This is a genomic window from Streptomyces sp. NPDC087310, assembly GCF_044744405.1.
Classification (GTDB): domain Bacteria; phylum Actinomycetota; class Actinomycetes; order Streptomycetales; family Streptomycetaceae; genus Streptomyces.
Genome location: NZ_JBIUYF010000001.1, coordinates 1242796 through 1300009 on the forward strand (window position 1 = coordinate 1242796; position 57214 = coordinate 1300009).

A 57214-nucleotide genomic window follows, 5' to 3' on the forward strand; every position below is an offset into this window, starting at 1 on the left:
GACCCTGCGCGTCATGGGCGCCGACGGCATCGGGGAGCTCTTCGACGAGGTCTGCGACCTGGCCGCCGAGGGGTGGCAGCTCCTCGCCGCCGACCCGCGCTACGACGTCGTCGTGGAGCCCCAGCTCTCCACCCTCGTCTTCCGCTACATCCCCGAGCACATCACCAGCCCCACCGAGATCGACCGCGCCAACCTCCACGCCCGTAAAGCACTGTTCGCCTCCGGCGAGGCCGTGGTCGCGGGGACGACCGTGGGCGGGCGTCAGTACCTGAAGTTCACCCTGCTCAACCCCGAGACCACCGTGCGCGACATCGCCGCCGTCCTCGATCTGATCTCCGGCCACGCCGAGCAGTACCTGGGAGAGAACCTTGTCCACGCTTCCTGAGCGCAGCGCGCCGTACGACTTCGTCGGCATCGGGCTCGGCCCCTTCAACCTGGGACTCGCCTGCCTGACCGAGCCGATCGACGAACTCGACGGAGTCTTCCTGGAGTCGAAACCCGACTTCGAGTGGCACTCGGGGATGTTCCTCGAAGGCGCCCACCTCCAGACGCCGTTCCTGTCGGACCTGGTCACCCTGGCCGACCCGACCTCGCCGTACTCCTTCCTCAACTACCTGAAGGAGTCCGGGCGGCTGTACTCGTTCTACATCCGTGAGAACTTCTATCCGCTGCGGACCGAGTACAACGACTACTGCCGCTGGGCCGCCGCCAAACTCTCCAGCGTGCGCTTCAACCGTACGGTGACCTCCGTCTCGTACGAGGAGGAGAGCGAGCTGTACGTGGTCCGCACCGCGGACGAGACGTACCGCGCCTGGCGCCTGGTGCTCGGCACCGGGACTCCGCCGTACGTCCCGGAGTCCTGCCAGGGGCTCGGCGGTGACTTCCTGCACAACTCCCGCTATCTGCAGGGGAAGGCGGAGCTCCAGAAGAAGGAGTCCATCACCCTCGTCGGCAGCGGGCAGAGCGCCGCGGAGATCTACTACGACCTGCTCTCCGACATCGACGCGCACGGCTACCAGCTCAACTGGGTCACCCGCTCGCCGCGCTTCTTCCCGCTCGAATACACCAAACTGACGCTGGAGATGACCTCCCCGGAGTACATCGACTACTTCCACGCGCTGCCGGAGGCCACCCGCTACCGGCTGGAGTCGGGGCAGAAGGGGCTGTTCAAGGGCATCGACTCGGATCTCATCAACGAGATCTTCGACCTGCTCTACCAGAAGAACCTCAAGGGCCCGGTCCGGACCCGGCTGATGGCCAACACCGCGCTGACCTCGGCGTCGTACGCACACGGGACGTACACGCTCGGACTGCGCCAGGAGGAGCAGGAGCAGGACTTCTCCCTCGCCACGCAGGGGCTGGTCCTCGCCACCGGCTACAGGTACGTCGCCCCCGCCTTCCTGGAGCCGGTCGCCGGCCGGATCAGGCTGGACGGGCACGGCCGGTACGACGTCGCCCGCAACTACAGCATCGACACGACCGGGCGCGGGATCTTCCTCCAGAACGCCGCCGTGCACACGCACAGCATCACCTCGCCCGACCTGGGCATGGGCCCGTACCGCAACGCGTACATCATCGGTGAGCTGCTGGGGCGGGAGTACTACCCGGTCGAGAAGGCCATCGCGTTCCAGGAGTTCGCCGCACCGGAAGGCACCCTTCGATGACCGAGCGCACCCCCGGGCCGGAGATCCTGTTCTCCCGTACGGACGAACGGCTGGGCCTCTTCGAGGTACGCGCCGTCGACCCGTTCGCCGACATCGAGCTGCTGCACGGCTGGGTCACCCACCCCAAAGCGGCCTTCTGGCTGATGCAGGGCGCCACGCTGCCGGATGTCGAGCGGGAGTACCTGGGCATCGCCGCCGCCACGAACCACGACGCGTTCATCGGGCTGCACAACGGCGTCCCCGCCTTCCTGATCGAGCGGTACAACCCCGCCGAGGTGGAGCTGAAGGGCCTGTACGAGGCCGAGACCGGCGACATCGGGATGCACTTCCTGGTCGCCCCGGTCGACGGCTCGCGGCGGCTGCACGGCTTCACGCGCGCCGTGATCACGACGGTGATGGCGCTGCTCTTCGACGACCCGTCCGTACGGCGCGTGGTCGTCGAGCCCGACGTACGCAACGCCGCCGTCCACGCCCTCAACGAGGCGGTCGGCTTCCGGATCGAGAGGAAACTCTCGAAGCCGGAGAAGGACGCCTATCTGAGCATCTGCACGCGCGAGATGTTCCACGCCGCGCTCGCCGCACCGGCCGAGCAGGACGCAGCAGCCGAGCAGGCCACCCCGGCCGAGCAGACCGCTCAAGCAGCACGAGGAGTCACCCGATGAGCAGCCCGAAAGCACCCGCGAACGCGCCGGTGAAAACACCCGCGAACACCGCGCCGAACACCACGGACAGCGTCGCCCATCTCACCCCGGCGCTCTGGGAGCAGGCCGGCCGGCTGCTCATCCGCAAAGCCCTCGCGGAGTTCTCCCACGAGCGCATCCTGACCCCCGAGTCCCTCGGCGGGGACCGCTACCGGGTGCGGAGCGACGACGACGCGACCGAGTACCGCTTCACCGCGCGCCGGTTCGCCCTCGACCACTGGCAGATACCCGCCGACTCCGTACAGCGCCACCGCGGCGACGCGGAACTGCCCCTGGACGCGCTCGACTTCTTCATCGAGCTGCGCGAGACGCTGGGGCTCTCCGCCGCGATCCTGCCCGTCTACCTGGAGGAGATCTCCTCCACCCTCGCGGGCACGGCGTACAAACTCACCAAGAAGCCGGTGACCTCGGCGGAGCTGGCCGGCGCCGGGTTCCAGGAGATCGAGACGGGGATGACCGAGGGTCACCCCTGCTTCGTCGCCAACAACGGCCGGCTCGGCTTCGGCGTGGACGAGTACCGCGCGTACGCCCCCGAGGCCGCGAGCCCGATCCGGCTCGTCTGGCTCGCCGCGCGCCGCGACCGGGCCACCTTCACCGCGGGCGCCGGGCTCGACTACTCCTCCCTGATGCGCGAGGAGCTGTCCGCGGCGACGCTGGAGCGGTTCGACGGGATCCTGCGCGCCCAGGGGCTCGACCCGGACGGCTACTTCCTGATCCCCGTGCACCCCTGGCAGTGGTGGAACAAACTCTCCGTCACCTTCGCCGCCGAGCTGGCACAGCGCCATCTGGTCTGTCTCGGGGAGGGCGAGGACGACTACCTGGCCCAGCAGTCGATCCGTACCTTCTTCAACACGACCGACCCTGCCAAGCACTACGTCAAAACCGCGCTGTCCGTCCTCAACATGGGCTTCATGCGCGGCCTCTCCGCCGCGTACATGGAGGCCACGCCCGCGATCAACGACTGGCTCGCCGGTCTGATCGAGCGTGACGACACCCTGCGCGCGGCCCGCTTCTCGATCATCCGCGAGCGGGCGGCGATCGGGTACCACCACCGGCAGTACGAGGCCGCCACCGCCAAGGGCTCCCCGTATCTGAAAATGCTGGCCGCGCTCTGGCGCGAGAGCCCCGTGCCCTCGCTCCGGGGCGGGGAGCGGCTCGCCACGATGGCGTCCCTCCTCCACACCGACCGGGAGGGCTCGTCCTTCGCGGGCGCGCTGATCGCCGCGTCGGGGCTGGCGCCGGCCGACTGGCTGCGCCGCTACCTGGACGCGTACCTGGTGCCGGTGCTGCACTCCTTCTACGCGTACGACCTGGTGTTCATGCCGCACGGCGAGAACGTCATCCTGGTGATCGAGGACGGTGTCGTCCAGCGGGCGATCTTCAAGGACATCGCCGAGGAGATCGCGGTGATGGACCCGGACGCGGTGCTGCCGCCGGCGGTCGAACGGATCCGGGCGGACGTGCCCGAGGACATGAAGGTCCTGTCGATCTTCACCGATGTCTTCGACTGCTTCCTCCGCTTCCTGAGCGCGGACCTGGTCTCGGACGGCACCCTGCCCGACGAGGACACGTTCTGGCGTACGGTCGCGGAGTGCGTCCGGGGGTACCAGGAGTCGCTGCCGCAACTGGCCGACAAATTCCGCCAGTACGACCTGTTCGACGAGGAGTTCGCGCTGTCCTGCCTCAACCGGCTCCAGCTCCGCAACAACGAGCAGATGGTCGACATCGCGGACCCGGCGGGCGCGCTCCAGCTCATCGGCACGCTGACCAACCCACTGGCCCGGTTCGCGAAATAGCCGGAGGGACACAGGGGTTGACGCGCGCGGGCGCCGGGGGTTCGGCAGAGCCCCCGGCGCCCGTTCCCGTCTCGCCCGCACCCCACGCCTGATGGAAGAATCCTCCGCATGGCGGAAATCACCCAGAAGGACGGCACCTGGACCTTCGACGGGGACACGGTGCGCATCGTGCCCGGCAAGGACAAGGGGGTGAGCCTGCTCCGCAGGACACTCGGCGAGATCGCCGTGCCGCTGGAGGCGCTGGCGGGAATCTCCTTCGAGGCGGGGCGCAAGTCCGGGCGGCTGCGGCTGCGCCTGCGGGACGGCGCCGATCCGCTGCTGCGGATCACCGGCGGCAAGCTGGACGACGCCTCCCAGCCGTACCGGCTCACGGTCGAGAAGGACCGTTTCGGCGTGGCGGAGTACCTGGTGGACGAGGTGCGCAACGCGCTCCTGCTCGATCAGGTGGACCCCGGCCCCGTCGACCGCTATCTGCTGCCGGGCCCCGCCCTGCCGATCACGGTGGGCGCGGGCGACGGGACCGTCTCCTTCGACGGGGAGCGGATCCGGCTGGAGTGGAACTGGAAGACCGAGGAGTCCAAGTCCTCCGGCGGGCCCCGGACGCTCGCCCTCGACGATGTCGCGGCGGTGGAGTGGCTGGCGAGCGCCGGTCTGGAGAACGGCTATCTCCGCTTCGTGGTGACGGGTGTCACGTCGGCGTCGTCGACCCCGCCGAAGTACGACCCGCACGCGGTGGAGCTGTACGGGTTCCGGAAGGACCCGCTGATGGCGCTGGTGGGCGCCGCGGTGGTGGCCCGGCTGCCGCACCCGCTGGCGGCGGCGTCCCCGGTCAGGGAGGCTCCGGTCGGGGAGGCTCCGGGCGGGCAGGCTCCGGGCGTCGGGCCGGTGGAGGCCCCCGTCACAGCCGCCGAGGCGACCGGGACCGTGACCGGGACCACGGCCGGGGGCGGCGGCGACGATCATGACGCCCTGCTGCGCCGGCTGCGGGAGCTGGGCGAGCTGCATCAGTCGGGGATACTCACCGCCGAGGAGTTCGCCACCGCCAAGAAGGCCGTCCTCGGACGCCTCTGAGGAGACGGCCGGAGCGCCCCCGCTCACCCGGCCACTCTCTGAGTCCTTCCCTCATTCAGCTCTCACTTTCAGCGGATCCTGCCCGATTCCGGGCAGGAATCTTGCAAACGCCCTCGCGCGCCCGCAATATCGACGAGTGCTCGAACGCCGCCCGTCGTACGACGACCTCATCGACCATCTGGTGCGCAGCACCGCGCTCCAGCGCGGTGAGGCCGCCCGGGTGGTGCTCGACGTCCTGGCGTACTTCGACGAGACGACCGAGGAGTTCGTACGGCGCCGCCACCGGGAACTGCAGTCCGGCGGGGCCGCCAACGCGGAGATCTTCGAACGGATCGCCGCCGAACTGCCGCACCGCGCGGTGGCGCCGCCGGAGCTGTCGCTCCGGCAACTGCGCCGCATCGTCTACGGCTGACAGGTACGGCCTCGTACAGCTACGACCGCCGGTTACGACCTCCGGCCACGACCGCGTCCGGGCACACACCGTAGGAACTTCAGGAGGGGCAGAAACCGTATGTGCGGAATCGTCGGATACATCGGCAGGCGTGACGTGGCACCACTGTTGCTGGAGGGCCTGCAGCGACTGGAGTACCGGGGGTACGACTCCGCCGGCATCGTCATCACCGGCAAGCCGGCCGCGGGCAAGGCCGCCACGCTGAAGATGGTCAAGGCCAAGGGCCGCGTCCGTGAGCTGGAGGCCCGGGTCCCCAAGCGCTTCGCCGGCACCAGCGGTATCGCGCACACCCGGTGGGCCACGCACGGCGCCCCGAGCGACGAGAACGCGCATCCGCACATGGACGCCGAGGGCAAGGTCGCCCTCGTCCACAACGGCATCATCGACAACGCCTCCGAGCTGCGCGTGAAGCTGGCGGCGGACGGTGTCGTCTTCCTCTCCGAGACCGACACCGAGGTGGTCACCCACCTCGTCGCCCGCTCCCAGGCGGACACCCTGGAGGAGAAGGTCCGCCAGGCGCTCCAGCTCGTCGAGGGCACGTACGGCATCGCCGTCATGCACGCCGACTTCCCGGACCGTATCGTCGTCGCCCGCAACGGCTCGCCCGTGGTGCTGGGCATCGGCGAGAAGGAGATGTTCGTCGCCTCCGACGTGGCGGCGCTGGTCTCGCACACCCGCCAGGTCGTGACCCTGGACGACGGCGAGATGGCCACCCTCAAGGCCGACGACTTCCGTACGTACACCACCGAGGGCTCGTCCACCTCGGCCACGCCGACCACCGTGGAGTGGGAGGCCGAGTCGTACGACATGGGCGGCCACGACACGTACATGCACAAGGAGATCTCGGAGCAGGCCGACGCCGTGGACCGCGTGCTGCGCGGCCGGATCGACGACCGGTTCTCCACCGTGCACCTCGGCGGGCTGAACCTGGACGCCCGCGAGGCGCGCGGGGTGCGCCGGATCAAGATCCTCGGCTGCGGCACCTCGTACCACGCGGGTCTGATCGGGGCGCAGCTCATCGAGGAGCTGGCCCGGATCCCCGCCGACGCCGAGCCGGCCTCCGAGTTCCGCTACCGCAACCCGGTCGTGGACCCGGACACGCTCTACGTGGCGGTCTCGCAGTCCGGTGAGACGTACGACGTGCTGGCGGCGGTGCAGGAGCTGAAGCGCAAGGGCGCCCGGGTGCTGGGCGTGGTCAATGTGGTGGGTTCCGCGATCGCCCGGGAGACGGACGGCGGGGTGTACGTGCACGCGGGCCCCGAGGTCTGTGTGGTCTCCACCAAGTGCTTCACCAACACCGTGGTCTCGTTCGCGCTGCTGGCGCTGCACCTGGGCCGGATCCGCGACCTGTCCGTGGCGGACGGGAAGCGGATCATCGCGGGGCTGCGCAGGCTGCCCGAGCAGATCTCGGAGATCCTGGCGACGGAGAACGAGATCGAGAAGCTGGCGGCGGAGTACGCGGGGGCCAGCTCGATGATGTTCATCGGGCGGGTACGGGGCTACCCGGTGGCGCTGGAGGCGTCGCTGAAGCTGAAGGAGATCTCGTACATCCACGCCGAGGCGTACCCGGCGTCCGAGCTGAAGCACGGTCCGCTCGCGCTGATCGAGCCGGCGCTGCCGACGGTCGCGATCGTCCCGGACGACGAGCTGCTGGAGAAGAACCGGGCGGCGCTGGAGGAGATCAAGGCGCGCAGCGGCCCGATCCTGGCGGTGGCGCACCAGGAGCAGGAGAAGGCCGACCACACCATCGTCGTGCCGAAGAACGAGACGGAGCTGGACCCGATCCTGATGGGCATCCCGCTCCAGTTGCTGGCGTACCACACGGCGCTGGCGCTGGGCCGGGACATCGACAAGCCCCGTAACCTCGCGAAGTCGGTCACGGTCGAGTAGTCGAGCAAAGGCCGTTCACGGCCGGGCGGCAGCCGTGTCCGTTCGCGGTCGGGCGGCAGCCGCCCTGTCGTGGTCGGGCGGCAGCCGCCCTGTCGTGGTCGGGCGGCAGCCGCCCTGTCGTGGTCGGGCGGCGGCCGTCCGGTTCACCGCCGGGCGTTGGCCGTCCGGTCGCGGTGAGAGCGCCCCCGGCGCGTGCCACCCGTCACACCGAGGGCGCTCTCCGAAGGGGCCGGTGCTTGCCCGGGCACCGGCCCGCGGCTGCCACGGTCGGGTCTCCGACCTGGCCGGTGGCCGTCACACCCCGGCCGGCAGCGCGCCGTCACGGGCGAGTGGGGCGGGCCCGGGAGCAAGATGGCCGAGAAATGAAGCGGAATTGGCGCTTCCCGCAGAGGCGTCGTCCACGGCGGGCTCCCTTCACGAGGTACGGGCGCAGGGAGTCCCCGCGACCGTTACGTACCCTTCACCCGTGCGCACCGCACCTCTACGCGTGAGTAAATTCACGCTGCGGGCAAGAGAGTTGACGGCGCATCAGCCCCGGGGGGCGTGAGCCGGGGAGCCGTTACGGGATGACGACGACGGGGCGCTGCGCGCGGCGGGCGAGCCGGCCGGCGACCGAGCCGAAGATGCGCCCGACGATGCCGTGGGTGGAGCCGACGACGATCGCGTCGGCGGAGTACTCCTGCCCGACCTCTTCGAGTTCGTGGCAGATGTCGCCGCCTCGTTCGACCAGGATCCACGGCACCTCGGCGAGGTAGTCCGCGCAGGCCAACTCCAGGCCGAGCACTTCGGTGCGGTGGTCGGGGACGTCCACGAAGACCGGGGGTTCGCACCCCGCCCAGACCGTGGTCGGGAGCCGGTTGGCGACATGGACGATGATCAGGCCGGAGCCGAGGCGCCGGGCCATGCCGATGGCGTAGGCGAGCGCGCGCTCGCTGGACATGGAGCCGTCGAAGCCGACCACCACTCCGTGCCGGAAGGCCGGATCGCAGGAGGCGCGTGTCTGTTCCGCCGCTTGGAGGTCCGACAGGGGGTCGGCTACCTGCTCGCGGTCTGCGGGTTCTGGGATTTCGTGACCGGCCATGGATGTCTCGGCGAAAGAAGTCCTCTTGAGAAGGAGCAACGAGTGGCGGGGTGGACGGAGCTGTGTCCGGGAATCATCTTCCCAACCCCATACCCCAAAGGGTACGGCGACACTCCTCTCATGCCCAGAGCCCGCCGCGTCACACGCGGCGTTCCAGGGAGCATGCACGAGGCGGTCCCGGATCGCAATGCCGGATGGCCCCTACAGGCTTCCCAGGCGGTGCCCCGGTAGCCGTGCGGAGATCCGGGATCACCCCCACGGGTGACCGGAGGGTTCCGCGTCCCGTCAGTCGTCGGCCACGCCGCCGCCCCCGGAGGCCCCTCGCATCCGCACCATCCGGCGCCCGCCCCTCAGGGGCGCCACGCGCCACGGGGCGCGCGGGGGCGGCGAACGGGGCCGGCGGCCCGCCTCCAGGCCCCTCCCGGCCCCTGGAGGGGCGCGCCGCGCGGAATACTGGGAGCGGTCCCACGGACCCCCGACAGGCCCGCCACGGGCCCGTCACGGGGTCTCGCGGAGCCTCGCCGCCCGGGGGCCGACCCCCGTCGGACACGGTGGCGCCGTACGTAAGGATGTACGGAACGTACGGACCGTCCGGAAGCCGTCACTCGTGGAGGGTTCAACCAGATGGACAGGGGGCGCGGGAGGTCTCACGCGCGTACGAGGGAGGTGCGCCGGGGGATTGAGCGCATCGCACAGACGCACCCATCACTTTTCAGCCAACTTCGCACTTGGGCCCAACCTTTGATGAAATGGCCTGCCAACCCCCTTGCCACCAGGGAAGAAAGGACCGCTACGGCCCTCCGCACCCTACGGGGATGGGCCATGCATGCGAGGCCCACTTCCACTCTCGGCTCGCGAGTGGAACGCTTCGTGATCGAATGCTTCGCGCCAAGTTGCCTTGTCGACATAGCGCCGGTTGGAGAACTTGTCACGCCGGCACCACGGAACACAGTAGATTCGATCATGAGGATCGACGGCTGGGGACCCGTGCAAAACCGAGGGGAATCGTGCAGGAGCGAAAGGCCCGACAAGAACGGGGAGACGAGAACACCGAGGGGGGCTTAGCGCCATGAGCCAGGACTCCACTGCCGTACCGGAGTCAGTACGGAAGCTTTCCGGGCGTCGACGCCGGGAAGTCGTCGCCGTGCTGCTTTTCAGCGGCGGCCCCATCTTCGAGAGCTCCATTCCGCTCTCGGTGTTCGGAATCGACCGCCAGGACGCCGGGGTTCCCCGCTACCGCCTGCTCGTCTGCGGTGGGGAGGACGGCCCGCTGCGCACCACCGGCGGGCTCGAACTGACCGCGCCGTACGGCCTGGAGGCGATCAGCAGGGCAGGCACCGTGGTCGTGCCGGCATGGCGGTCGATCACATCACCGCCACCACCGGAGGCACTGGACGCGCTGCGCCGTGCCCATGAGGAGGGCGCCAGAATCGTCGGACTGTGCACCGGCGCGTTCGTGCTCGCGGCGGCCGGACTGCTGGACGGCCGCCCGGCCACCACGCACTGGATGTACGCCCCGACGCTCGCCAAACGGTATCCGTCCGTCCATGTGGACCCACGGGAGCTGTTCGTCGACGACGGTGACGTGCTCACCTCCGCCGGAACAGCGGCCGGAATCGATCTGTGCCTGCATATCGTCAGGACCGACCACGGCGCGGAGGCAGCGGGGGCCCTGGCCCGGCGGCTGGTCGTACCGCCGCGCCGCAGTGGCGGTCAGGAGCGCTATCTGGACAGGTCTTTACCGGAGGAGATCGGCTCCGACCCGCTCGCCGAGGTCGTGGCCTGGGCGCTGGAACATCTCCACGAGCAGTTCGACGTGGAGACGCTCGCGGCGCGCGCGTACATGAGCCGCCGCACCTTCGACCGGCGGTTCCGCTCGCTCACCGGCAGCGCGCCGCTCCAGTGGCTGATCACCCAGCGGGTGCTTCAGGCACAGCGGCTCCTGGAGACCTCCGACTACTCGGTCGACGAGGTCGCCGGCCGCTGCGGCTTCCGCTCACCGGTGGCGCTGCGCGGGCACTTCCGGCGGCAGCTCGGCTCCTCCCCCGCGGCGTACCGGTCCGCCTACCGGGCCAGGCGCCCGCAGGGCGATCCCATGCCACCGGGGGTCATGGAGTCGATGGTGCCCGCCCAGGCGTCCGCGCACTCCAGGCGGGCTGCGGCGGCCTCCAGCCCGCCGGGGCACCCGGCGGCGTCCGCGGCCCTGCCGGACCACGGCAAGGCCGGTCCCGACATGTACGTGACAGGGCCGGGCCGTCCGAGTCTGCCCGGCCAGCGGAGCGCCCCGTAGGGTAAGGCGTATGAACGATCGAATGGTGTGGATCGACTGCGAGATGACCGGGCTCTCGCTGGCGGACGACGCACTCATCGAGGTGGCCGCGCTGGTCACCGACTCGGAGCTGAACGTGCTCGGTGAAGGGGTGGACATCGTGATCCGCCCGCCGGACGCGGCGCTGGAGACCATGCCCGAGGTGGTGCGGCAGATGCACACCACCTCGGGGCTCCTCGACGAGCTGGCGGGCGGCACCACGCTCGCCGCCGCCGAGGAGCAGGTCCTGGCGTACGTACGCGAGCACGTGAAGGAGCCCAGGAAGGCGCCGCTGTGCGGCAACACGGTCGGCACCGACCGCGGCTTCCTGTTCCGCGACATGCCGAGCCTGGAGGGCTACCTCCACTACCGCATCGTCGATGTCTCCTCGATCAAGGAACTGGCCCGCCGCTGGTACCCGCGGGCCTATTTCAACAGCCCGGAGAAGAGCGGTAACCACCGCGCGCTGGCCGACATCCGCGAGTCCATCGCGGAGCTGCGCTACTACCGGGAGGCGGTCTTCGTACCGCAGCCCGGGCCGGACTCCGACAAGGCGAAGCAGATCGCGGCGAAGCACGTCCTGCGCGCGGAATAGCCCCCGTTCCGCACCCACGACAACGCGGGTGCGAGCACCCTCACGGACCCTGTACACTTTTTCTCGGCCGGTCAGGGAAAGAAAAGACCGGTCGTGGTGGGTATAGCTCAGCTGGTAGAGCACCTGGTTGTGGTCCAGGATGTCGCGGGTTCAAGTCCCGTTACTCACCCTTGAGAGATCGCCCCCGGAGCCTGTAGGTCAGGCACCGGGGGCGATCTTCGTTGGGCGGCCTTCGCTCGTGGGGCGACCCGTACAGGGCGCCCGCCCTCCGTCGTCGGCACCGGCGGCCGTCGTCGGCGCCGGCCGCCGGAGCTGACGGCCGGTCAGTGTCTCGCTGCCCCCGCTGCCCCCGCCCCGGGCAGCGGGGCGGTCAGGACGAGTCCCGTACGACCAGTTCCGTCGGGAGGATGATCTGGCGCGGGCCCGCCCCCGCCAGGCGTGTCCCCGCGCCGTTCCCCCGGGCCGCGATCTCCGCCAGGACCAGTCCCGCCATCGCCCGGCCCATCTCCTCGATCGGCTGGCGGACGCTGGTCAGCGGCGGGTCCATCAGGCGCGCTATCGCCGAGTCGTCGAAGCCGACCAGGGCCACGTCGTCCGGTGTCCTGCGGCCCGCCGCGCGCAGGGCCTGGCGGGCGCCCGCCGCCATGACGTCCGAGGCCGCGAAGACCGCGTCCAGGTCCGGGCGGCGGGCCAGCAGCTCGGTCATCGCCCGCCGGCCGCCCTCCTCGGTGAAGTCGGCCACCGCGACCAGCCCCTCGTCGGGCGTGTGGCCCGCCTCCGCCAGGGCCCGGCGGTAGCCGTCCAGGCGGCAGGCCGCGCCGTACACCGCCAGCCGTCCGGTGATCGTCGCGATGGTGCGGCGGCCCCGGGCGAGCAGGTGCGTCACGGCCGTACGGGCGCCCTCCGCGTTGTCGGAGTCGACCGAGGGCAGCGGCTCGGCCTCGGACCTGCGGCCGCTGATGACGGTCGGGATGGGAAGCCGGGCCAGCAGCTCGGGCAGCGGGTCGTCGGCGTGCACCGAGACCAGCAGGACGCCGTCGGCGCGGTGCGCGGCCAGGTACTGGGCGAGGCGGCGGCGCTCCCTGGCGCCGCCCGCGAAGGTGAGCAGGAGCTGCATCCCGGTCTCCGACAGGGCCTCGCCGACCCCGCTGACGATGCCCGAGAAGTACGGCTCGGCGAAGAACCTCGCCTCCGGTTCCGGTACGACCAGGGCGATCGCGTCGGCGCGGTTGGCGGCGAGCGCGCGGGCCGCGCGGTTGGGTACGTACCCCAGCTCCGTGATCGCCCGCTCGACGGCGGCCCTGGTCTGGGCGCTCACCTTGGGCGAACCGTTGATCACCCGGGAGACCGTGCCCCGGCCGACCCCGGCGCGCGCCGCCACCTCTTCGAGCGTGGGCAGCTTGCCGCCCCGCGGCCGGAACATCCGTGACGTCATCCGTGCCTCCCGCCAGTCACCGAACACGAACCCGCCCGATCACGCCCTGTCATGCCCGATCGCGGCCGATCCCGTACGTCCGGGGGTGCCGCCGCGGCGGCCCGTCCCAGGAATCCGTTCCGAGTCCAGCCCTGTCCCTTGACACCCCTACGGCGACCCGGGACGCTTCAACACATCACATGTGGGAGCGCTCCCACCGTACCTGACCCATACATGCCCCGCACGTGGCCCGACCGCGCCGGATCCCCCCTCGCACCGCGGACAGCGGCACACAGCACGCAGCACGCACGCGGTTGGCCGGAGGCCGGCGACGTCGGTGGCACTAGGAGGACGTCATGCGTACACGTACTCGTTCGTCCCGTCGGCTGGCGGCCCTCGCGGCCGCGGCGGCCCTGGCCGTAGGCGCCCTGGCCGGCTGCGCCGCCGACGACGAACCCTCCGGCAGCGCCACCGGCGGAGGCGACGGCGCCAAGGGCAGGACCACGATCACCGTGGGTGTCTTCGGCGCCTTCGGCCTCAAGGAGGCCGGGCTCTACGACCAGTACACGAAGCTCAACCCCGATGTCGTCATCAAGCAGACCTCCATCGAGCGCAACGAGAACTACTACCCGCAGCTCCTCACCCACCTGGGCTCCGGCAGCGGGCTCGCGGACATCCAGGCCGTCGAGGTCGCCAACATCGCCGAGGTCACCGCCACCCAGAGCGACAAACTGGTCGACCTGGGCAAGGCTCCCGGCGTCCAGAAGGACAGCTTCGTACCGTGGAAGTGGGAGCAGGCCACCGCCAAGACCGGCAGGACCATAGGGCTCGGTACGGACATCGGCCCCGAGGCCATCTGCTACCGCAAGGACCTCTTCGCCCAAGCGGGGCTGCCCACCGACCGCAAGGAGGTCGGCGCGCTGTGGGCGGGTGACTGGAAGAAGTACCTGGAGGCCGGGAAGACCTTCAAGGCCAAGGCGCCCAAGGGGACGGCCTTCGTGGACTCGGCGAGCGGTGTGCTGGCCGCCGTCATGGGCAGCTCGGCGGAGCGCTTCTACGACGCGGACGGCAAGGTCGTCTACAAGACCAACCCGGCGGTGAGGGCCGCCTGGGACGACGCCGCCGCGTTCGCCGGGAACGGTCTGACCGCCAAGCTCCAGCAGTTCACGCCCTCCTGGGACCAGGGCTTCTCCAACAACGCCTTCGCCACGGTCTCCTGCCCGCCCTGGATGCTCGGCTACATCCAGGACAAGGCCGGGGACGCGGGCAAGGACAAGTGGGACGTGGCCGCCGCGCCCAAGCCCGGCAACTGGGGCGGCTCGTTCCTCACCGTGCCCGAGGCGGGCAAGAACAAGGAGGCCGCCGCCAAGCTCGCCGCCTGGCTGACCGCGCCCGAGCAGCAGGCCACGCTCTTCGAGAAGCGCGGCAGCTTCCCCAGCTCGCAGGCGGCGTACGCGCTGCCCGCGGTCTCCGGCGCGAAGCACGCGTACTTCGGCAACGCGCCGATCGGGGAGGTCTTCGTCCAGGCCGCCAAGGGCGTACCGGTGCAGATCCTCGGCCCGAAGGACGGCATCATCTCGCAGAACCTGGCCGATGTCGGCATGCTCCAGGTCGACCAGAAGGGGACCTCGTCGAAGGACGGCTGGAACGCGGCCGTGAAGGCGATCGACAACGCGCTGGACCAGTGACCGATGGCCAGTGACGCACCCACCGCCGCGCCCTCCGAGGAGGAGGGCGCGGCCCCGGCCCCGAGCACCGCCACGGCCTCCACCCGGCGCGCGCGGACCCACCTCGGCGACGAGCGCGACGAGAAGCGCGCGGAGCGGCGCAGCCGCTGGTACCGCCGCGACGTGCGGTGGAGCCCGTACGCCTTCGTCGCGCCCTTCTTCGTCTTCTTCCTGGCCTTCGGCCTCTTCCCGCTCCTCTACACCGGCTGGGCCTCGCTCCACCGGGTGGAGCTGACCGCGCCCGGCGACATGGAGTGGGTGGGGCTGCGGAACTTCTCCCGGCTGTTGAGCGACGAATTCTTCTGGAACGCTCTGAAGAACACGCTCTCCATCGGGGTGCTGTCGACCGTTCCGCAGCTCCTGATCGCGCTGGGCATCGCCCATCTGCTCAACTACCGGCTGCGCGGCTCGATGTTCTTCCGGGTCGCCGTGCTCACCCCGTACGCCACCTCGGTGGCCGCCGCGACGCTCGTCTTCGTGCTGCTCTTCGGCCGCGACTACGGGATGATCAACTGGGCGCTGGGGATGGCCGGGATCGATCCGGTCGACTGGCAGAACGGCGCGTGGACCTCGCAGCTCGCGGTCTCCACGATCGTCGTCTGGCGCTGGACGGGCTACAACGCGCTGATCTATCTGGCGGCGATGCAGTCGATCCCCGACGATCTCTACGAGTCGGCGGCGCTGGACGGGGCCTCGCGCTGGCAGCAGTTCGTCCATGTGACCGTGCCGTCGTTGCGGCCGACCATTCTGTTCACGGTGGTGGTCTCGACGATAGGGGCGACCCAGCTCTTCGGCGAGCCGCTGCTGTTCAACGGCGCCGGAGGCGCGAACGGCGGGGCCAACCACCAGTTCCAGACGCTCGGGCTCTATCTGTACGAGCAGGGCTGGGTGAATCTGCACCTCGGCCGGGCCTCGGCGATCGCCTGGACGATGTTCCTGATCCTGCTGGTCGTCGGCGCGGTGAACTGGCTGATCAGCCGTCGTCTGCGCAAGAGCTCGTAGGGCCGGGTGAGGGAGACACATGTCCACGACGACACCGTCACAGTCACAGTCATCAGAGCCGCGGTCGTCGGAGCCGCGGTCGTCCGAGCCGGAGCGGAAGTCGCCGGCGGGCGCCCGGAGCACGGGCGGGCGCGGCGCCGGGCGGCAGCTCCACGGTGGCCGGATCACCTACGCCGTACTGATCGTGTTCACCGTCGGCTCGCTCTTCCCGCTGGTGTGGACGGCGATCGCGGCGTCCCGTAACAACACCCGGCTCGCGCAGACCCCGCCGCCGTTCTGGTTCGGCGGGAACCTGTTCAAGAACCTGGAGATCGCCTGGACCGACGCCAACATGGGGACGGCGCTGCTCAACACGACGATCGTCGCCGGTTCGATCGCCGCCGGTACGGTGCTCTTCTCCACGCTCGCCGGATTCGCCTTCGCCAAACTCCGCTTCCGGTTCAAGAACCTGCTGCTCCTGCTGGTCATCGGCACGATGATGGTGCCGCCGCAGCTCAGCGTCGTCCCGCTGTACATGCTGATCGCCGAGCTGTCCTGGACCGACCGGCTCCAGTCCGTCATCCTGCCCACGCTGGTCAGCGCCTTCGGCGTGTTCTTCATGCGCCAGTACCTGATCGGGGCGCTGCCCACCGAGCTGATCGAGGCGGCCCGGGTGGACGGCGCGGCCAGTTGGCGGGTGGTCTGGCATGTCGTCTTCCCCGCCGCGCGGCCCGCGATGGCCGTTCTGGGGATGCTGACGTTCGTGATGGCCTGGAACGACTTCTTCTGGCCGATCATCGCGCTGACCCAGAACGGCAGCCCCACCGTCCAGGTGGCGCTGACCGGGCTCGGCCGCGGCTACATCCCCGACCAGTCGGTGATCATGGCGGGCGCGCTGCTGGGCACGCTGCCGCTGCTGGTCGCCTTCGTCCTGTTCGGCAAGCACATCGTCGGCGGCATCATGCAGGGCGCGGTCAAGGGCTGACCCCCGCGGCCCCGCGCCTCGCGCCCCGCGACCCCCGCGCCGCCGTCCGGCGGGTCTCCCCCGCATCTCACCCCCCACCCACACCCCCCATCCCTACGGTCACTGGGAGCTGCACCATGTCCGAGACCTTCCCGCCCGGCTTCCTCTGGGGCACCGCCACCGCCGCGTACCAGATCGAGGGCGCGCCCCACGAGAACGGCCGTACGCCCTCCATCTGGGACGTCTTCAGCCATACGCCCGGCAAGACGTTCAACGGCGACACCGGCGACGTCGCCGTCGACCACTTCCACCGCCGGGCCGAGGACGTCCGGCTGATGGCGGACCTCGGCGTGAACGCGTACCGCTTCTCGGTCTCCTGGCCGCGCGTGCAGCCCACCGGGCGCGGTCCCGCCGTCCAGCGCGGCCTGGACTTCTACCGCGAACTCGTCGACGACCTGCTCGCCCACGGCATCGAGCCCGTCCTCACCCTCTACCACTGGGACCTCCCGCAGGAGCTGGAGGCGGCGGGCGGCTGGCCGGAGCGCGAGACGGCGTACCGGTTCGCGGAGTACGCGCGGTACGTCGGCGAGGCGCTCGGCGACCGTGTGGAGCGCTGGACGACCCTCAACGAGCCCTGGTGCAGCGCGTTCCTGGGGTACGCGTCCGGGGTGCACGCCCCGGGCCGTACGGACCCGGTGGCCGCCCTGCGCGCCGCCCACCACCTCAACCTGGGCCACGGCCTTGCCACGCAGGCGCTGCGCTCGGTGCTCCCGGCGCGGGCGCAGGTCTCGGTGAGCCTCAACCCGTCCTGTGTACGGGCCCGTACCCAGGCGCCCGAGGACCTGAACGCCCGGCGCCGGATCGACGCCCTCGCCAACCGCATCTTCACCGGGCCGATGCTCTCGGGCGCGTACCCGGACGACCTCTTCGCCGATACGGTCCGGCTCACCGACTGGTCCTTCGTCCACGCGGGCGACGCGGCGGTGGCCCGTCAGCCGCTGGACTCGCTGGGCATCAACTACTACCAGCCCTCCGTCGTCTCGGCCGCCACCGGGGCCGACACGGACCGGCACGACGGCCATGGCGCGAGTGACCACTCCCCCTGGCCGGGCGCGGACGGCATCGCCTTCCACCAGCCGGCCGGCGAACTGACCGAGATGGGCTGGACGGTGGATCCGAGCGGGCTGTACGACCTGCTGATGCGCTACTCGCGGGAGGCGCCGGGGCTGCCCCTGATGATCACGGAGAACGGCGCGGCGTACGAGGACAAGCCGGCCGCCGACGGCGCGGTCCATGACCCCGACCGGATCCGTTATCTGCACGGCCACCTGTCGGCGGTGCGCCGCGCGCTCTCGGACGGGGCCGATGTACGCGGCTACTTCCTCTGGTCGCTGATGGACAACTTCGAGTGGGCGTACGGGTACGGCAAGCGGTTCGGCGCGGTCCACGTGGACTACGAGACGCAGCGCCGTACCCCGAAGTCGAGCGCGCGGTGGTACGCGAAGGTCGCGGCCACCGGTGAGCTGCCGGAGCCGCCGCTCGGCTGAGTGAGCTGGGTGAGGCGACCGGCAGTCGGCGGCCGGGGACGGGAACCTGCCCGCCCCGGCCGCCGGTTCACGCCTCCGCGGATTCGGACGTACGCGCTCCCCGGCCCGCCCTGCCCGGCCATCTCCCCCGCCCGCGCCCGCTTCCGCGCCCCCGGCCGCGCAGCCGGTGGCCGCGCCGTTCGTCCGGGGAGCGCCAGCCGTCGAGGCCGATCCAGATCCGTATCTCCGTACCGCCGAGGACGGAGCGGCCGATCCGTACGTCGCCGCCCGTCGACTCCGCGACCCGGCGCACGATGTCGAGCCCGAGGCCGGTGGAGCCCTCGCGGCCCCCGCTGTTGCCCCGGGCGAGCGCGGCCGTCGGGTCGGTGATCCCGGCGCCCGCGTCCGAGACGAGGACGAGCACCGCGTCCTCCCCGTTGTGCACGTCGACCGAGAAGGCCGTGCCCTCCGGGGTGTGCCGGAAGACATTGCCGAGCAACGCGTCGAGGGCGGCGGCCAGTTCGGTCCGTACCACCGGGGCGCGCACCGGCCGGCCGATGCCCGCGACCCGTACCGTACGGCCCTCGTCCTCGGCCAGCGCGGACCAGAAGTCCATCCGCTCCCGGACCACTTCGGAGACGTCGCACCCCCCGGCGGGCCCCGCCGCGACCGTCTGGGGCTTGGACTCGCGGGCGGTCCGGATGATCGTGTCGACCTCGCGCTCCAACTGCTCGACCGCCGCCCGGGTCTGGTCGGCGGCCGGGCCCTCGCCGAGCGAGGCGGCGTTGAGGCGGAGCACGGTGAGCGGGGTACGGAGCCGGTGCGAGAGGTCGGCGGCGAGCTCCCGCTCGTTGGCGAGGAGCTGGACGACCTGGTCGGCCATGGAGTTGAACGCGACGGCGGCGGCGTGGAGTTCGGCCGGCCCCTCCTCGGGGACGCGCGCCCCGAGCTTCCCCTCGCCGAGGGCGCCCGCTGCGCCCGCGAGCTGCCGCGCGGGCTCGACCATCCGTACGCCGAGCCGGTCCGCCACGGCGACCGAGCCGACGATCAGGGCGACGCCGACGCCCGCGAGGACCAGCCAGGCGGTGGTGACCCCGTTGGTGACCTCGTCCTGGGGGACGTAGATCTCGACGATCGCGATACGGCCCGAGCCGAGGGCGGTCGGCTGGAGCAGCACGGAACCGCCCGCCACCTCGGCCGTGGCGGCGCGCGGGGTGCGCCGTACGGTCGCCAGGTCGTCCCGGTCGGCCCGGCGCGTGCCGATCTCCACCGCCGCGTCGTCCTCCCCGGCGGCCGGGACGTGTACGGCCATCCGCCCGTCGGCGCCCGCCTGCGTGGAGGCGACGGCGCGCTCCAGCTCGGCGCGGTCGGTGGTGATGGAGAGGGTGGGTCCGATGGCGGCGGCCTGCCGCTCGGCGTTGGTGAAGGCCCGGTCCCTGGCCATCTCCTTGATGACGAGACCGAGCGGTACGGCGAAGGCGACGACGACCATCACGGTGACCGCCAGGGACACCCTGACCAGGGCCCATCTCATAGGCGCGGCTCCCCGCCGAACTCCACCGGCGGCTCCAGCTTCACGCCGACGCCGCGCAGGGTGTGCAGATAGCGGGGCCTGGCCGCCGTCTCGCCCAGCTTCCGGCGCAGCCAGGACAGATGGACGTCGATGGTCTGGTCGTCGCCGTACGACTGCTGCCACACCTCGGCGAGCAGCTCCTTGCGCGGTACGACGACGCCGGGGCGCCCGGCGAGGAAGGTCAGCAGGTCGAACTCGCGGCGGGTGAGGTCCAGCGGCGTACCGTCCAACTCGGCCTGGCGGCGCAGCGGATCGATGGCGAGCCCGCCGACCCGCAGGACGTTCGGGGCCGGCGCCCCGCCCCCGGCGGCGCGGGAGCGGCGCAGTACGGCGGCGATCCTGGCCGAGAGATGGGCCACGGAGAACGGCTTGGTGAGGTAGTCGTCGGCGCCGTCGTTGAGCAGCCGGACGATCTCGGTCTCGTCGTCCCGGGCCGTGGCGATGATCACCGGTACGTCGGTGATGCCGCGCAGCATCTTCAGCGCCTCGGAGCCGTCGAGGTCGGGCAGTCCGAGGTCGAGGATGACGACGTCGAACCGGAAATGGGCCACTTCACGCAGCGCCTCCAGGGCCGTGCCGACGCTCCGTACGGTGTGGGAAGCCTCGGTCAAGTGCCTGATGAGGGCGGAGCGTACGAACTGGTCGTCCTCGACCACGAGCACACTGGGCATGGGCGGCACCGTACGCCATCGGGGAGACGCGGGGAGGCGGGCCCACGGGGCCGGGCGCCGGACCGGGGCGACCGGCGGGACAGCGGTGACGTACGTGGTGCACTATGGCCCCGATGCGCAGAGGACTCGTACACACGATCGCCTGGCTGCTCGCCACCGGCGCGGCGACCACGCTGACCTGGTGGGGTGTCCACACGGTCATGGCCGGGACGGCGTACGACCCGCCGCGCGCGCTGCCGCTGCCGGTGGACGGCGCGCAGGAGGTGTCCGCCGCGTCCCGCGCGCCGCTGGACTCCTCGACCCGGCGGCCCCGGAGCCCGTCGGCGAAGCCGCCGACGCCCTCGCCGCCGTCCCCGTCCCTGTCCCTGTCACCGGGGACTCCGGAGGGCGGCCGTACCGCCGCGCCGGACGCCTCCGCCGGTACGGAGCCCGACGCGAGCCCGGCGCCGTCCGCGTCCCCGGGATCCGGGTCCGGCTCCGGGTCCGGGTCCGGCTCCGAGGGCACGGTGGAGAGCTATGCGGTGGACGGCGGCCGGGTCGTCCTCGAACTGGGGCCCTCCTCGGCCGAGTTGGTCTCCGCGACGCCGAACGCGGGCTGGCAGGTGCAGGCGTGGTCGGAGGAGTACTGGATCCGGGTGACGTTCACGCGGGACGGCCGGGAGGTCTCGGTGTTCTGCACGTGGCACGACCATCCACCGAAGGTGGAGTTCGACGACCGCTGACGACCCGGCTCGCCCCAGGGCGGCTTCAGAGCGTTCAGACGTTCAGGACGTGAACGTACCGGCCGGGGGCAGCGGTGACGCCTTCGCGCCCGCGTCCGTCACGACGGCCGCCCCACCGCTGAAGTCTGCCAGCGCGCGCCCGTGTTCGACGCGCCCCGGATGCGGATCGCTCGCGACCCTGCGGGTCAGTTCCGCGACGGGCAGCTCCCGGTCGGCGGCGACCAGGACGGCGTTGCCGAAGCGCCGTCCGCGCAGCACGGCCGGGTCGGCGGCGAGCGCCAGATGCCCGAACGCGCCCGCGGCGGTGGCGATCTGGCCCCGGAGGTGGGTGAGCGGCGGGCCGTCCGCGATGTTCGCGGCGTACCAGCCGTCCGGCTTGAGGGCCCGCCGTACGTCGGTCAGGAACTCGGCGCTGGTGAGATGGGCGGGGGTGCGCGTACCGCCGAACACGTCGGCGATCACCAGATCCGCCCAGCCGTCGGGCACCTTGGCGAGCGCGGCGCGGGCGTCGGCGGAGCGGACGCGGATCCGGGCGGTGGGGTCCAGCGGCAGATGGGTCCGTACGAACCGGACGAGGGCCGCGTCGACCTCCGCGATCTGCTGGGTGGAGCGGGGGCGGGTGGCTGCGGTGTAGCGGGCGAGCGTGAAGGCGCCACCGCCGAGATGCACGACGTGCAGGGGCCGTTGGGCGGGGGCCACGAGGTCGATGACATGGCCGAGCCTGCGCTGGTACGCGAAGGAGAGGTACGCGGGGTCGTCGAGGTCGACATGGGACTGCGGGGCGCCGTCGATCAGCAGCGTCCAGGCGCGGGCGCGCTCGCGGTCGGGGGTCAGCTCGGCGACACCGGCGTCGACGCTCTCGACGACGGCGTCCGCCCGGTCCCGCCTGCTGCGTGCCACGCCCCCATTATCGGGGAGGCGGGTGCGGGGCGGAAACCCAGGCCGGTACCGGGTGGAAGCTCCCCTTCAGGAACACCCGTTCAGGAGCGTTCCTGCTCAGGAGCACCGGTCGGCGGCCTCGATCAGCCGCGCCGCCTCTCCCAGCGCCGCCCGCAGCACCACCGGATCCGTGACAGGACCCGTGACGTCGGGCGGCAGCAGCCAGCCCGATCCGGTGACCGGCGGCTCCGAGGGGATCCGCAGGCCCCGGCCGAACGTCTGCGTACAGGCGCTGCCCGGCAGGTCCCAGCCCGCCGCCGTGCCGGGCGGCACGAGGAAGCCGAGCGTGTCGCAGGAACCGTCGTGCAGCACCGGCCCCACCCGGGGGGCGGCGCCCGCCGGGGCCGCGCCGCGCCGCAGGATGTCCACCGCCTCCAGCCCCTGGCGCGCCGGGACGGTCACCAGGTCGCACGGTTCCCCGGCGTCGTCGGGGCGTGCGCTGGACTCCTGATGATGTGCGTGCTGAGCAGTCGTGCGTGAGCCACCACTGGTCTCCATACGGACCTCCCACTCCCACTCCAACAAGGCAAGCCCTCCTCGTCGAACGCAGACACGTTGAGCGTCTCCTTCAGGTTCAACGCGACGCGGTGTCAACGGCTACGGCGAAACGCCGCCGCAAAGGATGGCAGTTCATGGCGGATCGTGGGCGAGAAATCCGATTTGTAGGCAAACCCTGCGTATAGACACCGTCACGGAAGGTAAGTTCGTGCCCTGCCGGGACACCGGCCGCACACCGGCCGGGGGACGGTCGCATTCGGCTGCACACCGGCCGTATTCGGCTGTACACCGGCTGTAGACCGGCTGTATTCGGCTGTAGATCGGCTGCACCAGGAGAGGCTCGGCCATGACGTCGTCCCGGGCAGTTCCCAACCCCGTCTTCCGCCAACTGCGCGGGCAGCGCTCGCCGGGGGAGTTCGCCGCCGCCGTGCGCAGGGCCGCGCGGGAGATCGGTGAACACGTCGCGTGCGACGCCCGCTACATCGGACGCGTGGAGGCCGGCGAGATCCGCTGTCCCAACTACGCGTACGAACGGGTCTTCCTGCACATGTTCCCCGGGCTGACACTGCGGGACCTGGGCTTCTCGGCGCGCGAGGAGGTACGCGGCAGGGCGGCGCGGGTCACGGCCCAGCGCCGCCCCCCGTCCCCCCCTTCCCCTCTCCCTTCCCCCACCCCGTCCCCTCCCCCCACCCCGAAACCCGCACCGGCCTGGACCCCCGTGGCCACGGCCCCGACGAACCACCCCAGCGACACCAGCGAGGAGAGCGACGTGCTGCGTCGCGCATTCATGACGAGCGGCCCCGCCACGGTGATGGCCGCCTCCCTCGGGCTCGGCGGTTCGGCCGTCGCCTCCGTGCCCGCCCCCCGGCGGGTCGGCGAGGCCGAGGTGCACGCCGTCGAGGAGGCCGTACGACGGATCCGGCTGCTCGACGACCGGCACGGCGCCGACGGGCTCTACCGGAGCGCCGCCCAGCCGCTGCGCGCCGCGTACACGCTGCTCGACGCGGGCACGACGACCCGGCGCGCCACCGCCGACCGGCTCTACTCGGGCGCGGGTGAACTGTCGATCTCGGTGGGCTGGCTCGCCCATGACTCCGGCCGCTTCGACGAGGCGCGCTCGCACTACGCGGAGGCGCTGGCCACGGCGCGGATCGCGGGCGATCACGCCCTGGAGGCGCACGCCTTCTGCAACACGTCGTTCCTCGCCAGGGACGCGGGCCAGTACCGGGAGGCCGTACGCGCCGCACAGGCGGGCCGGCGGGCGGCGGGCCGGCTCTCCTCGCAGCGGCTGCTGTCGCTGCTCGCGCTGCGGGAGGCGGGCGGCCGGGCCTGGCTCGGCGACCGTACGGGGTGCGAGCAGGCGCTGTCCCAGGCCCACGGCTACTTCGAGCGCGGGCCCTCGGACGCCGACCCGGAGTGGATGTCGTTCTTCGGCGAACCGGAACTGGAGGCGCAGGAGGCGCTGTGTCACGCGGCGCTCGGCGACTGGGCGCTGGCCGCGCGCCACGCCTACCGCGCGACGGTCCTCCAGCAGCCGCACTTCGCCCGCAACCTCGCCCTGTACCGCGCGGAGCTGGCCACGGACCTGGCCCGCGCGGGCGCGCCGGACGAGGCGGCGGCGGCCGGGCACCAGGTGCTCGATCTGCTGGACGACGTCCAGTCCTCGCGCATCCTGACGAAGCTCGCCGCGACGGCGCGGGTGCTGCTGCCGCACCGGCGGATGCCCGAGGTGGGCGCGTTCCTGGAGCGCCACGCGACGGTCAACGCGCGCGGATAGTCGGCGGGGTGGCCGTACGGGTCCTGGGCGAACGGGTCCTGGGCGTGCGGGTCCTGGGCGTGCGGGCCCCGTTCACGCCACGAGGTGCCCCGTGTCGTTCCAGACCTGGATCGCCGGCAGGTCGTACGCCCAGCTCAGCACCGAGATCGACGTCGGGTCGAGCCGGATGCGGGCCGCGAACGCGATGTCCTCGCCCAGCCAGCGCGCCCCTATGGCACGCAGGATGTGGCCGTGCGCGAAGACCAGGACGTCGCGGTCGGCCGAGCGCGCCCAGGCGACGACCTCGTCCGCGCGGGCGGCGACCTGCGCCAGGCTCTCGCCGTCCGGGACACCGTCGCGCCAGATCAGCCACTCCGGGCGGTCCGCCTTGATCTGCGCCGGGGTCATCCCCTCGTACGCGCCGTAGTCGAACTCCATCAGCGCGTCCCAGGGTTCCGCGCGCTCCCCGAACCCCGCCAGCTCGCAGGTCTCGCTCGCGCGGGCCAGCGGGCTGGTGCGTATCTCCGCGTCGGGCAGCCCCGACCAGGGCTCGCGGTGCAGCCGCTCGCCGAGCAGCTTGGCGCCCCGGCGCCCCTCTTCGAGCAGGGGGATGTCGGTCCGGCCCGTGTGTTGTCCGGACAGCGACCAGGCGGTCTGGCCGTGCCGGGCGAGCAGGATGCGCGGTGCCATGGAAATGCTCCCTGAGGTTCATGTCGGTGCCGTTCCATCATCGCGCACCTGAACGAACGGCGACTTCCAGGGGGCAACCTCGCCACGCGTATCAGCGTCCCACTCTCCGTCGGAGGTGATGCTGTCGCACACGGATTCCCGGGTACACCCGGCCGAAGGCGCCGATCGCGTACACCGTACGGTTGAACGTCGGCCGAAAGCCGCATGAACACATGATGGAGACCGCCCGGATGCCGTACCGCGCCAGCGCCGCCCGTGCCGACCGTGCCGACGCCGGTGCCGACGCCGGTGCGACGCACCGCTCGCGCCCGCGCCCCCGCTGGTGGACCGAACTGGCGCTGCTCGTGGTGGTCTACGCCGCGTACTCGGCGGGCCGGCTGCTGGCGCGCGGCGACGTGTCGACGGCGGTCGGCAACGGGCTGGCGATCCTCCGGGTGGAGAAGGCGTTGCTCCTCAACGCCGAGCACCCCCTCAACCGGCTCTTCACCAGCACCCCTGCGATCGGGATACCCGCCGACTTCGCGTACGCCTCGCTGCACTACCTCGTGACCCCGGCGGTCCTCGTCTGGCTCTTCCGCCGCCGCCCCGCGCGCTACCGGGCCGCCCGCACCTGGCTGATGGTCTCCACCCTCCTCGGACTGGTCGGCTTCACGCTGATGCCCACCTGCCCGCCCCGGCTGCTGGACGCGGGGCACGGCTTCGTCGACACCATGGCGCAGTACAGCGCGTACGGCTGGTGGGGTACGGAGGCCAGCGCGCCGCGCGGACTCGGCGGGATGACGAACCAGTACGCGGCGATGCCCAGCCTCCACGTGGGGTGGGCGCTGTGGTGCGGGGTGCTGCTGTGGAAGCACGCGCGCACCCCGCTGGTGCGGTGGCTGGGGCTCGCCTATCCGCTGGTCATCACCGTGGTGGTGATGGGCACGGCGAACCACTACTTCCTCGACGCGGTCGCGGGCGCCGCGGTGATGGGCGCGGGGGCGCTGCTGACCCGGCCGGCGACGCGCGCCGTGGAGCGCGTACGGATCCGGCTGACGGCGGCGGGGAAGGCACCCCACCACCCGCCGCAGGCGCCCGCCCCCTCGCAGGCGCCCATCCCGTCGCAGACATCCGCCTCGTCGCAGGGGTCCGCCCCCTCGCAGACATCCGCCTCGTCGCAGGCGTCGTCACCGGCCCGTTCCGCCCGCTCGGCCCCGATTGTCAGCGGTGGATGCGAGACTTCCGCGGGTGAGCGATTCCCTGGGCAGCGGACCCGCAGCAGCACCAGCACCTCCTCCGCAGACGACACTCCGGCGACGGCTCGCTGAGCTGCGCGGCCCCACCGTCGCGCCGCAGCCGCTCGACGCCCGCGCGCTGGCCGCCCTCGCGGCCAACCCCGGCTGCCGGCGCCGCGCGCTGCTCGACGGCGCGGGCGTCGACAAGGCCGCGCTCGCGACGGCGCTGGGCTCGCCCGCGCCGTTCGGTCAGTCGCAGTTCGCGTTCATGCGCGGCAACGCCTTCGAGGCCAAGGTCAAGGCCGACGGCGGTACGGAGCTGATGCGGCTGGTCGCGGAGCGCCTCGGCGGCGCGGCGCCACCACCCGGGCCGGGCGAGGTCCTCGTACCCGACCTGTCGGCGGCCGGTCCCGAGGGGCGCGTGGCCCGTACGGCGCTGGCGCTGCGGGAGGCGACGGAGGCGGCGGCGTGGGCGCTGCTGGACCATCCGCTGCTGGCCCTGGAGGTCGCGGGGTCACCGGCGTATCTGGAGCCGGACGCGGTGGTGGTGCGGCCCGACGGCCGGTGGACGGTCGTGGAGATCAAGTCGTTCCCGATGATCGACGGTTCGGCCGACGCGGCCAAGGTCGGCGCGGCGGCGCGGCAGGCGGCGGTGTACGCGCTCGCGCTGGAGCGGGTCGCCGCGGTCACCGCGGGCGCCGAGGTGGGCCACCGGGTGCTGCTGGTCTGCCCCAAGGACTTCTCCAACCTGCCGACCGCGTCAGTCGTCGACGTACGCAAACAGCTCTCGGTGACGCGTCGGCAGCTCGCGCGGCTCACCAGGATCGAGGAGATCGCCGAGGCGCTGCCCGAGGGCACCACCTTCGACGTGGAGCGCTGCTCGGGCGCGGAGCTGACGACCGCCGTCGAAGCGGTCTCCGCGGCGTACGCCCCCGAGTGCCTGGCCGCCTGTGAACTGGCCTTCCACTGCCGCTCGGCGGCGCGCACGGACGGCGCGGTGGAGGCGCTGGGCCGGGGCGTACGGGGGGAACTGGGCGGCCTGACGACGGTCCCCGCGGTGCTGGCCGCGGCGCGCGGGGAGGCGGGCGACCCGGCGGACCCGACGGTCGCGACGCTCCGGCGGGCGGCGGCGCTGCGGGCGGAGGCCCTGGAGGAGGGGCGCCGCCGCGCCGCCTCCTTGAGCGCCGCGGAAGGTGTCGTGGCGGAAGGTGTCGTGGAGGAGGCCGCATGTCGCTGATCAGTACGCTCGCCCGGCTGGAGGCCACGGCGAGCGGACGCGCCCAGCCGCTGACGACCGTCCTGCACCGCCGGATCTCCGACCGGCCGCTCGTGCTCGTCCCGCTCACCACCGCGGGCGAGGCGGGCGCGCCGCTCGGCGCGCTCGTCGGGACGGACCGGGACGCGCCCCGGCTGCTGACCGTGGCGCAGCCGCGCGACCGCGATCTGCGGTTCGCGTTCCTCGGTGAGCTGGCCGAGACCGTCCTGCCGTACCTGGACGGGTACGCCGATGTGATCGAGGCCGCCGAGCGGAACGAGACCGATCCCGAGACCGGGAAGCGGGTCAAGGTCGAGGTCGAGCTGTGCGTGGACGCACCGCAGGTGATCGTGCCGAACCGGCCCGGTGTCGACTTCGTCCGGCTGCTGGGCCGGTCGATGCGGTTCCGGCGGACGGCGGAGGACGATCCGGACGCGCCGTACCCGGCGCCGCCGCGCGTGCCGCTGCTCGGCCGCTGGCTGACGCACTACGGCGAGCGCGCCCGCGTTCCCGGCTCCTCGCTGCTGCTCGCGACGACCGATCTGCTGGGCCGCCACTGGGCGACGGGCCAGTCCAACCTGGAGGACCAGCACCTGGGCGCGCTGCTCGCCTGGCTGGCTCCGCCGGACGGCGTCCCGGGCGCGGAGGCGGCGCTCCGGGCGGAGCTGGCGCGGGACGGGGAAGGGCAGTTGGTGTGCCCGCCGGCCGGTCCCGCGACGGACCCGGCGTTCGACAACAAGCTGCTGGCGCCCGCGATCGAGGCGTACGACCGGGCGCGCGGCGCGCTCGCGGCGGCGGAGGACGGGCCTGGCGCGGAGGAGCAGTTGGCCCGGCTGACGGCGGCCGAGCGGCGGATCCGTGAGCTGCTGGAGTCCGTCATGCGGCCCACGTGGGACGCGGTCTGGCAGGGCCTGGACCTGCTGCGCACGCTGCCGGAGGGCGAGCGCGTCGGGGACCGCTGGACGCGGGACCGCTGGTCCTTCACCGGCCACCGCGACCGGGTGCGCGCCGGGGAGCCGCCGCAGCCCCGCAGGGACGACGCGGTGACGGCGGCCCAGAAGCTCGCCTCGCGGGAGACGGCCCAGGGCCAACTGGAGGCGCAGGAGGCCCTGGACGACCCGCTGGTGCTGGCGGGGCGGCGGCTCGCCGGGGAGGCGTTCCTCGGGGAGGTGACGGAGGTGGTGATGGCGTACAGCGAGAGCAAACGGCCGAGCCCGCGCCCCCTGATCACGGTCCGCACCGACGACCGCCCCCATCTCGGGGCGGGCGTGAAGGTGTTCCGCTCGCTGGACGGCAAGCCGCAGACGGCGGAGTTCGTACGGTACGAGGAGTCCGTACCGCACGAGGAGTCCGCACCGCACGCGGAGGGCGACGCGGAGGAGGACGGTCCGGCGGAGGACGGCGGCGGCGTGCTGGTGGTGCGGCTGACCGACCGCATGGGCCGGAGCAAGGAGCCCGCGCCGGGCTCCGTACCGGCCAAGGGCGACCGGATCGCCTGGACGCTCTTCGAGCACGACCAGCGCGGCGGCCCGAAGCTGCCGGACCCGGAGCACACGCCGTGGACCCACGGCGGCCCGCCGGCGGGCCCGGAGGCCACCCTCGACGGCACGGTGCCCGCGCCGGTGCCGGATCCGGTGACCGAGGAGGACTTCCTGTGAGCCCCGTGCCGCCGATCCCGTACCCGATCCCCGGAGCCCGCCGATGAACCAGCCCTCCGCCTTGGACCCGGGCGCCGCCGCGACCCGGGCCACCGACGCGATCCTGCGCGACACGCTGCACGGCGCGCACCGCGGTGTCGTCGTCGACTCCCCGCCCGGCGCGGGCAAGTCGACGCTCGTGGTGCGGGCCGCGCTGGAGCTGGCCGCGGCGGGGCGCCCGCTGATGGTCGTCGCGCAGACGAACGCGCAGGTGGACGATCTGGTCGTCCGGCTCGCCGAGAAGAACCCCGAGCTGCCCGTCGGCCGGCTGCACAGCAACGACCCGGACCCGTACGACAAGACGCTGGACGAGCTGGCGAACGTACGGAAGTCCGCGAAGGCCGCCGACCTGGCCGGTCTGGACATCGTCATCTCGACGGCCGCGAAGTGGGCGCACGTCCAGGGCGTCGAGCCCTGGCGGCACGCCATCGTCGACGAGGCGTACCAGATGCGTTCGGACGCGCTGCTCGCCGTCGCCGGGCTCTTCGAGCACGCGCTGTTCGTCGGGGACCCCGGCCAGCTCGACCCGTTCAGCGTGGTGGGCGCGGACCAGTGGGCGGGGCTCTCGTACGACCCGTCCGCGAGCGCCGTCTCCACGCTCCTCGCCCACAACCCCGAGCTGCCGCAGCACCGGCTGCCGGTCTCCTGGCGGCTGCCCGCTTCGGCGGCGCCGCTGGTCTCGGACGCGTTCTATCCGTACACCCCGTTCCGCAGCGGTACGGACCACGGCGACCGGCTCCTCGCGTTCGGCGTCCCGTCCGACGGGTCGGGGCCCGACCGGGTGCTGGACGAGGCCGCCGCGTCGGGGTGGGGGCTGCTGGAGCTGCCCGCGCGGCGCACGCCCCGTACGGACCCCGAGGCGGTACGGGCCGTGGCGCTGGTGGTGCGCAGGCTGCTCGACCGGGGGGCGGCGGCCACCAGCGAGCGCGCCCCCGCTCCGGTGCCCGTGACGGCGGACCGGATCGCGGTCGGCACGGCCCACCGCGACCAGGCGGCGGCGATCCGGGCGGTGCTGGCGGAGCTGGGGGTGAGCGGCGTCGCCGTGGACACGGCGAACCGGCTCCAGGGGCGTGAGTTCGACGTCACGGTCGTCCTGCACCCGCTCTCGGGCCGCCCGGACGCCACCGCCTTCCACCTGGAGACGGGCCGGCTCTGTGTGCTGGCCTCCCGCCACCGGCACGCGTGCATCGTGGTCTGCCGGGCGGGCGTCGCGGAACTGCTGGACGAACACCCGTCCACCGAACCGGTCCAGCTCGGGGTGACGGTGAAGTTCCCGGACGGCTGGGAAGCCATGCAGTCGACCTGGGCGCAGTGGTCGAACCATCGCGTCCCGTGGCGGCCCTGACACCGGACCCACTCCCCCGAGGCGCACTTGCGGCGGGCGGGACAATGGATCGTGGCCCGAGGGCCTGGTACACGCACGAGCAGGAGGAGACACATGGCGGATCCCGAGCGGAGCGAGCGGCGGCTGCGGCCGGCGCCGTTGCTCTTCGAGCCCTCCGAGGCGGTCGCCGACCCCGAGCACTTCTTCGATCTCGAATCGATCGAGGACCCCGCCGAGCTGCTCGCCCGGTCGACGGAGCTGACCTTGGCCTTCCGTGCCGCGACGGACCGGGCGGTGGAGTTCCAGGCGGTCGCCGCCGCGCAGCTCGCCGATCCGCGCCGCTTCGACCGGCTCACGACGGCGGACATCGCGCGGCGCGCGGAGTGGACCGAGGACTACGCGAAGAAGATGGTCGAGTTCGGCAGAGAGCTGCTGGCCGGGGACGCGCAGCCGGGTCAGTGACCGGGGGCCATGGCATATGCCGGGGCGCAGGTTACGCCCCTCTGGGCCACCCTGTCCCGGTTTCCGTGAACTCTGGGGAACCGAATCGTTACTCCCGGTAGATCTAACTGTCATGAGTGCATGGCTACGAGATGAATCCCCGCTGAGCCCCTGCTCCAGCGACGACGAGCGACGCACCGACATCTTCGGCCTCCTCCACGACGAGGACCGCCACCAGACCGCCCGGGTGACCCCGGCCGGCGCGGACTGGCTCGCCTCCGCGGGCCCCTACCCCCGGTCCACCCTGTCCCTCTGGGCCGCCCGCCCGGCCGCTCCGGGCGTGCTGCCCTGCGGCTCGGCCTTCGACGTGGTGAGCGCGCCGTCGATGTTCGGGCGGCACATGCTCAACCGGCTGTGGTGCGACGGCCCCGGCTCGGGGCCCGTCGCCGCGCACCGGGGCCGCACCCTGCTGTTCGCGGCACCCGGCACCGCCCAGCGGCTGCCGTCGCTGCTCGCCTGGGAGGAGTGGGGCCGCCGGGGGCCCGACGGGCGGGACAGCGCGCCGCCGCCGCTGCTCTGCCACGGCGCGGGCGACGCCGTGACCGTACCGGCCCTCACCCCCGGCGCCCGGTCCGGGCCGCGCTGGCTGGTGGCGCCCGACACCCGGCATCCGTGGCTGCCGGGGCCCGACGTGCTGCTGTGGGCGTGCGTCCGGGCCGCCCGTACGGCGGCGCGCACAGCCCTCGGCCGCCTGGGCTGACCTCCCCGAACGCCTGCGCATCATCGATTTTTCTTCGCGCCGATCCGGGTGTTAAGGTCTACGACGTCAGCAGGCGCCGCTAGCTCAGTTGGTTAGAGCAGCTGACTCTTAATCAGCGGGTCCGGGGTTCGAGTCCCTGGCGGCGCACAGACGGAAAAGGCCCCTCACTCCGGTGAGGGGCTTTTTCGTGCCTACAGGCCACCGGGCCGTCAACCGCCCGGCGTGATCTTGACGGTGAAGGCGCCCGAGGACGTACGGTCGGCCACCTGCACCTGGGTCCGCTCCCCCGGCACCGTGAACGTCTCGCCGACCTCCAGCGGCGCGTCCGCCAGCGGCGGGTAGACCGACCGCTCCCAGCACGCCTCGCTGTCCGGGTGCGTGTCCACCACCTCGACCGGGCCGCCGCCCGACGCCTTCCCGCTCCGTACCCGGTAGATCAGCACCCCCTCCGTACAGGTGTGCAGATCGTTGCCGGTGGCGGCGCGCGCCTCGATCGCCAGGGCCGAGTCCGTGCCGGTGCGCACCACCGCGAGCCGGGTGCCCGCCCCTCCGCCGCCTCCGAAGGACGGCTCGGCGGCGACCGGATCGAGGGTGAGCAGCGTCGTGCCCGTGGGTGAGACACAGCTCACCTGCCGCCGGTCCAGCCAGCCCAGCTTCCACTTGTGCCAGGCGAAGAAGTCCGGCGCGAGACCGAACTGGCTGCCCATCACGTCCCAGTCGCCGACGTACGTGTCCCAGTCGCCCTTGTCGTTCGTCGGCCGGTGGTAGAGGTCCGCCAGGTCGAAGACGTGTCCGGTCTCGTGGGCCAGCACGTTGCGGTCGGGGGGATGGCGTTCGAAGACGGTGACGACGCGCTTGATGTCCGTGCCGTCGGCGCGCATCGGCCGGTCGAAGTTGACCACCTTCGTGGCGTCGGAGTCGACGCCGGGCGCGTCCGGGTCGGCGACGAAATAGACCACGTCGTAGCGGGAGAAGTCGATCTCCGGGTCGGCGGCGGCCAGCGCGTCCCGCAGATAGGCGGTGCGCCGGGCCGGCTCCCAGTCGCGCCGTATCCCGTACGAGGTGGAGGGCTGCGGCATCGCGAACCAGCGGAGCTGCGGGTGCGCGCGGAGGGTGAACCTGCCGTAGGAGGCCCGCTCGTAGAAGCGGCTGGTGGCCGGGAAGTGGTCGGCCACCAGGGCTTCCGTGGTGGCGAGCGGCCGGGAGTCCGGGAAGGAGAGGAAGATCATGACCGCGTCGAGGGAGCGGGCTGGGCGCGGATAGGCGTTGTTCCAGGTGTCCAGGCCGAGGGAGTGGTGCGCGGCGGTACGGGGCAGGGCGCAGGGCCCCTGTGCGGTCGCGGTCGCGGCGGGGCCGGCCACCAGCGAGGTGGCGGCGACCGCCATGAGGGAGGTGAAGGCCGCAGCGGCCCTGCGCAGCCGGGGCCTTTCCACTGCCTCGGGTGGCTGCGGACGCTCCACATCGACCTCCGGCTACGGAATGGGGGACAGGCGGTACGGCAGACGCGCGGGGGCACGTCACCCACCACCTTGTGCCGGTTTGCCGGGGTACGCCCTGTTGGGCTGCCCCACGCGGGTGAGTGAGGCCCGACACCCCGGGCGCGGCGGCGAAGTCACAGCCGGTCACCTTCGGGTGGCCCGGTGCCACAGCCGTGCAGAAACGATCGCTCGATGGCGTGGGTACGCCCCTCCGGGGCCCTCTTCCGTACGGGGGAGCTGGAATGGCCACCCGGCCTACCTCTATGATCGGCACACTTTCTCTGGCTGACCCGTCTCCACCACCCCCCTGTACAACACGACTGCACCGCGGGAGCGAGCCGTGAGCGGAACCTCCGAAGGACCGCGTCCAGCGGCAGTCGCGGCGGCGGTCGGCGGGCATCCGCCGAACACGGAGCGTGCGGACCGTACGGAGCGTGCGGACCGTACGGAGCGTCAGGCCGCGGGCCGGGCCGTCCCCGACGACGACACCGAGCGGCACGACCGGACCACCGCCGAACAGACCGACCGCACCGAGCACCGCGCGCCGCAGCGGACGAGTGACGCGCGCGACTACAACGCCGCGTTCCATGTCTCGCGGCTCGCCATGGCCCTGCTCGATCGCGAGGGCACCGTCCTCGACGCCAACGACGCGCTCGGCGCGCTCCTCGGCACCCGGGCCGACGCGCTGGCCGACCAGGCCGCCGCCGACCTCCTCGACCTGGCCTCGGACACCCGCACCTGGCACGCGTACCGCGACGCCCTCGACAGCCTGCGCGCCCGCTTCCGCTGCACCCGGCGGCTCAAGCACCCCGACGGGCGGACCCTGTGGGCCGAGGTCACGGTGGCGCCCGTACCGGACACCGAACGCGTGCTGCTGTCGGTCACGGACATCAGCGACCGGCGCGAACTCCAGGCGCGGCTGCGCCATCTCCAGCAGCACGACCCGGTGACCCGGCTGCCCAACCGCACGCTCTTCTTCGAACGGCTCGCCTCGGCGCTGGAGGCGTCGGCGTTCCACGACGGGCCGTTCGAGGGCGGGACGTACGGCAGCAGGACCTACACCACGGGCGCGTCGGCGTACGGCACCGGCGTCGCGTACGGCGTCTCGGCCTCGTACCCCGCGCGCGGCCACGACCGGGGCACCGGAAACGGGAGGGGGGATGGCAGAACAGGGCGGATCGGTCTCTGCTACCTCGACCTCGACGGTTTCAAGGCCGTCAACGACACCCTGGGCCACCGCACCGGCGACCGGCTGCTGGCCGCCGTCGCGGGTCGGCTCACCGAGTGCGCCGACCACGGCGGGTACACGCGCAGCGGCGGCCACCTCGTGGCCCGGCTCGGCGGCGACGAGTTCGCGATCCTCGTCGAGGACTCCACCGGTACGGAACAGCTCGCCGATCTCGCCCGCTCCGTGCTCGCCGCGCTCCAGCGCCCCTTCGACCTCGCCGGGCAGCGGCTCTCGATGTCGGCGTCGATCGGGGTCGTGGAGCGCGCCGCGGAAGGCACCACCCCGACCGGTCTGATGCAGGCCGCCGACACCACGCTGTACTGGGCGAAGGCCGACGGCAAGGCCCGCTGGACCCTCTTCGACCCGGAGCGCAACGCCCACCGCATGACCCGCCAGGCGCTCACCTCGGCGCTGCGCCCGGCCGTCGAGCGCGAGGAGTTCGTCCTCCAGTACCAGCCGCTGGTCGGGATGGCCGACGGGATCGTCCGGGGTGTGGAGGCGCTGGTCCGCTGGAACCACCCGCAGTTCGGGACCCTGTCGCCGAATCGGTTCATCGGTATCGCCGAGGAGGACGGCTCGATCGTGCAGCTCGGCGGGTGGGTGCTCCGCACGGCCTGCCGCCAGGCGCGGCGCTGGCAGCTCGACCACCCGCACGCCCAGCCGCTGTTCGTCAGCGTCAATGTGGCGGTGCGTCAGGTGTGGGACTCCGATCTGGTCGGGGACGTGGCGGAGATCCTGGCGGAGACCGGGCTCTCGCCGCACCTGCTGCAACTGGAGCTGACGGAGTCCGCGGTGATGGGCTCGGCGGGCCGCCCCCTCCAGGCGCTCCAGGCGCTGAGCGACATGGGCGTACGGATCGCGATCGACGACTTCGGCACCGGTTACTCCAACCTCGCCTATCTGAGCCGGCTGCCGGTCTCGGTCCTCAAGCTGGACGGCTCCTTCGTCCGGGGGTTCCGGTACGACGAGGGGGTGCACCCGAGCCCGGCGGACGAGACGATCGTGGAGGCGCTGATCCAGCTCGCGCACCGGCTGGGGCTGACGGTCACGGCGGAGTGCGTGGAGACCTCGGGGCAGGCGGCGCGGCTCCAGCGGATCGGCTGCGACACGGGACAGGGGTGGCTGTTCTCCCGCCCCGTGGCCCCGGAACGCATCGCGGAGATGATCGCCGCGGTGAGCCCGAACGGCGTGTGACGGGCCGTTCGGGTCCGCGAAGGCCCGCGAAGGCCCGGTGAAGGCCCGTCCCGTCAGCTCGTCAGGGCCGCGGCTATGCGCTCCGCCATCCGCCCCTGCTCCGCGTCGCGCCGTACCGGCGTGTAGGACCAGACCAGCCGCAGTCGCCGGTCCAGGGTTCCGAACGCGCCCGAGTGGTATCCGTAGCGCTCACCGGTCTTGCCCCAGAGCGTGACGCCGTTGACGGTGACCGTCTGGAGCCCGGCCGAGTAGCGGGCGGGGGTGCCGTCGACCATCCGTACCTCCGGCGGCGGCAGCGTGAACATGTGCTCCAGCAGGTGCGGCGGCAGGAGTTCGCCCGCGAAGAGGGCGGCCAGGAACGTCTCCACATCACGAGTGGTGGAGACCATCTCCCCGCTGCCGTAGGCGGCCGACTGGTTGAAGACGGTGGCGTCCTCCAGTCTGCCGTCGCTCATCAACTGATAGCCGTGGACGTGAGGGCCGTGCAGATACGGATCGTCGCTCGCCGGTACGTACGTGCCGGTCAGCCCCAGTGGCCGGGCGATCCGGCGGCGTATCTCCGCACCGTACGAGCGGCCGGTGACCCGCTCGACGACCATCGCCAGCAGGACGAAGCTGATCCCCCGGTACTCCTGCTTCGTGCCCGGGTCGAACTTCATCCGCTTCGTACGGGTGACCCGGGCCACCAGGCGCGACGGCGTCAAGCGGTCGTACCGGTGGGCGAGGATCAGCTCGGGGGTGCTCACGTCCGGCATGTCGGGGCCGCTCTCGTCGGGCAGGCCACTGGTGTGGTTCAGCAGGTGCGAGAGCCGGATCTCCGGATACTCCGCGGGCAGCAGATCCGGCAGATACCGCTGGACGGGGTCTTCCAGGACCAGCCGTCGCTCACCCGCCAGTTGGAGCACGGCGGTCGCGATGAAAGCCTTGCTGATACTGCCGATCCGGACCTGGTCCCCGGTTCTTGCCGCCCGTCCGCTGCGCAGATCGGCGACGCCCGACGTGCCGTACCAACGCCCGCCCGCCCCGCCGACGCGGAGCTGCGCGCCCGTGGCCCTCGGGTTCTCCAGGTCGTCGATGGCGGCTTGCAGGGCCTTGGTGTTGAGCGGTGGGTACGACGGAGCGGCAGACCGCGCGTACGCCCGCGCGGGGACCGCAGCGACGAGCGCGGCGCTCGCCGCGCCGCCGAGGAGCACCCGGCGGGAGAGCCGGCGCGAGGCCAGGGGAGCCGGAGGATCCAGGGGAGAAGCGGGAGCCGGCGGGGACGCGGGGGCTAAGGGACGTGCGGAGGATTCGGTCATGTCTCCAGACTGAGGCTCCGCACGTCCCGCCGGATCCGGGGAGCCCCTGATCCAACCCCGACGTTCCGCTCACCACCCCCCAGGTGACACCCCTGAGACGAGGTGCCGCCTCCGGGCCCGTTGATCCCCCTGGGACCCGGGCAGCGCCTCAGGCGGACTCGGGCAGGCCGTACCCGTCCGCGATCAGCTCGTAGCTGCGCAGCCGCGCCTCGCCGCTGTGCGCGTTGGCCGTGATCATCAACTCGTCGGCGCCCGTGCGCTTCTGAAGGTCGTTCAGCCCGTCGATCACGGCGTCCTTCGTGCCGTGCACGATATTGCCGAGCCAGCCGTTGACGAACTCCTCCTCCATCGGGCTGAACCGGTACGCCTCGGTCTCCTCCGGCGTCGGGACGAGCCCCGGCCGCCCCGTCCGCAGCCGCACCATCGAGAGCGCGCCGGTCAGCACCTGGCGGCGGGCCTCGCGCTCGTCGTCGCTCGCCAGGGCCGCGACGCCGATCAGGGCGTACGGCGCGTCGAGCACGGCGGACGGCTTGAACGACTCGCGGTAGAGGTCGAGCGCCGGGACGGTGTTCTGCGCCGAGAAGTGGTGGGCGAAGGCGAACGGCAGCCCCAGCACCCCGGCCAGCCGGGCGCTGAAGCCGGAGGAGCCCAGCAGCCAGATCGGCGGGCGCGCCGCCGGGCCCTGGACCGGTCCCGGCACGGCGTGGATACGGGAGTACGGGTGGCCGTCGGGAAAGTCGTCGTCCAGGAAGCGGGTCAGCTCGGCGAGCTGCTTCGGGAAGTCGTCCGCGCCCTCGTTCAGCCGGTCGGAGCGGCGCAGCGCGGCGGCCGTCGCCCCGTCGGTGCCGGGCGCGCGCCCCAGGCCGAGGTCGACGCGGCCGGGGGCGAACGCCTCCAGCGTGCCGAACTGCTCCGCGATCACCAGCGGCGCGTGGTTGGGCAGCATGACGCCGCCCGAACCGAGCCTGATGCGCTCGGTGTGGGCGGCGAGATGCGCGAGGATCACGGCGGGCGAGGTGGACGCGACGCCCGGCATGGAGTGGTGTTCCGCGACCCAGTGCCGGTGGTAGCCCCGGCGCTCGGCGAGCCGCGCCAGCGTCACGCTCGTACGGAGCGCGTCGGTGGCGGTGGAGCCGCTGCCCACGGTGACCAGGTCCAGTACGGACAGGGGTACGGGCGCGGTTCCCCGTACGGTCCCCCGGATCGGTTCCGCGGCTCCCTGGACCGCCTCACCGGCCCCCGGGCCCGTCTCCGTCATGCCGCGTTCCGTAGCGCCTCGGCTCGCCTCGTCCACCGGTCAGACCCTCCTGCGTGTGCGTCAACGTGAAGTCACTTCTCAGCACCCAACAGGAGGGTCTCTCCGTTTATTCCCGGGCCGATACGCGGACCGGCGCCGATCAGCGGACCGGCCGGTCCGGCGGCTACCCCCGGCTCGCGAAGAGCGTGCCCAGCTTCGGCGCCCACGCCGTGCGCTCCGCGAGCCGCAGCCCTTCCCAGACCGAGACCTGGTTCGCCGTGAGCACCGGTTTGCCGAGCGCCTCCTCCAGCTCCGGCAGATACGCCGCCGTGTGCAGCGCCGTGTCCGGGAGGAGGACGACCTCCGCGTCCGGGTGGTCGCCCGCGCGGGCCAGCTCCAGCACCTGGTCCCGCTCCCACGTGCCGACCTCGGCGGCCGTGATGATCCCGCTCGCCCGGTCGGCCACCACCTCGATGCCCGCCGACTTGAGGAAAACCCCGAAGTACTCCGTGACGTCCGCCGGGTAGGTCGCCGCGATGGCGACCCGTTCCGCGCCCAGTGCCTGTACGGCGTGGGCGAACGCGAACGACGTGCTCGACGCGGGCAGCCCCGCCGCCAGAGCCAGCGCGCGCGTCTGTTCGTGCGCGCCGTCCCATCCGTAGACGAAGCTGCCGCTGGTGCAGGCCCAGACCACGGACTCGGCGCCGGCCAGTCGCAGTTCCTCCACCCCGGCCGCCAGCCGCTCCCCCGCGCCCATCTCCAGCAGCGCGTCGACGCGGTGGGCGTCCTCCCCGATGTCGGTGTGGACGACCGGCAGTCTGACGTCGCCGCCGAGCAGCATCTCGATGCGCGGGTAGTCGTCCTCGGCGGAGTGGCCGGGGTAGAGGAATCCGACGGTGGTCATGTCCATCCTTCCGTATCGTCCGGCAGGGTCGGCGGGACGGGCCCGCCGGGGCCGGCCGGTGCGACGGGTGACGCCGGAGCGACCGATTCCACCGTAGGCACGGACTCCGCCGACGGCACGCCCTCCAGGCCCTCCACGGGCGACGAGGGCGACACCTGCGACGGGATCGGCGCCACCGACCGGTTCGGCACGGCCGGAGAGATCGGCGTGACCGGCGGTATCGGTGGGACCGGCGGAATCGAGGTCATCGGCGAGATCGGCGTGATCGGTGCGATCGGCACGATCGTTGTCATCGGCGGTGCCGCCTGCACCGGCGGCGGGTCGAGCAGCAGCGCCTGGTACGGGCCGACCGCGTGGGCGCCGAGCCTGCGCAGCGCGGCCCACATGGTGACCTGGTTGGCGGAGAGCACCGGCATACCCAGTTCGGCCTCCAACTGCGGAATCACGTCGTACGTCGGCAGATTCGTGCAACTGATGAACAGCGCGTCGGCCGCTCCGACGACTGCCTGTCGCGCCATGTCCATGACCGACCGGTACGGGACCTTCCAGATGTCCCGCGTCAGCCCGAGAAAAGCGCGACCCGTAACGGCTACCCCCACCTCCGCCAGATACTCCTCCAGCGACTGCGTGACGGACTCCGTATAGGGCGTGACCAGCGCGATCCTGCCCACCCCGAGCTCCTCCAACGCCTCGACCAGGGCGCCGGTGGTGGTGAGGGACGGCACCTCCCCTGCCCTGGTCATCGCCTCGCACATGGCCCGCTCCCCGGCCGGACCGCCGACGAAACTGCCCGATGTGCAGGCGTACGCGACGACCTCCGGCTCGGAGACACCCAGCGCCCGGACCGCCTCCCCCAGAGTCTCGTGCTCACTGACCAGCCTGGCCAGGTCGAGGGAGACCTCGACCGGCACATAAGGCGTTCTGGTCAGACGCAACGAGATGTTGTCGGGCACCCATCGCCACAGTTCGCGATCGAGTGCGAAATCGAACGGAGCGACCACTCCCACACCACGCTGTGGCTGTGGTCCGCCCAAAAAGGAGACATCCATTGCCGGCCCCCTTGCTCACGCCCGCGCTGACAAGGTTCAGCTCTTGTTGACGACGGTAGGAGCGAGATGCGAGCGTGGTCAATCGGCACATCTCAGACGTTGCACGGAATTTTCCCGCGGGAAACTCCGCATGGCCCGCGCCCGGCACCCGCCGGGTGTATCGGCCCCGGCAGAAGGGCTGCTCCCCATGCCCCCACCCACCCTCCTCGTCCTGACGGCGGACCCGCCGCCGCGCCTCGGCCGGCTCACCGGACACGCCAGAATCACGTCGGTCGACGCGGACGGCCTCGCCGCGCAACTCCCGCTGGCCGACGCCCTGCTGGTCTGGGACTTCACCTCGGACGCGGTACGGGACGCCTGGCCGGGTAAGGGCCCCAGGCCCCGCTGGGTGCACACCGCGAGCGCGGGCGTGGACCGGCTGCTCTTCCCCGAACTGGTCGCCTCGGAGACCGTCGTCACCAACGCGCGCGGCATCTTCGAGGAGCCGATCGCCGAGTACGTGGCGGGACTCGTCCTGGCCATGGCCAAGGATCTGCCCGGCACGCTGGAGCTCCAGAGCCGGCGCCGCTGGCAGCACCGCGAGGGGCTGCGCGTCGCGGAGAGCAGGGCCGTCGTGGTCGGCGCGGGCCCGATCGGCCGGGCCGTGGCCCATACGCTGCGGGCCCTGGGCGTGACGGTGGCCGTCACCGGCCGTACGGCGCGCCCCGGCGTGCACGGCGCGGACCAGCTCGACCGGCTGGTGACCCGGGCGGACTGGGTGATCAGCGCGGCGCCGCTGACGGACGCGACGCGCGGCATGTTCGACGCCCGGCTGTTCGGCCTGATGCAGCCGTCCGCGCGGTTCATCAATGTGGGCCGGGGGCAGCTCGTCGTCGAGGACGATCTCGTCGCCGCGGTCTCCAAACGGTGGATCTCGGGCGCCGCGCTCGACGTCTTCGAGCAGGAGCCGCTGGACCCGCGGAGCCCCCTGTGGGACGTTCCCGGGCTGATCGTCTCCCCGCACATGAGCGGCGACACGGTCGGCTGGCGTGACCGGCTGGGCGAGCAGTTCGTCGGTCTGTACGAGCTGTGGGTGAGCGGAAAGCCTTTTCCCCACGTGGTGGACAAGGAACGTGGGTACGTCCCCATGCATGACTGATCGCATCGGAGGCCACATGACGAACCGCGGCACCAGGGATCACACGGCTGCTGGTCGCACGACCACGGATCACACCTTCCTCACCGACCTCACCGCACGCGCGCTGCTGGCGGGCTACGCGAAGGGCGACTTCTCCCCCGTCGACGCGACCCGTGCCGTACTGGACCGGATCGAGACGGTGCAGCCGCTGGTCAACGCGTTCGTACGGGTGGACTCCGAGGCGGCGCTCGCGCAGGCGGCGGCCTCCGCCGAGCGCTGGCGCAGGAAGGAGCCGCAGGGGCTGCTCGACGGGGTGCCGGTCTCGGTGAAGGACCTCTTCCTCCAGCGCGGCGGGCCCACCCTGCGCGGCTCCCGGGCCGTACGGCCGGGCGGCGCGTGGGACGAGGACGCCCCGGCGGTCGCGCGGCTGCGGGAGCACGGCGCGGTCCTCGTCGGGAAGACGACCACCCCCGAGTTCGGGTGGAAGGGCGTCACGGACTCCCCGCTGAACGGGGTGACCCGTAACCCGTACGACCTCTCCCGCACCTCCGGCGGGTCCAGCGGGGGCAGCGCGGCGGCCGTGGCGCTGGGCGCGGCGCCGCTCTCCGTCGGTACGGACGGCGGCGGCTCGGTCCGGATCCCGGCGTCCTTCTGCGGGATCTTCGGCCTCAAACCGACGTACGGGCGCATTCCGCTCTATCCGTCGAGCCCCTTCGGCACGCTGGCGCACGCCGGGCCGATGACCCGGGACGCGGCGGACGCCGCCCTCCTCCTGGACGTGATCAGCGGCGCCGACTGGCGGGACTGGTCGCAGCTCGCCCCGACCCCGGCCGCCCGCGACGCGCTGACGGCGGGCGTGGACGGCGTGAAGGGGCTGCGTATCGCGTACTCCCCGTCCTTCGGTGGGCAGGTCGCGGTGCGCCCGGCGGTGGCCTCGGCGGTACGGGCGGCGGTGAGCCGGCTCGCCGAGCTGGGCGCGTACATCGAGGAGGCCGATCCGGACATCAGCGATCCGGTGGAGGCTTTCCACACCCTGTGGTTCACGGGGGCCGCGCGGCTGGTGGCGCCGTTCGGGAAGGAGCAGCGCAAGGGGCTCGACCCGGGGCTGCGGGAGATCATCGCGTCCGGTGAGCGGCGGAGCGCGCTGGACTATCTGGCGGCGGTGGACGCGCGGATGGAGCTGGGGCGGCGGCTGGGCCGCTTCCACACCTCGTACGACCTGCTGGTCACCCCGACGCTGCCGATCACCGCGTTCGAGGCGGGCGTGGAGACCCCGAGGGGCTCGGGGCAGCGGCGCTGGACGGCGTGGACGCCGTTCACGTACCCGTTCAACCTGACGCAGCAGCCCGCCGCCACGGTGCCGTGCGGGGTGGACGCGGACGGGCTGCCGATCGGGGTGCAGATCGTCGCGGCGCGCCACGCGGACGAGCTGGTGCTGCGCGCGGCGCACGCGCTGTACGAGTCGGGGGCGGCCCGGATCCCGGCGCCCGCCGGAGCCTGAGCCGCCCGCCGGAGCCTGAGCGCCGGAGGCTGAGCGCGCGGGGCCCCGACGCCCCACGCGCAGGGCCCCACCGCTCAGGGCCCCACCGCCCCGGGCGCCCCTACTCGCGCCGGAAGCTGAGCGTCTCGCCGATGGCCCCCGCCCGCCAGAGGTCCTGGCAGGCGTCGGCCATCCGGTCGAGGCCGTCGACCACCGTGCCCCAGACGATGCCGGGGATCCACCCCATGTCGCCGTTGATCAGCAGGTTGTTGCGCTCGTAGAAGAGGGCGAGATCCACGACCGTGCGGCGGCCCGCGGTGGCCTTCTCGTCGTATCCGTACGACGACGTGCCCAGCTCCGTGTCGGAGAAGGTGAAGTAGCACAGATCCCCGGGGATCGGGGTCACTGTCGGATTTTCGAGGGGTGGCTCCTGGGCGGCGAAGGCCGGAAACAGCGCGTAGATCTCGTTGCGCGCGTACTTCGCGTGGTACACGTCCGAGCCCAGCGGCAGTGCCTCCCACACCGCCGCGCAGGTGACCGGGGCGCGGTCGTCCAGCAGTTTCGCGGTGCAGTGCACGCCGCGCTTGTCCAATGACACGGTGACAAATCGATCGGTCATGTCTTCATGGTCCTCGTCCGGTCCCCCGAGTCAAGGGCACGCCGGATGTGCAAGATCGGCTCAAATTGATGCGCATAACCCTGATGGAGTCGGGTAGCCGCGCGCCCATGGCCTCACCACCTGAGAACACCTCGGAAAGAGCACCAAAACGGTCCATACGCAGACGTTCCTTGCTGCTGGGTACGGCCGTGCTGGGCGCCGCGGGGGCGCTCGGCGCCGCCGGATGCAGCCGGGTTCCGACGGGGGACACCCTCGCCCGGCTGAAATCGCAGCGCACGGTGCGGCTCGGGATCGCGGGCGAGGCACCGTACGGGTACATCAACGACCAGGGTGATTTCACCGGCGAGGCGGTGGAACTCGCGAAGGTCATCTTCAAGCGGCTCGGCATCGGTTCCGTACAGCCGGTCGCGACCGACTTCTCCTCGCTGATACCCGGCCTCAACGCGCAGCAGTTCGATGTCGTTTCGGCGGGGATGTACATCAACGCGGAACGGTGCAAGCAGGTCATCTTCGCCGATCCCGAGTATCAGATGCTGGATTCCTTCCTCGTACGCAAGGGGAATCCGAAGAAGCTGCTCTCCTATCAGGACGTGGTGCGCTCCAAGGCGAAACTCGCCACGGGGACCGGCTACGCGGAGATCGACTACGCGATTTCGGCCGGGATACCCGAGAAGGAGATCGTCATTCTCCAGGACCCGGTCGCGGGGCTGAACGCCGTCGAATCAGGACGGGTCGACGTCTTCGCCGGTACGGCGCTGACCGGACGCGAAGTGGTCAAGAACAGCCGAAAGGCCGAGGCGACCGAACCGTTCGCACCGGTCGTGGACGGCAAGAAGAAGGTCGACGGCGGCGGTTTCGCCTTCCGGCCCACCGATTCCGGTCTGCGGGACGCCTTCAACGTCGAGATCCACAAGATGAAGAAGAGCGGCGAACTGTTCCGCATTCTCAAGCCGTTCGGCTTCGCCGAGTCGGAGATGACCACCATGACGGCAGAGGAGCTGTGCGCATGACAGCCGGCCTCTGGACCCACTGGGTGCTCCCCGGTATCTGGATCACCGTTCAACTCACCCTGTACAGCGCGGCGCTGGCCACCTTCGTGGCATTCAACGTCGGAATGGCCCGTACGCACCGTTCGCGTACCGTCCGATTCCTCGCGGGCTTCTACACGGAGATCTTCCGCGGCACCTCGGCACTGGTGCTGATGTTCTGGCTCTTCTTCGTGATGCCCGGCCTGTTCGGCTGGGCCCTCGTCCCGATGTGGGCCGCCGTGCTGGCCCTGGGCCTGTCGTACGGGGCGTACGGCGCCGAGGTCGTGCGGGGCGCGCTGAACTCCGTGGTGCCCGCGCAGCGCGAGGCCGGTATCGCCCTCAACTTCACGCCGTGGCAGCGCATGCGGCTGATCCTGCTGCCGCAGGCGATACCGGAGATGATCCCCCCGTTCGGCAATCTCCTCGTCGAACTGCTGAAGGGCACGGCGCTCGTCTCGCTGCTCGGGGTGGCCGATGTGTCGTTCGCCGCCTATCTGGTGCGGCTGGCCACCCAGGAGAGCGCGCAGATCTACTCGATCACCCTGGTCATCTATTTCGTGCTCGCGTTCGTCCTGACGCGCGGAATGAAGGCGCTTGAGCGGAAGACGAAGGCCGGAATCGGCATCACCATGACACCGGGCACCCCGGGGACACCGGGAGGCACCCGATGAACAATTGGGACTGGTCCGCCGTCGCGGACTTCATGCCACGTTTCTGGGACGGGCTGCTCCTCACCCTCCAGGTCCTCGTCGTGGGCTCGCTCCTCTCCTTCACCCTCGGTCTGGTCTGGGCGATCGGATTCCGGGCGCCGACGCGTCTCATCCGGTGGCCGGTCCATGTCTTCACCGAATTCATCCGGAACACACCGCTGCTCGTGCAGCTCTTTTTCTTCTTCTTCGTCCTGCCCGAGTGGGGCGTGCAGTTCTCCGGGCTGACCACCGGCACGCTCGCGATCGGGCTGCACTATTCGACGTACACCGCACAGGTCTACCGGGCCGGAATCGACGCGGTGCCCGCCGGCCAGTGGGAGGCGGCCACCGCGCTCAGCCTGCCCGTCGGCCGGACGTGGATCGCGGTGATCCTGCCGCAGGCGATCCGGCGTATCGTGCCGGCGCTGGGAAATTACGTCATCTCGATGCTGAAGGACACACCGCTGCTCGCCGGGATCAGTGTGCTGGAAATGCTCCAGCAGTCCCGGCTGGAGAGCGCGGCCACCTTCCAGTACACCGAGCCGCTGACCGTGGTCGGTGTCGCCTTCATCCTCATCGCCTATCCGGCTTCTCTTCTCATGCGAGCCCTGGAGCGTCGTCTTGTCCGCTGACCGCACTGACACCACCGATACCGCCACGGACACCGAGCTGATCCGCTTCGAGAACGTCACGAAGAGATTCGGCTCGAACACCGTCCTGGACGACCTCTGTTTCTCCGTACAGCCGGGAAAGCACGTCACTCTGGTCGGCCCGTCCGGATCCGGCAAGACGACGATCCTGCGGCTGCTGATGACGCTGGTCAAGCCCGACGAGGGCACCATCACCATCAACGGCGACAAGCTGTTCCCCGCGAGCGAGAAGCATGTGCGCGAGGTGCGGAAGAACATAGGAATGGTCTTCCAGCAGTTCAATCTCTTCCCCAACATGAACGTCCTGCGCAATGTCACGGAGGCGCCCGTCCGGGTGCTCGGGCTCGGCAAGGACGAGGCCGAGGAGCGCGGCCGGGAACTGCTCGACCTCGTCGGGCTCGGCGACCGCTGCGAGGCGAAGCCGACCCAGCTCTCGGGCGGGCAGCAGCAGCGGGTGGCCATCGCCCGCGCGCTGGCGATGCGGCCGCGGATCCTGCTGCTGGACGAGGTCACCTCGGCGCTCGACCCGGAACTGGTCGCCGGGGTCCTGGACGTCCTCCGGGACATCGCCCACACCACGGACATCACGATGCTCTGCGTGACCCACGAGATGAACTTCGCCCGGGACATCTCCGACGACGTGATGATGTTCGACGCCGGGAAGGTCATCGAGTCGGGACCGCCGGAGAAGATCTTCACGGACCCGGAGAACGAACGTACGCGGGAATTCCTCGGCGCGGTGCTCTGAGCGCCTTGCACCCGGCGCACTGCGCCCGGCGTACGCCCGGCGCATACCCGACGGTCCGCGGAGCGCGCCCTGACCTGCACAGCAACCTCACACTCTGTTGAAGAACTATCCCCCTGGCATATGCCAGAGTGGCGCGGCCCAGTACAGAGACCTGGGCCGCGCCGAATCCGGTGGTCAACAGCGGCCCTTTTCCGCACCCTTGACGGTTATCGTGGGGGTGAGCTTGCGGTAACAACCTGCCAAGGGGGGACCGTGGTGCTGAAGCCGGAGCCGACCGCGCCGTTCCATTCGGTGCGGTACGTCCTGCGTGTGCTGGAGACGGTCTCCCGGCACGGCGGCGGCGTGACCGCAGCCCGTATCGCCAGCGAGAGCGGGCTGCCGGCCGGACATCTCGCGCCGCTCCTCGCCATGTTGCGCCGCGAGGGATACGTGGAGCAGGCGACGGACGGTGCCTATGTGATAGGCGACTCACTGACCCTGCTCGGCTCCGGCGCGGACCGGGCGCAGGTCCTCGAAACACGGCTCCAGGACACCCTCGCCGAGCTGCGCGACGCGATCGGCGCGGCCATCTACGTCAGCCGCTACGTCGACGGCGAGATCAAGATCACCCAGGTCTCCGAAGGCCCGCTCACGCCCGCCGTCAACGAGTACGTGGACTTCCGCACCACGGCTCACGCGAGCGCGATCGGCAAGTGCCTGCTGACCCAGCTCGACCACGGCAGCCGCAAGGAACATCTCGCCCGCCACAAGATCGCCCGGTTCACCTCCCGCACGATCACCAGCGAGCGGCTGCTCCTCTCCCGGCTGGACGGCCATCCGTCCACCGTCCCCGTACTGGACCTCCAGGAGTACGCGGTCGGCACGGTCTGCGCGGCCGTCCCGCTGACGGCCGGCTCGGCGGTCGGGTGCCTCGCCCTCTCCCTCCCGCTCGAACACGCCCACCGGCTGCGCGCGGCGGCGGAGTCGCTGAACCGCGGGGCGGCCCCGGTGGCGCTGGCCCTGACGATCTAGGGGCGGGGCCCCTACGGGCGCTGGTTCGGAGCACTCCTGAGAACCGGGTATTATTTTCGAGTCAGCAGGCGCCGCTAGCTCAGTTGGTTAGAGCAGCTGACTCTTAATCAGCGGGTCCGGGGTTCGAGTCCCTGGCGGCGCACCGACACAGGAAGGCCCCTCGCGCGAGGGGGGGGCCTTCCTCGCGTCCGGACGTGGGGGCCGGACGCTCAGAGATCAGGAACTCGCGATCAGGCGCTCAGGCCGGACGCTCAAAGATCAGGCCGCGCTCTTCGCGGTGCCGCCCTTCTGTCCGTCCACGCCGAAGATGTCCACCGCGTGGTAGTACGTCCACGCCGTCCCGTCGCAGGACGTCTTCTGCGCGCCCGAGTAGGCCGCGCACACCCGCTTCAGGTCCGCGTAGAAGGCGGAGTCGAGCCGGGCCTTGTTGGCTTCGAACTGACCGGCCGCCTTGTAGTTGCGGTAGCCGAAGTCATGCCGGGCACAGGAGGTCTGGAAGGGGAAGCCGAACGGGTTGTCCGGCGAGGACGAGCAGTAGTCCGTGGACCAGTCGAAGGCGTAGGACGACCAGGAGCCCTGGCTGCCACGGGCCGCGACCCAGGAGTTGTAGCTCGCGGCGCTCTCCTGGGTCCAACTGCTCAGCACCTGCGGCTTGTCGGCCGGCGCGGCAGCGGCCTGCGTGGCCGTCAGGAGGGCGGTGGGGAGGGAGAGTACGGCTGCTGCGAGAGGAAGTGCCAGACGTCTGCGCATGACGGAAAACCTCCGGGCATATGGGGGGAGACGCTCCCTGACCGGGGTGACAAGGAGCGCCCACAGCGTGAACTCCGCGGCTGTCGCACGGGTCTACGCGCGATGACCGATGCGGGAATGGTGCCCCAATTCCAGCCATCGCCAAACACCCTTTGGCGCACTCACGCCCCTTGGGAGCGGCGCCTGTTGACGGTCCGTCCGCACTCGCCCCGCTTGGTACCGGACCGAAGACGCCGTACTCCCAAGGTCTTTACCTACTGACTGCCCGTCAGATCAGAACTGGACGTCGGAGCAGGCGTAGAACGCGTTCGCCGTGTCCGCGACCGTCCAGACGGCCAGGATCATGTGCCGCCCCGACTTCGACGGGAGCGTGCCCGTGTGCGAGAGCGTGGCGGGCGGCTGCTGGTTGTTGTACGGCACCGTCAGGAACGGCTGGGTGTCCAGTGCCGCACGGGTGAGCGGCTGCGAAGGGTTCCAGCCGTTCTTGGTGACGTAGTAGCGGAAGTCGGTCGTGGCGTGCCGGGCGGTGAACTGCCAGCGGAAGGTGTGGCTCTGGCCGCTCGACAGCTTGGTGGTGGGCCACGTACCGCCGCGCGGGTCGTCGAGCTGCGCGAACTGGCCGTTGCCGCCCGAGCAGATCTTTCCGTCGGCGGGACCGGCCGCCGGGAAGCCCTTGAGCCCCTCGACACTCTGCGGTTCCCACTGGATGTTGCCGCAGTTGGCGACGGTTCCGTTGGCACAGAGCTTCTGGCGGCTGATCGGTGAGTCGGTGTAGCCATGGCTGCTGGCGCTGCCGGTGGCGAGCAGGGAGACGGCGGTGACGGCGAGGCCGACGACGGCCGCGCCCATCTTCTTTCGCATGCTTCGCTCCAGAGAACGTGGGGGAGTTCGGTGAGCCGTGCCGCACGCGCGCGCAGAGAGATTACGACTGTTGGTCTGGACCAAGTCTCAGAGTATGGAGGAATTGTGGTCGTGTCCATAACAACTCACCATGCGGTCCAGACCACTTGGCGGGCCTCCTGGGCACTCACAGCCGCGCCCCGGCCTCCTGCCGCCCCGTGTAGAACGCGACGGTGAGGTCCTTCACCAGCGCCTTGCGCTCGTAGTCGTCCAGTTCGACCAGGCCACGCGTCGTCAGCCGGTGCACCGTGTCGTCCACCGCGTCCACCACCGACGTCAGTACGGAGTCCCGGTGCCTGGCGTCGATCGCCGCGATCCGGCTGCGCTGCATCGCCGCGGCGATCTCCGGCGCGTACTCGATCCGCGTCGGCTGCGCCGAGAAGACCTCGACGCCGACGGGCCGGCCCTCCGCCGACAGCATCCGGGTGAGCGCGTTCCCGACCGCCTCCGCGTTGCGCAGGGTCGGCGCCTCGTCGTGGAACGCGTCGGCGGGAAGCTGCGAGAGCACCCGCGCCATCGCGGCCTCGACCTGCTCCCGCAGATACTCCTCGTGGTCCTCGACGCCGAGGGCCGCCCGTACGGTGTCCCGCACGCGCCAGACGACCAGGACGACGACGCGCAGCGCCGTACCGTTCGAGTCGACGGCGGGCATCGGCTCGCTGCGCCAGTGCCGCAGCCGTACGTCCACCCGGCGGCGCAGCAGCAGCGGGCTCACCCAGAGCAGTCCCGTACGGCGCACGCTCCCCCGGTAGTCACCGAAGAGCGTCAGCACCCACGCCTGGCCGGCCCGGCCGCGGCCCAGCCCGCCGAAGGCGAAGAGCGCGACCGTCACACCGAGCGCGAGCAGCGCCCACTCCACGATCCCGATGCCGTCGTACGGGTACGAGGGCAGCCGCAGCGCCTTCGTCACCGTGCCCGGCAGGGCCCCGGCCCACCAGGTCACGGCCGCGCACCCGAGCAGCGCGCCGAGTCCGACGAGCACGGCGGCCCAGCCGGGCAGCGCGGGGCCGGGGCGCTCGGTGAGATGCGGATCGCCGGACGGCGCGGCACGCGCGGGGACGACGGGCACCGGCGCGGGCGCGGGCGCCGGACGGATGCGGGGCTGCTCGCCGGTCCCGAGCCGGCGCCCCACGACGGTGGGCCTGACCGGTCCCCCGGCGGGCGCCGGCGCCTCGGCCTCGTCGCGGAAGAGGAGGTGGACGGGGATCTCGTGGGTGGACTCACCGACGATGAGCGGGCTCCAGCGGGGACGGTCACCGGGGGACCCGGGGCGCCCGGACCGTACGGAGACCCCGTTGCCCCGGCCGAAGGCACCGGGCCCCAGTTCGAGCGCGGGACGCTCGTCCCGTGGAGCCGCGGGGAGCACGGGGGCCGCGGGGAGTGTTGGAGTCGCCGGGGCCGCTGGGACTGCTGCGACTGCTGGGATCCCTGGGACCACTGAGGCGACCGGGTCCGCTGGGGCGGTCGGATCCGCAGGTGCCTTCAGGTCCGCCGGGGCCTCCGGGGCCGCTGGGACCTCCGGGGGCGGGGGTACGGCGTCCGCGAGACCGGCGGCTACCACGTCCTCGAAGCCGACACCGTCCTCGGGCTTCTCAGGCGCCTCGGGTACCTCAGGCGCATCAGGCACCTCAGGCTTCTCGCGCGCCTCCGACTCGGCCGCGTCGACCGGGGCCGGATCGGGCACGAGCTCGGGAGGCGGGTCGGGCGTAGGCGCCGGCTCGGGACGTACCGTGAACAGCCCTCGCAGGCCGTCCTCGTCGCCGTTCGGTTGCGGTTGCGGGGTGGTCGTCATCGTCACCGTCATCCTCGTGTCCGTCATGCGAAGAGTCGCCGCCAGGTCGCCGGGCCCGGGTAGCCGTCGGCCTCGGCGCCGCGCCAGCCCTGGGCCCGCTGGAACGCCTCGACATTGCGCCGGTCGGCCTCCGTCCACCGCGTCCCGGGGCCCGTGGTGTAGTGCCGGCCGAAGCCCCGCTTCACGAGCTGCTCGCCGAGCCGGAGCACGTACGGGTTGGCCGCGCCGGGCCGGAAGTACGCGCTCCCGGGGAACGCGGTGGTGTGCGGCGCCGGCGGCTTCGCGGCGGCGACCGGCGGGACCGCGGGGCCGACGACGCCCTGTCCGCCCCCGCCCACATCCCCGCCGGCGCCCTTACCCGCGCCCCGCGCGGGCGCGATGTTCTTGCCGAGGCCCTTCACCAGATACCGCCAGGTCCCCGGCCCCGGCAGCCCGTCCGCCGCCTTGCCGCGCCAGCCCTGCGCGAGCTGGAACGCCTGGGTGGCCCGCCGGTCCGCCTCGCCCCACCGGGGCCCCGGCCCCTGGGCGTAGAAGCGCTTGCCGCCGCGTTTCACGAGCATCCGGCCGAGCTGGGTGACGTGCTTGTTGTTGGCGCGGGGGCCGAAGGCGCTCGCCCCGGGGTACGCGGCGGACGCGCCGCCCGTGCCCCCCGTACCCCCTTCCGGGCCCTTGCCGTCGCCGCTCTCGATCACGCCCTTGTAGCGGTAGGGGATGTAGCGGTTGGAGTTGTTCCAGTACGCCATGGGCGTGGACTGGACGCGGGCGTGCGGTTTGGTCTGCTCGTACGCCATGTAGTAGGTGTGCGTGTAGTCGGTCCAGCCGCCGAAGAGCGTGACGTGCGACCCCTTGTTCGGGTCGGCCGGGTTGTGGAAGAGCAGCATGTCGCCGGGTTGCAGCTCCTCGCGCTCGATCCGTACGCCGAACTCCGCGAGGCTGCCGGTCCATTCGTTGGCCGCGAGGTTCCAGGCCATCGAGACATAGCCGGAGCAGTCCTGGCGGTACCCGTCCGTCCAGTACTTCTCCATGCTGTACGGCACCTTGGCGTTCACCCACAGCTTGGCGCGGTTGATGATCTCGGCGCGGGTGGACGTACGGGGCTCCGCCGTGGGCTTGCCCGAGCCGGGGCCGGGCAGGGGCCGTCCGTGGAGGGGCCCGCTGCCGCCCTGCGGTGTCTCCGGGTCGGGGTCGAAGGCCGCCCGGGCGGCCGGGCCGGCGGCGCGCGCCGGTTCCACGCCCGCCGTGCCGAGCGCGACCCCGGCGGCGGTCATCAGGACCAGCGCCCGCCGGGCGCCATGCGCGGCCGGGTGGCCGCCGGACCGTACGGGCAGTCCTTTGGCCAGATCACGCCGCCGCTCGGCGCACCCGGCGCAGGGACAGTCGAGAGCGGGCTCGTACTCCTCGAAGACCGGGACGGTCATGCGATCCCCTCCACACTCATCCTCATCAAGCTCATCGAGAGACTCTTCGTTCAAGATCTTTCAGCCCGGTGGCACGGGCACTGGCGAGTCAACTGTCCGGACAAATCGCATTTTGACGGATCGAAGGTAAGAAAAGACAATCCGACAGGCCGCAACAGCCATCAAATGGTCGGAGCCACTCCTCCCTGTCGGGTACAGTTCTCCAGGTCAGCAGGCGCCGCTAGCTCAGTTGGTTAGAGCAGCTGACTCTTAATCAGCGGGTCCGGGGTTCGAGTCCCTGGCGGCGCACGCACAGTGAAGCCCCCTCACGCCACGTGAGGGGGCTTCACTCATTCCCGCTCCAGCCGACGACTCGCGGAAACCCGCCAATCTTGGCGACTGCTCGCCATCGCATCCGTCACACCGAACACACAAATCGCCCAGATGATCAGCAATCAGCTCTTCTCTCCCTTGCGATCCGGACGATGGTCGGACAACCTATCCTCAACTCATCACCATCAAAGGAACACGCGATCCGCACAGTTGTACGCGGCGTGCCGAGTTGTTCCAGTGATGGCGATGCGGCGGGGCGGGGGCCCGTACGGACACGGCTTGCACGGTGTCGCCGGCGACATCGCGCAACCGGACCGGTCATATTTCCGGTCAGAAGGAGACAGAAGCCGCGATTCACATGCCCGGAGTGATGGCCAGGGGGCCACTCCGGACGGAACATCCGGACGAAAACTCGATCCATCACGCAGTACGTGTGCGTGCGGGGGGATGACTCATGACGTCGACGCCACACGGGCCGGACGGCGACCGGCAGGAGACCGACGCGTCCAGGACCACCCAGCTCCGCATACCCTCGCACCTCAGAAGGGCCGGACAGCAGCGGCCCCGGCCGCCGAAGAACGTCCTGCCGAAGTACGACTACGAGCACTACAGCCGGCTCGCCGGGCCGCTGACCAGGCCCGACGCGGACAAACCGTACACCGTGCAGTACCGCTCGCTGCTCTCCCAGGAGACGCACCGCATCCGGGCCGCCCTGCTGCTCGGCGCGGCGCCGCTGCTCTCGCTCGGCCTCTTCGCCTGGCTGATGCAGCCGCAGCACTGGACCGAGCGCGACCCCAACCTCAAGAACGACACGCTCCTCGTCCTCGACATCGTGATGCTCGTCTCGATCGGTCTGATCGAGCTGTTCCGCACCATGAATGTCATCTCGAACGCGCACGCGACGCTGGTGGCGCGTGACCCGGTCCCCGTCGTGCCCGAGAGCGATACGCGCGTCGCCTTCCTCACCTCCTTCGTGCCGGGCAAGGAGCCCCTGGAGATGGTGACGAAGACGCTGGAGGCCGCGGTCCGCATCCGCCACCGGGGCGTGATGCACGTCTGGTTGCTGGACGAGGGCGACGACCCGGCGGTCAAGGAGGTCTGCGCCCGGCTGGGCGTGCACCACTTCTCCCGTAAGGGCATCGCGAAGTGGAACCAGCCCAAGGGCGCGCACCGCGCCAAGACGAAGCACGGCAACTACAACGCCTGGCTGGACGCGCACGGCGACGACTACGAGTACTTCGCCTCCGTCGACACCGACCACGTACCGATGCCCAACTACCTGGAGCGGATGCTCGGTTACTTCCGCGACCCGGACGTCGGCTTCGTCATCGGCCCGCAGGTGTACGGGAACTACGACTCGTTCGTCACGAAGGCCGCCGAGTCGCAGCAGTTCCTCTTCCACGCGCTGATCCAGCGCGCGGGCAACCGCTACGGCGCCCCCATGTTCGTCGGTACGAGCAACGCGGTCCGGATCAGGGCGCTCAAGCAGATCGGCGGGCTGTACGACTCCATCACGGAGGACATGGCGACCGGCTTCGAGATGCACCGCCACCGCAACCCCGAGTCCGGCAACAAGTGGCGCTCGGTCTACACCCCCGACGTGCTGGCCGTGGGCGAGGGACCGTCCGCCTGGACGGACTTCTTCACGCAGCAGCTCCGCTGGTCGCGCGGTACGTACGAGACGATCCTCAAGCAGTACTGGAAGGGCTTCTCCTCGCTGCCCCCGGGCAAGCTCTTCAACTACACGATGATGATCATCTTCTATCCGATGTCGGCCCTCAACTGGATCCTGGCGGCGCTGAGTTGCGCGCTCTTCCTGGGCATGGGCGCCTCGGGTGTGCAGATCGACCCGGCGATCTGGATGATGCTGTACGGGAACGCCTCGGCCCTCCAGATCGGCCTCTACATCTGGAACCGCCGCCACAACGTCTCGCCGCACGAGCCGGAGGGGTCCGGCGGGCTCGCGGGGATGGCGATGTCGGCCATGTCGGCGCCGCTGTACGCCCGTTCGCTGATGGACGCCGTGCTGCGCCGTAAGAGCAGCTTCGTGGTGACACCGAAGGGCGACTCGTCCAGCCCGGACACCCTCTTCGGCACGTTCCGGGTGCACTTCTTCTTCATCCTGGTCTTCGGCGGTTCGATGATCGCCTCGTTCGTCTTCGGGCACGACCATCCGGCGATGCTGACGTGGGCGACGCTCGCGATGCTGATCACGGCGGCGCCGATCTTCATCTGGTGGTGGTCCCTGCGCCAGGAGAAGCGCGCGAAGCGCAGGCGCGGCGCGCACCGCGGCGGCCGCGCTTCCGTACCGCCGCTGGACCGTACGGCGCCGCTCGACCGTACGGCAGCACTGGACCGTACGGCAGCGCTGGACCGTACGCCGCCACTTGACCGTACGGCGCCGCTGCCGCAGTTCCCGCACTCCGCCGACCAGGCACCGGCACCGGCACCGGCACCGGCCGAACCCACCGCACCGACCGCACGGATTTCCCTTGGGGGACGTAAGAAATGAGCGCGATTCCCGTCCGGCAGAACCACCGCAGGAACCGGGCCAGGCGCATCGCGATCGGCGCCGCGGTCGTCGTCGCGGTCGCCGGTTTCAACGGACCCGCGCTCTACCGGTTCGGCTCGGAGCAGTACCACGAGTACAAGATCAACCGCCCGGACTACAAGGCGGCGAACGGCCATTGGGGCTTCCTGGACGTCCCGGCCAAGTTCCGGATCAACTCGATCCACGCCTCGCTGCTGCACACCGGCAAGGTGCTGCTGATCGCCGGCTCGGGGAACAACCAGAAGAACTTCGACGCGGGCACGTTCGAGTCGATCCTCTGGGACCCGGCGACCGACGCGTACAAGAAGATCCCCACCCCCAAGGACCTGTTCTGCTCCGGGCACTCCCAGTTGCCCGACGGGAAGCTGCTCATAGCCGGCGGCACGAAGCGGTACGAGAAGCTCAAGGGCGACGTCACCAAGGCGGGCGGCCTGATGGTCGTCCACAACGAGGATCCGGACAAGCCGATCACCCTGCCCGCGGGCACGGTGTTCACCGGCAAGGAGAACGGCAAGACCTTCGTCTCCAAGGACCCGATCCTGGTGGAGAAGGCCACGAAGGTCTTCGACAAGACCACCGGCGCGTACCTGCGCAACGACGCCGGGCTGGGCCGGGTCTACGTCGAGGCGCGCCAGTCCGGCGCGAAGTACGAGACCGGCGCCGAGGACAACTACCGGGTGCACGGCATGAAGGGCTCCGACGCCCGCAACGTGTACGGCATCGGGCAGAAGCTGGCGCTCGACAAGAAGGACTTCCAGGGGATCAAGGAAGCGTACGAGTTCGACCCGGTCGCGGAGAAGTACATCAGCGTCGACCCGATGAACGAGGCCCGCTGGTACCCCACGCTGACCACGCTCAAGGACGGCAAGGTCCTGGCGCTCTCGGGGCTCGACGAGATCGGCCAGCTCGTCCCCGGCAAGAACGAGATCTACGACCCGAAGAAGAAGACCTGGAAGTACACCGGGGACATCCGGAAGTTCCCCACGTACCCCGCGGTCTTCCTGATGGACGACGGGAAGCTCTTCTACAGCGGCTCCAACTCCGGTTACGGGCCCGCCGATGTCGGCCGTGACCCGGGGATCTGGGACCTGGAGACCAACAAGTTCGACAAGGTCCCCGGACTGGGCGACCCGGACCAGATGGAGACCTCCGCGACGGTGATGCTGCCGCCCGCCCAGGACCAGAAGTTCATGGTGATCGGCGGCGGCGGGATCGGCGAGTCCGAGAAGTCCAGCGACAAGTCCCGGCTGGTCGACCTGAAGGACGCCGACCCGCGCTTCAAGGACGGCCCGACGCTGGAGCGGGGTACCCGCTACCCGAGCGCGTCCCTGCTGCCCGACGACAGCGTGCTGGTCACGGGCGGCTCGGAGGACTACCGGGGACGCGGCGGCTCGAACGTACTCCAGGCGCGGATGTTCGACCCGGCGTCGAACGCGTACACGCGGGTGGCCGACCCGGCGGTGGGCCGCAACTACCACTCCGGGTCCCTGCTGCTGCCCGACGGCCGCGTCATGATCTTCGGCTCGGACTCGCTCTACGCGGACAAGGCCAACACCAAGCCGGGCGTCTTCGAGCAGCGCATCGAGATCTACACGCCGCCGTACCTCTACCGGGACACGGCGCCGGAGGTCACGGACGGGCCGAAGGCCGTGAAGCGCGGCGGCTCCGCGGTCTTCAAGGTGAAGGACCCGGGCGCGGTCACGACGGCGAAGCTGATGCGGCCGAGCGCGGTCACCCATGTCACCGACGTCGAACAGCGCACGGTGGCGCTGGACTTCAAGAAGACGGCGGACGGTGTCGAGGTCACGGTGCCGAAGAACAGCGCGCTGGTGCCGTCGGGGTGGTACATGCTCTTCGTGACGGACGGGGAGGGCACACCGTCGAAGGCGGTGTGGGTGGAGATTCCCTGACTCCTCGTTCCGCCGGCTCCTCGTTCCCTTCGTTCCCCTCGTTCCCTTCGTTCCCTTCGTTCCCCTCGTTCCCCTCGTTCCCTGACTCCTCGTCCGCTGATCATTGTCGGGCCGTGGGCGAGTCGAGTACCTGGTCAAGGCC

General features: G+C 71.3%; 48 protein-coding genes, 4 tRNA genes and 1 pseudogene (2 of these 53 running past the window's edge). 35 read left to right on the forward strand and 18 right to left on the reverse strand.

Annotated features, from left to right (window positions below; genetic code table 11):
• The 7 genes from ACIO3P_RS05030 to glmS all read left to right on the forward strand — a co-directional run.
• Positions 1-385, forward strand: partial view of an aspartate aminotransferase family protein gene (locus tag ACIO3P_RS05030; RefSeq protein ID WP_329826961.1) — the 3' end only. The gene continues 1058 nt to the left of window position 1, outside the view; the window shows 385 of its 1443 coding nt (coding positions 1059-1443); its start codon lies off the left edge, out of view; its stop codon occupies positions 383-385.
• Entirely contained in the window at positions 369-1664 is a 1296-nt protein-coding gene (locus ACIO3P_RS05035; RefSeq protein ID WP_401855095.1) for a lysine N(6)-hydroxylase/L-ornithine N(5)-oxygenase family protein, read from the forward strand. Before ACIO3P_RS05030 ends, ACIO3P_RS05035 begins: the two co-directional genes overlap by 17 nt.
• The gene (locus ACIO3P_RS05040; RefSeq protein WP_401855096.1) at positions 1661-2326 is read left to right on the forward strand and encodes a GNAT family N-acetyltransferase; all 666 of its coding nucleotides are present in this window, start codon (positions 1661-1663) and stop codon (positions 2324-2326) included. Before ACIO3P_RS05035 ends, ACIO3P_RS05040 begins: the two co-directional genes overlap by 4 nt.
• Positions 2323-4161 carry an IucA/IucC family protein gene (locus ACIO3P_RS05045; protein ID WP_401855097.1) on the forward strand — a complete coding sequence of 613 codons (1839 nt, stop codon included), beginning with the start codon at positions 2323-2325 and terminating at the stop codon, positions 4159-4161. Before ACIO3P_RS05040 ends, ACIO3P_RS05045 begins: the two co-directional genes overlap by 4 nt.
• A gap of 108 nt (positions 4162-4269) precedes the next feature.
• Positions 4270-5232, forward strand: coding sequence for a DUF4429 domain-containing protein (locus ACIO3P_RS05050; protein WP_401855100.1), 963 nt, complete (start codon positions 4270-4272; stop codon positions 5230-5232).
• A gap of 136 nt (positions 5233-5368) precedes the next feature.
• Complete coding sequence (locus tag ACIO3P_RS05055; RefSeq protein WP_329826955.1) at positions 5369-5644, forward strand: hypothetical protein; 276 nt, start codon at positions 5369-5371, stop codon at positions 5642-5644.
• A 99-nt stretch (positions 5645-5743) separates the two neighbouring features.
• A complete protein-coding gene (gene glmS, locus ACIO3P_RS05060; RefSeq protein WP_329826954.1) occupies positions 5744-7573 on the forward strand; it encodes a glutamine--fructose-6-phosphate transaminase (isomerizing) in 1830 nt (609 codons plus the stop codon).
• Between the two features lie 559 nt (positions 7574-8132).
• Here glmS and ACIO3P_RS05065 read toward each other — a convergent pair.
• Complete coding sequence (locus ACIO3P_RS05065; RefSeq protein WP_030354999.1) at positions 8133-8654, reverse strand: universal stress protein; 522 nt, start codon at positions 8652-8654, stop codon at positions 8133-8135.
• A gap of 1069 nt (positions 8655-9723) precedes the next feature.
• On the opposite strand from ACIO3P_RS05065, the gene ACIO3P_RS05070 reads away from it, so the two are divergent.
• The 3 genes from ACIO3P_RS05070 (at position 9724) to ACIO3P_RS05080 (ending at position 11726) form a co-directional block, all read left to right on the forward strand.
• The gene (locus tag ACIO3P_RS05070) at positions 9724-10944 is read left to right on the forward strand and encodes a GlxA family transcriptional regulator (protein WP_401794307.1); all 1221 of its coding nucleotides are present in this window, start codon (positions 9724-9726) and stop codon (positions 10942-10944) included.
• A gap of 10 nt (positions 10945-10954) precedes the next feature.
• A complete protein-coding gene (gene orn / locus ACIO3P_RS05075; RefSeq protein ID WP_329826951.1) occupies positions 10955-11557 on the forward strand; it encodes an oligoribonuclease in 603 nt (200 codons plus the stop codon).
• Between the two features lie 96 nt (positions 11558-11653).
• A tRNA-His gene (locus tag ACIO3P_RS05080) sits at positions 11654-11726 on the forward strand.
• Between the two features lie 201 nt (positions 11727-11927).
• Here the strand turns inward: ACIO3P_RS05080 and ACIO3P_RS05085 are convergent.
• Positions 11928-12992, reverse strand: a complete 1065-nt coding sequence (locus ACIO3P_RS05085; protein ID WP_401855102.1) for a LacI family DNA-binding transcriptional regulator — start codon at positions 12990-12992, stop codon at positions 11928-11930.
• A gap of 335 nt (positions 12993-13327) precedes the next feature.
• On the opposite strand from ACIO3P_RS05085, the gene ACIO3P_RS05090 reads away from it, so the two are divergent.
• From ACIO3P_RS05090 to ACIO3P_RS05105, 4 genes are all read left to right on the forward strand, one after another.
• Complete coding sequence (locus ACIO3P_RS05090; protein WP_329826948.1) at positions 13328-14659, forward strand: ABC transporter substrate-binding protein; 1332 nt, start codon at positions 13328-13330, stop codon at positions 14657-14659.
• Between the two features lie 3 nt (positions 14660-14662).
• Entirely contained in the window at positions 14663-15700 is a 1038-nt protein-coding gene (locus ACIO3P_RS05095; RefSeq protein ID WP_329826947.1) for a sugar ABC transporter permease, read from the forward strand.
• Between the two features lie 19 nt (positions 15701-15719).
• Positions 15720-16664, forward strand: coding sequence for a carbohydrate ABC transporter permease (locus tag ACIO3P_RS05100; RefSeq protein ID WP_329826946.1), 945 nt, complete (start codon positions 15720-15722; stop codon positions 16662-16664).
• A 116-nt stretch (positions 16665-16780) separates the two neighbouring features.
• The gene (locus ACIO3P_RS05105) at positions 16781-18190 is read left to right on the forward strand and encodes a GH1 family beta-glucosidase (RefSeq protein WP_329826945.1); all 1410 of its coding nucleotides are present in this window, start codon (positions 16781-16783) and stop codon (positions 18188-18190) included.
• A gap of 67 nt (positions 18191-18257) precedes the next feature.
• Here ACIO3P_RS05105 and ACIO3P_RS05110 read toward each other — a convergent pair whose 3' ends face one another.
• Positions 18258-19703 carry a HAMP domain-containing sensor histidine kinase gene (locus ACIO3P_RS05110; RefSeq protein WP_329826944.1) on the reverse strand — a complete coding sequence of 482 codons (1446 nt, stop codon included), beginning with the start codon at positions 19701-19703 and terminating at the stop codon, positions 18258-18260.
• The gene (locus tag ACIO3P_RS05115) at positions 19700-20413 is read right to left on the reverse strand and encodes a response regulator transcription factor (RefSeq protein ID WP_329826943.1); all 714 of its coding nucleotides are present in this window, start codon (positions 20411-20413) and stop codon (positions 19700-19702) included. Before ACIO3P_RS05115 ends, ACIO3P_RS05110 begins: the two co-directional genes overlap by 4 nt.
• A 113-nt stretch (positions 20414-20526) precedes the next feature.
• On the opposite strand from ACIO3P_RS05115, the gene ACIO3P_RS05120 reads away from it, so the two are divergent.
• Complete coding sequence (locus tag ACIO3P_RS05120; RefSeq protein ID WP_401855107.1) at positions 20527-21135, forward strand: hypothetical protein; 609 nt, start codon at positions 20527-20529, stop codon at positions 21133-21135.
• A gap of 42 nt (positions 21136-21177) precedes the next feature.
• On the opposite strand, the gene ACIO3P_RS05125 is transcribed toward ACIO3P_RS05120, so the two are convergent.
• Positions 21178-22035: a fused MFS/spermidine synthase gene (locus tag ACIO3P_RS05125; RefSeq protein WP_329826941.1), complete on the reverse strand. Its 858-nt coding sequence runs from the start codon at positions 22033-22035 to the stop codon at positions 21178-21180.
• A gap of 96 nt (positions 22036-22131) precedes the next feature.
• Positions 22132-22572, reverse strand: a complete 441-nt coding sequence (locus ACIO3P_RS05130; RefSeq protein ID WP_329827418.1) for a hypothetical protein — start codon at positions 22570-22572, stop codon at positions 22132-22134.
• A 346-nt stretch (positions 22573-22918) separates the two neighbouring features.
• Between ACIO3P_RS05130 and ACIO3P_RS05135 the strand changes: the two genes are divergently transcribed.
• A complete protein-coding gene (locus ACIO3P_RS05135) occupies positions 22919-24349 on the forward strand; it encodes a tetratricopeptide repeat protein (RefSeq protein ID WP_329826939.1) in 1431 nt (476 codons plus the stop codon).
• Positions 24350-24421: 72 nt separating this feature from the next.
• On the opposite strand, the gene ACIO3P_RS05140 is transcribed toward ACIO3P_RS05135, so the two are convergent.
• Positions 24422-25018, reverse strand: coding sequence for a histidine phosphatase family protein (locus ACIO3P_RS05140; RefSeq protein WP_329826937.1), 597 nt, complete (start codon positions 25016-25018; stop codon positions 24422-24424).
• Between the two features lie 215 nt (positions 25019-25233).
• Between ACIO3P_RS05140 and ACIO3P_RS05145 the strand changes: the two genes are divergently transcribed.
• The 7 genes and pseudogenes from ACIO3P_RS05145 (at position 25234) to ACIO3P_RS05175 (ending at position 31856) form a co-directional block, all read left to right on the forward strand.
• Entirely contained in the window at positions 25234-26325 is a 1092-nt protein-coding gene (locus ACIO3P_RS05145) for a phosphatase PAP2 family protein (RefSeq protein ID WP_401855291.1), read from the forward strand.
• Positions 26246-27469, forward strand: coding sequence for a hypothetical protein (locus tag ACIO3P_RS05150; protein WP_401855111.1), 1224 nt, complete (start codon positions 26246-26248; stop codon positions 27467-27469). The genes ACIO3P_RS05145 and ACIO3P_RS05150 overlap by 80 nt, the downstream gene beginning before the upstream one ends.
• Positions 27460-29145, forward strand: a complete 1686-nt coding sequence (locus ACIO3P_RS05155) for a hypothetical protein (protein ID WP_401855112.1) — start codon at positions 27460-27462, stop codon at positions 29143-29145. The genes ACIO3P_RS05150 and ACIO3P_RS05155 overlap by 10 nt, the downstream gene beginning before the upstream one ends.
• A 43-nt stretch (positions 29146-29188) precedes the next feature.
• A complete protein-coding gene (locus ACIO3P_RS05160) occupies positions 29189-30529 on the forward strand; it encodes an AAA domain-containing protein (protein WP_401855113.1) in 1341 nt (446 codons plus the stop codon).
• Between the two features lie 93 nt (positions 30530-30622).
• Positions 30623-30970 carry a hypothetical protein gene (locus ACIO3P_RS05165; RefSeq protein WP_329826933.1) on the forward strand — a complete coding sequence of 116 codons (348 nt, stop codon included), beginning with the start codon at positions 30623-30625 and terminating at the stop codon, positions 30968-30970.
• Between the two features lie 112 nt (positions 30971-31082).
• A pseudogene (locus ACIO3P_RS05170) lies at positions 31083-31792 on the forward strand (hypothetical protein).
• A tRNA-Lys gene (locus tag ACIO3P_RS05175) sits at positions 31783-31856 on the forward strand. Before ACIO3P_RS05170 ends, ACIO3P_RS05175 begins: the two are co-directional and overlap by 10 nt.
• Positions 31857-31918: 62 nt before the next feature.
• Here the strand turns inward: ACIO3P_RS05175 and ACIO3P_RS05180 are convergent.
• Positions 31919-33169, reverse strand: a complete 1251-nt coding sequence (locus ACIO3P_RS05180) for a M6 family metalloprotease domain-containing protein (RefSeq protein ID WP_401855115.1) — start codon at positions 33167-33169, stop codon at positions 31919-31921.
• A gap of 358 nt (positions 33170-33527) precedes the next feature.
• On the opposite strand from ACIO3P_RS05180, the gene ACIO3P_RS05185 reads away from it, so the two are divergent.
• Positions 33528-35609: a bifunctional diguanylate cyclase/phosphodiesterase gene (locus ACIO3P_RS05185; RefSeq protein ID WP_329826931.1), complete on the forward strand. Its 2082-nt coding sequence runs from the start codon at positions 33528-33530 to the stop codon at positions 35607-35609.
• Between the two features lie 53 nt (positions 35610-35662).
• On the opposite strand, the gene ACIO3P_RS05190 is transcribed toward ACIO3P_RS05185, so the two are convergent.
• The 4 genes from ACIO3P_RS05190 to ACIO3P_RS05205 form a co-directional block, all read right to left on the reverse strand.
• Entirely contained in the window at positions 35663-36907 is a 1245-nt protein-coding gene (locus ACIO3P_RS05190; protein ID WP_401855117.1) for a serine hydrolase domain-containing protein, read from the reverse strand.
• Positions 36908-37055: 148 nt separating this feature from the next.
• On the reverse strand, positions 37056-38165 hold the full coding sequence (locus ACIO3P_RS05195) for an LLM class flavin-dependent oxidoreductase (protein WP_329826929.1): 1110 nt from the start codon (positions 38163-38165) through the stop codon (positions 37056-37058).
• Between the two features lie 163 nt (positions 38166-38328).
• On the reverse strand, positions 38329-39048 hold the full coding sequence (locus tag ACIO3P_RS05200; RefSeq protein WP_329826928.1) for a decarboxylase: 720 nt from the start codon (positions 39046-39048) through the stop codon (positions 38329-38331).
• On the reverse strand, positions 39045-40097 hold the full coding sequence (locus ACIO3P_RS05205) for a decarboxylase (RefSeq protein ID WP_329826926.1): 1053 nt from the start codon (positions 40095-40097) through the stop codon (positions 39045-39047). Before ACIO3P_RS05205 ends, ACIO3P_RS05200 begins: the two co-directional genes overlap by 4 nt.
• A 187-nt stretch (positions 40098-40284) precedes the next feature.
• Here ACIO3P_RS05205 and ACIO3P_RS05210 point away from each other — a divergent pair, with 187 nt between their 5' ends.
• Positions 40285-41235: a D-2-hydroxyacid dehydrogenase gene (locus tag ACIO3P_RS05210; protein WP_329826925.1), complete on the forward strand. Its 951-nt coding sequence runs from the start codon at positions 40285-40287 to the stop codon at positions 41233-41235.
• Positions 41236-41251: 16 nt separating this feature from the next.
• On the forward strand, positions 41252-42715 hold the full coding sequence (locus tag ACIO3P_RS05215; protein ID WP_401855294.1) for an amidase: 1464 nt from the start codon (positions 41252-41254) through the stop codon (positions 42713-42715).
• A 100-nt stretch (positions 42716-42815) separates the two neighbouring features.
• Here the strand turns inward: ACIO3P_RS05215 and ACIO3P_RS05220 are convergent, their stop codons facing one another.
• A complete protein-coding gene (locus ACIO3P_RS05220) occupies positions 42816-43313 on the reverse strand; it encodes a DUF3830 family protein (protein ID WP_329826924.1) in 498 nt (165 codons plus the stop codon).
• Positions 43314-43420: 107 nt separating this feature from the next.
• On the opposite strand from ACIO3P_RS05220, the gene ehuB reads away from it, so the two are divergent.
• From ehuB to ACIO3P_RS05250, 6 genes are all read left to right on the forward strand, one after another.
• Positions 43421-44323, forward strand: a complete 903-nt coding sequence (ehuB, locus tag ACIO3P_RS05225) for an ectoine/hydroxyectoine ABC transporter substrate-binding protein EhuB (RefSeq protein ID WP_329826923.1) — start codon at positions 43421-43423, stop codon at positions 44321-44323.
• Positions 44320-45012 (forward strand): ectoine/hydroxyectoine ABC transporter permease subunit EhuC, encoded by a 693-nt coding sequence (ehuC, locus tag ACIO3P_RS05230; RefSeq protein ID WP_401855121.1) that lies wholly within the window; start codon positions 44320-44322, stop codon positions 45010-45012. Before ehuB ends, ehuC begins: the two co-directional genes overlap by 4 nt.
• On the forward strand, positions 45009-45662 hold the full coding sequence (gene ehuD, locus ACIO3P_RS05235; protein ID WP_329826921.1) for an ectoine/hydroxyectoine ABC transporter permease subunit EhuD: 654 nt from the start codon (positions 45009-45011) through the stop codon (positions 45660-45662). The genes ehuC and ehuD overlap by 4 nt, the downstream gene beginning before the upstream one ends.
• Entirely contained in the window at positions 45652-46428 is a 777-nt protein-coding gene (gene ehuA, locus ACIO3P_RS05240) for an ectoine/hydroxyectoine ABC transporter ATP-binding protein EhuA (protein WP_329826920.1), read from the forward strand. The genes ehuD and ehuA overlap by 11 nt, the downstream gene beginning before the upstream one ends.
• Before the next feature lie 252 nt (positions 46429-46680).
• Positions 46681-47439 carry an IclR family transcriptional regulator C-terminal domain-containing protein gene (locus ACIO3P_RS05245; protein ID WP_329826919.1) on the forward strand — a complete coding sequence of 253 codons (759 nt, stop codon included), beginning with the start codon at positions 46681-46683 and terminating at the stop codon, positions 47437-47439.
• A 68-nt stretch (positions 47440-47507) separates the two neighbouring features.
• A tRNA-Lys gene (locus ACIO3P_RS05250) sits at positions 47508-47581 on the forward strand.
• A 116-nt stretch (positions 47582-47697) separates the two neighbouring features.
• Here the strand turns inward: ACIO3P_RS05250 and ACIO3P_RS05255 are convergent.
• The 4 genes from ACIO3P_RS05255 to ACIO3P_RS05270 form a co-directional block, all read right to left on the reverse strand.
• A complete protein-coding gene (locus ACIO3P_RS05255) occupies positions 47698-48189 on the reverse strand; it encodes a phospholipase (RefSeq protein WP_329826918.1) in 492 nt (163 codons plus the stop codon).
• A 273-nt stretch (positions 48190-48462) separates the two neighbouring features.
• On the reverse strand, positions 48463-49050 hold the full coding sequence (locus ACIO3P_RS05260) for a lytic polysaccharide monooxygenase (RefSeq protein WP_329826917.1): 588 nt from the start codon (positions 49048-49050) through the stop codon (positions 48463-48465).
• A 166-nt stretch (positions 49051-49216) separates the two neighbouring features.
• Positions 49217-50455 carry an SPFH domain-containing protein gene (locus ACIO3P_RS05265; protein WP_401855123.1) on the reverse strand — a complete coding sequence of 413 codons (1239 nt, stop codon included), beginning with the start codon at positions 50453-50455 and terminating at the stop codon, positions 49217-49219.
• Positions 50456-50904: 449 nt separating this feature from the next.
• Complete coding sequence (locus tag ACIO3P_RS05270) at positions 50905-52299, reverse strand: peptidoglycan-binding protein (RefSeq protein WP_329826916.1); 1395 nt, start codon at positions 52297-52299, stop codon at positions 50905-50907.
• Between the two features lie 214 nt (positions 52300-52513).
• Here ACIO3P_RS05270 and ACIO3P_RS05275 point away from each other — a divergent pair.
• The 3 genes from ACIO3P_RS05275 (at position 52514) to ACIO3P_RS05285 (ending at position 57072) form a co-directional block, all read left to right on the forward strand.
• A tRNA-Lys gene (locus ACIO3P_RS05275) sits at positions 52514-52587 on the forward strand.
• A 478-nt stretch (positions 52588-53065) separates the two neighbouring features.
• A complete protein-coding gene (locus ACIO3P_RS05280; protein ID WP_401855125.1) occupies positions 53066-55123 on the forward strand; it encodes a glycosyltransferase family 2 protein in 2058 nt (685 codons plus the stop codon).
• Positions 55120-57072, forward strand: coding sequence for a galactose oxidase-like domain-containing protein (locus ACIO3P_RS05285; protein WP_329826914.1), 1953 nt, complete (start codon positions 55120-55122; stop codon positions 57070-57072). Before ACIO3P_RS05280 ends, ACIO3P_RS05285 begins: the two co-directional genes overlap by 4 nt.
• A gap of 100 nt (positions 57073-57172) precedes the next feature.
• On the opposite strand, the gene ACIO3P_RS05290 is transcribed toward ACIO3P_RS05285, so the two are convergent.
• Positions 57173-57214, reverse strand: the final stretch of a protein-coding gene (locus ACIO3P_RS05290) for a helix-turn-helix domain-containing protein (protein ID WP_329826913.1). The gene runs 603 nt beyond the window's last position; 42 of the gene's 645 nt are visible here — the last part of the coding sequence; its start codon lies off the right edge, out of view; the stop codon is at positions 57173-57175.

Excerpts from the sequence above, each read along its gene's own strand:
- ACIO3P_RS05040 (WP_401855096.1), top strand. The coding sequence starts at position 1,661 with ATGACCGAGCGCACCCCCGGGCCGGAGATCCTGTTCTCCCGTACGGAC.
- ACIO3P_RS05045 (WP_401855097.1), top strand. The coding sequence starts at position 2,323 with ATGAGCAGCCCGAAAGCACCCGCGAACGCGCCGGTGAAAACACCCGCG.
- ACIO3P_RS05050 (WP_401855100.1), top strand. The coding sequence starts at position 4,270 with ATGGCGGAAATCACCCAGAAGGACGGCACCTGGACCTTCGACGGGGAC.
- glmS (WP_329826954.1), top strand. The coding sequence starts at position 5,744 with ATGTGCGGAATCGTCGGATACATCGGCAGGCGTGACGTGGCACCACTG.
- ACIO3P_RS05065 (WP_030354999.1), bottom strand. The coding sequence starts at position 8,654 with ATGGCCGGTCACGAAATCCCAGAACCCGCAGACCGCGAGCAGGTAGCC.
- ACIO3P_RS05070 (WP_401794307.1), top strand. The coding sequence starts at position 9,724 with ATGAGCCAGGACTCCACTGCCGTACCGGAGTCAGTACGGAAGCTTTCC.
- orn (WP_329826951.1), top strand. The coding sequence starts at position 10,955 with ATGAACGATCGAATGGTGTGGATCGACTGCGAGATGACCGGGCTCTCG.
- ACIO3P_RS05085 (WP_401855102.1), bottom strand. The coding sequence starts at position 12,992 with ATGACGTCACGGATGTTCCGGCCGCGGGGCGGCAAGCTGCCCACGCTC.
- ACIO3P_RS05090 (WP_329826948.1), top strand. The coding sequence starts at position 13,328 with ATGCGTACACGTACTCGTTCGTCCCGTCGGCTGGCGGCCCTCGCGGCC.
- ACIO3P_RS05095 (WP_329826947.1), top strand. The coding sequence starts at position 14,663 with ATGGCCAGTGACGCACCCACCGCCGCGCCCTCCGAGGAGGAGGGCGCG.
- ACIO3P_RS05100 (WP_329826946.1), top strand. The coding sequence starts at position 15,720 with ATGTCCACGACGACACCGTCACAGTCACAGTCATCAGAGCCGCGGTCG.
- ACIO3P_RS05105 (WP_329826945.1), top strand. The coding sequence starts at position 16,781 with ATGTCCGAGACCTTCCCGCCCGGCTTCCTCTGGGGCACCGCCACCGCC.
- ACIO3P_RS05110 (WP_329826944.1), bottom strand. The coding sequence starts at position 19,703 with ATGAGATGGGCCCTGGTCAGGGTGTCCCTGGCGGTCACCGTGATGGTC.
- ACIO3P_RS05115 (WP_329826943.1), bottom strand. The coding sequence starts at position 20,413 with ATGCCCAGTGTGCTCGTGGTCGAGGACGACCAGTTCGTACGCTCCGCC.
- ACIO3P_RS05120 (WP_401855107.1), top strand. The coding sequence starts at position 20,527 with ATGCGCAGAGGACTCGTACACACGATCGCCTGGCTGCTCGCCACCGGC.
- ACIO3P_RS05130 (WP_329827418.1), bottom strand. The coding sequence starts at position 22,572 with ATGGAGACCAGTGGTGGCTCACGCACGACTGCTCAGCACGCACATCAT.
- ACIO3P_RS05135 (WP_329826939.1), top strand. The coding sequence starts at position 22,919 with ATGACGTCGTCCCGGGCAGTTCCCAACCCCGTCTTCCGCCAACTGCGC.
- ACIO3P_RS05140 (WP_329826937.1), bottom strand. The coding sequence starts at position 25,018 with ATGGCACCGCGCATCCTGCTCGCCCGGCACGGCCAGACCGCCTGGTCG.
- ACIO3P_RS05145 (WP_401855291.1), top strand. The coding sequence starts at position 25,234 with ATGGAGACCGCCCGGATGCCGTACCGCGCCAGCGCCGCCCGTGCCGAC.
- ACIO3P_RS05155 (WP_401855112.1), top strand. The coding sequence starts at position 27,460 with ATGTCGCTGATCAGTACGCTCGCCCGGCTGGAGGCCACGGCGAGCGGA.
- ACIO3P_RS05160 (WP_401855113.1), top strand. The coding sequence starts at position 29,189 with ATGAACCAGCCCTCCGCCTTGGACCCGGGCGCCGCCGCGACCCGGGCC.
- ACIO3P_RS05165 (WP_329826933.1), top strand. The coding sequence starts at position 30,623 with ATGGCGGATCCCGAGCGGAGCGAGCGGCGGCTGCGGCCGGCGCCGTTG.
- ACIO3P_RS05190 (WP_401855117.1), bottom strand. The coding sequence starts at position 36,907 with ATGACCGAATCCTCCGCACGTCCCTTAGCCCCCGCGTCCCCGCCGGCT.
- ACIO3P_RS05195 (WP_329826929.1), bottom strand. The coding sequence starts at position 38,165 with ATGACGGAGACGGGCCCGGGGGCCGGTGAGGCGGTCCAGGGAGCCGCG.
- ACIO3P_RS05200 (WP_329826928.1), bottom strand. The coding sequence starts at position 39,048 with ATGACCACCGTCGGATTCCTCTACCCCGGCCACTCCGCCGAGGACGAC.
- ACIO3P_RS05205 (WP_329826926.1), bottom strand. The coding sequence starts at position 40,097 with ATGGATGTCTCCTTTTTGGGCGGACCACAGCCACAGCGTGGTGTGGGA.
- ACIO3P_RS05210 (WP_329826925.1), top strand. The coding sequence starts at position 40,285 with ATGCCCCCACCCACCCTCCTCGTCCTGACGGCGGACCCGCCGCCGCGC.
- ACIO3P_RS05215 (WP_401855294.1), top strand. The coding sequence starts at position 41,252 with ATGACGAACCGCGGCACCAGGGATCACACGGCTGCTGGTCGCACGACC.
- ACIO3P_RS05220 (WP_329826924.1), bottom strand. The coding sequence starts at position 43,313 with ATGACCGATCGATTTGTCACCGTGTCATTGGACAAGCGCGGCGTGCAC.
- ehuB (WP_329826923.1), top strand. The coding sequence starts at position 43,421 with ATGGCCTCACCACCTGAGAACACCTCGGAAAGAGCACCAAAACGGTCC.
- ehuC (WP_401855121.1), top strand. The coding sequence starts at position 44,320 with ATGACAGCCGGCCTCTGGACCCACTGGGTGCTCCCCGGTATCTGGATC.
- ehuD (WP_329826921.1), top strand. The coding sequence starts at position 45,009 with ATGAACAATTGGGACTGGTCCGCCGTCGCGGACTTCATGCCACGTTTC.
- ACIO3P_RS05255 (WP_329826918.1), bottom strand. The coding sequence starts at position 48,189 with ATGCGCAGACGTCTGGCACTTCCTCTCGCAGCAGCCGTACTCTCCCTC.
- ACIO3P_RS05260 (WP_329826917.1), bottom strand. The coding sequence starts at position 49,050 with ATGCGAAAGAAGATGGGCGCGGCCGTCGTCGGCCTCGCCGTCACCGCC.
- ACIO3P_RS05270 (WP_329826916.1), bottom strand. The coding sequence starts at position 52,299 with ATGACCGTCCCGGTCTTCGAGGAGTACGAGCCCGCTCTCGACTGTCCC.
- ACIO3P_RS05280 (WP_401855125.1), top strand. The coding sequence starts at position 53,066 with ATGACGTCGACGCCACACGGGCCGGACGGCGACCGGCAGGAGACCGAC.
- ACIO3P_RS05285 (WP_329826914.1), top strand. The coding sequence starts at position 55,120 with ATGAGCGCGATTCCCGTCCGGCAGAACCACCGCAGGAACCGGGCCAGG.